Source organism: Aeromonas media (assembly GCF_000819985.1).
In the GTDB taxonomy this organism is placed as follows: Bacteria; Pseudomonadota; Gammaproteobacteria; order Enterobacterales; family Aeromonadaceae; genus Aeromonas; species Aeromonas media.
This window is the reverse complement of sequence record NZ_CDBZ01000068.1, coordinates 1-57,671: the sequence shown is the minus strand read 5'-3', so window position 1 is coordinate 57,671 and position 57,671 is coordinate 1. Positions and strand designations below refer to the sequence as shown.

The 57,671-nt window shown below is 62.1% G+C and carries 48 protein-coding genes and 1 pseudogene (1 of these 49 running past the window's edge); 29 read left to right on the top strand and 20 right to left on the bottom strand.

The window, feature by feature from the left end; genetic code table 11:
* Together BN1127_RS05410 and glyA are read right to left on the bottom strand one after the other, a co-directional pair.
* Positions 1–371 carry the 5' portion of a hypothetical protein gene (locus BN1127_RS05410; protein ID WP_161507820.1) on the bottom strand. The gene continues 64 nt to the left of window position 1, outside the view, so 371 of the gene's 435 nt are visible here — the first part of the coding sequence; the start codon lies at positions 369–371; its stop codon lies beyond the left edge, outside the window.
* 128 nt (positions 372–499) lie between these two features.
* Positions 500–1,753 (bottom strand): serine hydroxymethyltransferase, encoded by a 1,254-nt coding sequence (gene glyA / locus BN1127_RS05405; protein WP_042648780.1) that lies wholly within the window; start codon positions 1,751–1,753, stop codon positions 500–502.
* Positions 1,754–2,185: 432 nt separating this feature from the next.
* On the opposite strand from glyA, the gene BN1127_RS05400 reads away from it, so the two are divergent.
* Entirely contained in the window at positions 2,186–2,470 is a 285-nt protein-coding gene (locus tag BN1127_RS05400; protein WP_042648779.1) for a hypothetical protein, read from the top strand.
* Between the two features lie 46 nt (positions 2,471–2,516).
* Here BN1127_RS05400 and torS read toward each other — a convergent pair whose 3' ends face one another.
* Entirely contained in the window at positions 2,517–5,336 is a 2,820-nt protein-coding gene (gene torS / locus BN1127_RS05395) for a TMAO reductase system sensor histidine kinase/response regulator TorS (protein ID WP_042648778.1), read from the bottom strand.
* A 70-nt stretch (positions 5,337–5,406) separates the two neighbouring features.
* On the opposite strand from torS, the gene torT reads away from it, so the two are divergent.
* Both torT and BN1127_RS05385 read left to right on the top strand, forming a co-directional pair.
* Positions 5,407–6,465, top strand: coding sequence for a TMAO reductase system periplasmic protein TorT (gene torT / locus BN1127_RS05390; RefSeq protein ID WP_042648777.1), 1,059 nt, complete (start codon positions 5,407–5,409; stop codon positions 6,463–6,465).
* Between the two features lie 53 nt (positions 6,466–6,518).
* Positions 6,519–6,923: a GFA family protein gene (locus tag BN1127_RS05385; protein WP_005338893.1), complete on the top strand. Its 405-nt coding sequence runs from the start codon at positions 6,519–6,521 to the stop codon at positions 6,921–6,923.
* Positions 6,924–6,959: 36 nt separating this feature from the next.
* On the opposite strand, the gene torR is transcribed toward BN1127_RS05385, so the two are convergent.
* Positions 6,960–7,673: a two-component system response regulator TorR gene (torR, locus tag BN1127_RS05380; RefSeq protein ID WP_042648776.1), complete on the bottom strand. Its 714-nt coding sequence runs from the start codon at positions 7,671–7,673 to the stop codon at positions 6,960–6,962.
* A 145-nt stretch (positions 7,674–7,818) separates the two neighbouring features.
* Here torR and torC point away from each other — a divergent pair, with 145 nt between their 5' ends.
* From torC to BN1127_RS05315, 13 genes and pseudogenes are all read left to right on the top strand, one after another.
* The gene (gene torC, locus BN1127_RS05375; RefSeq protein ID WP_082029976.1) at positions 7,819–8,985 is read left to right on the top strand and encodes a pentaheme c-type cytochrome TorC; all 1,167 of its coding nucleotides are present in this window, start codon (positions 7,819–7,821) and stop codon (positions 8,983–8,985) included.
* Between the two features lie 40 nt (positions 8,986–9,025).
* Positions 9,026–11,518, top strand: a complete 2,493-nt coding sequence (gene torA, locus BN1127_RS05370; RefSeq protein WP_042648774.1) for a trimethylamine-N-oxide reductase TorA — start codon at positions 9,026–9,028, stop codon at positions 11,516–11,518.
* Positions 11,519–11,617: 99 nt separating this feature from the next.
* The gene (torD, locus tag BN1127_RS05365; RefSeq protein ID WP_042648773.1) at positions 11,618–12,286 is read left to right on the top strand and encodes a molecular chaperone TorD; all 669 of its coding nucleotides are present in this window, start codon (positions 11,618–11,620) and stop codon (positions 12,284–12,286) included.
* Between the two features lie 7 nt (positions 12,287–12,293).
* Positions 12,294–12,662, top strand: coding sequence for a hypothetical protein (locus BN1127_RS05360; RefSeq protein ID WP_042648772.1), 369 nt, complete (start codon positions 12,294–12,296; stop codon positions 12,660–12,662).
* 73 nt (positions 12,663–12,735) lie between these two features.
* Positions 12,736–13,143 carry a PAS domain-containing protein gene (locus tag BN1127_RS21160; protein ID WP_082029975.1) on the top strand — a complete coding sequence of 136 codons (408 nt, stop codon included), beginning with the start codon at positions 12,736–12,738 and terminating at the stop codon, positions 13,141–13,143.
* Positions 13,077–13,412: pseudogene (locus BN1127_RS05350) on the top strand (EAL domain-containing protein); the annotation flags it as partial. The gene BN1127_RS21160 and the pseudogene BN1127_RS05350, both read left to right, overlap by 67 nt.
* Positions 13,413–13,608: 196 nt before the next feature.
* Positions 13,609–15,555: an acetate--CoA ligase gene (gene acs, locus BN1127_RS05345; RefSeq protein ID WP_042648769.1), complete on the top strand. Its 1,947-nt coding sequence runs from the start codon at positions 13,609–13,611 to the stop codon at positions 15,553–15,555.
* A 283-nt stretch (positions 15,556–15,838) separates the two neighbouring features.
* A complete protein-coding gene (gene aroQ, locus BN1127_RS05340) occupies positions 15,839–16,288 on the top strand; it encodes a type II 3-dehydroquinate dehydratase (RefSeq protein WP_005326561.1) in 450 nt (149 codons plus the stop codon).
* A gap of 36 nt (positions 16,289–16,324) precedes the next feature.
* Positions 16,325–16,786, top strand: coding sequence for an acetyl-CoA carboxylase biotin carboxyl carrier protein (gene accB, locus BN1127_RS05335; RefSeq protein ID WP_005326559.1), 462 nt, complete (start codon positions 16,325–16,327; stop codon positions 16,784–16,786).
* 15 nt (positions 16,787–16,801) lie between these two features.
* Positions 16,802–18,142 (top strand): acetyl-CoA carboxylase biotin carboxylase subunit, encoded by a 1,341-nt coding sequence (gene accC / locus BN1127_RS05330; RefSeq protein ID WP_005326556.1) that lies wholly within the window; start codon positions 16,802–16,804, stop codon positions 18,140–18,142.
* Positions 18,143–18,256: 114 nt separating this feature from the next.
* Entirely contained in the window at positions 18,257–18,505 is a 249-nt protein-coding gene (locus BN1127_RS05325; protein ID WP_005326553.1) for a YhdT family protein, read from the top strand.
* Positions 18,506–18,573: 68 nt separating this feature from the next.
* A complete protein-coding gene (gene panF, locus BN1127_RS05320; RefSeq protein ID WP_042648768.1) occupies positions 18,574–20,031 on the top strand; it encodes a sodium/pantothenate symporter in 1,458 nt (485 codons plus the stop codon).
* A gap of 88 nt (positions 20,032–20,119) precedes the next feature.
* Positions 20,120–21,544 carry a PTS transporter subunit EIIC gene (locus tag BN1127_RS05315; RefSeq protein ID WP_042648767.1) on the top strand — a complete coding sequence of 475 codons (1,425 nt, stop codon included), beginning with the start codon at positions 20,120–20,122 and terminating at the stop codon, positions 21,542–21,544.
* Here BN1127_RS05315 and BN1127_RS05310 read toward each other — a convergent pair whose 3' ends face one another.
* Complete coding sequence (locus BN1127_RS05310; RefSeq protein WP_042648766.1) at positions 21,545–22,417, bottom strand: LysR family transcriptional regulator; 873 nt, start codon at positions 22,415–22,417, stop codon at positions 21,545–21,547.
* A 100-nt stretch (positions 22,418–22,517) separates the two neighbouring features.
* Here BN1127_RS05310 and BN1127_RS05305 point away from each other — a divergent pair, with 100 nt between their 5' ends.
* The 3 genes from BN1127_RS05305 to BN1127_RS05295 all read left to right on the top strand — a co-directional run bounded on the left by BN1127_RS05305 (position 22,518) and on the right by BN1127_RS05295 (position 25,747).
* On the top strand, positions 22,518–23,534 hold the full coding sequence (locus tag BN1127_RS05305) for a zinc-binding alcohol dehydrogenase family protein (RefSeq protein WP_042648765.1): 1,017 nt from the start codon (positions 22,518–22,520) through the stop codon (positions 23,532–23,534).
* Positions 23,535–24,066: 532 nt separating this feature from the next.
* Positions 24,067–24,945, top strand: a complete 879-nt coding sequence (gene prmA, locus BN1127_RS05300; protein ID WP_005326544.1) for a 50S ribosomal protein L11 methyltransferase — start codon at positions 24,067–24,069, stop codon at positions 24,943–24,945.
* A gap of 253 nt (positions 24,946–25,198) precedes the next feature.
* Entirely contained in the window at positions 25,199–25,747 is a 549-nt protein-coding gene (locus BN1127_RS05295; protein ID WP_042648764.1) for a sugar O-acetyltransferase, read from the top strand.
* A gap of 330 nt (positions 25,748–26,077) precedes the next feature.
* On the opposite strand, the gene BN1127_RS05290 is transcribed toward BN1127_RS05295, so the two are convergent.
* From BN1127_RS05290 to BN1127_RS05280, 3 genes are all read right to left on the bottom strand, one after another.
* Positions 26,078–27,280, bottom strand: coding sequence for an ISL3-like element ISAeme19 family transposase (locus BN1127_RS05290; RefSeq protein ID WP_082029974.1), 1,203 nt, complete (start codon positions 27,278–27,280; stop codon positions 26,078–26,080).
* 144 nt (positions 27,281–27,424) lie between these two features.
* Positions 27,425–27,973 carry an NAD(P)H nitroreductase gene (locus BN1127_RS05285; protein WP_042648763.1) on the bottom strand — a complete coding sequence of 183 codons (549 nt, stop codon included), beginning with the start codon at positions 27,971–27,973 and terminating at the stop codon, positions 27,425–27,427.
* A gap of 143 nt (positions 27,974–28,116) precedes the next feature.
* Positions 28,117–30,144: an NADPH-dependent 2,4-dienoyl-CoA reductase gene (locus BN1127_RS05280; RefSeq protein ID WP_042648762.1), complete on the bottom strand. Its 2,028-nt coding sequence runs from the start codon at positions 30,142–30,144 to the stop codon at positions 28,117–28,119.
* Positions 30,145–30,450: 306 nt separating this feature from the next.
* Here BN1127_RS05280 and sppA point away from each other — a divergent pair, with 306 nt between their 5' ends.
* Positions 30,451–32,295: a signal peptide peptidase SppA gene (sppA, locus tag BN1127_RS05275; RefSeq protein ID WP_042648761.1), complete on the top strand. Its 1,845-nt coding sequence runs from the start codon at positions 30,451–30,453 to the stop codon at positions 32,293–32,295.
* Between the two features lie 64 nt (positions 32,296–32,359).
* Here the strand turns inward: sppA and BN1127_RS05270 are convergent, their stop codons facing one another.
* Both BN1127_RS05270 and BN1127_RS05265 read right to left on the bottom strand, forming a co-directional pair.
* Positions 32,360–32,917, bottom strand: a complete 558-nt coding sequence (locus BN1127_RS05270; protein WP_042648760.1) for an NUDIX domain-containing protein — start codon at positions 32,915–32,917, stop codon at positions 32,360–32,362.
* Complete coding sequence (locus BN1127_RS05265) at positions 32,914–33,717, bottom strand: DUF2989 domain-containing protein (RefSeq protein ID WP_042648759.1); 804 nt, start codon at positions 33,715–33,717, stop codon at positions 32,914–32,916. The genes BN1127_RS05270 and BN1127_RS05265 overlap by 4 nt, the downstream gene beginning before the upstream one ends.
* 210 nt (positions 33,718–33,927) lie before the next feature.
* Here BN1127_RS05265 and BN1127_RS05260 point away from each other — a divergent pair, with 210 nt between their 5' ends.
* Together BN1127_RS05260 and BN1127_RS05255 are read left to right on the top strand one after the other, a co-directional pair.
* Positions 33,928–35,361, top strand: a complete 1,434-nt coding sequence (locus tag BN1127_RS05260; RefSeq protein ID WP_042648758.1) for a glyceraldehyde-3-phosphate dehydrogenase — start codon at positions 33,928–33,930, stop codon at positions 35,359–35,361.
* Positions 35,362–35,395: 34 nt separating this feature from the next.
* Positions 35,396–35,674, top strand: coding sequence for a YeaC family protein (locus BN1127_RS05255; protein WP_042648757.1), 279 nt, complete (start codon positions 35,396–35,398; stop codon positions 35,672–35,674).
* A 223-nt stretch (positions 35,675–35,897) separates the two neighbouring features.
* On the opposite strand, the gene ansA is transcribed toward BN1127_RS05255, so the two are convergent.
* Complete coding sequence (gene ansA, locus BN1127_RS05250) at positions 35,898–36,905, bottom strand: asparaginase (protein WP_042648756.1); 1,008 nt, start codon at positions 36,903–36,905, stop codon at positions 35,898–35,900.
* A 432-nt stretch (positions 36,906–37,337) separates the two neighbouring features.
* Here ansA and gltS point away from each other — a divergent pair, with 432 nt between their 5' ends.
* Together gltS and BN1127_RS05240 are read left to right on the top strand one after the other, a co-directional pair.
* On the top strand, positions 37,338–38,537 hold the full coding sequence (gene gltS / locus BN1127_RS05245; RefSeq protein WP_005326527.1) for a sodium/glutamate symporter: 1,200 nt from the start codon (positions 37,338–37,340) through the stop codon (positions 38,535–38,537).
* A 176-nt stretch (positions 38,538–38,713) separates the two neighbouring features.
* Positions 38,714–41,047 carry a bifunctional diguanylate cyclase/phosphodiesterase gene (locus BN1127_RS05240; protein ID WP_171268608.1) on the top strand — a complete coding sequence of 778 codons (2,334 nt, stop codon included), beginning with the start codon at positions 38,714–38,716 and terminating at the stop codon, positions 41,045–41,047.
* 160 nt (positions 41,048–41,207) lie between these two features.
* Here the strand turns inward: BN1127_RS05240 and BN1127_RS05235 are convergent, their stop codons facing one another.
* Positions 41,208–43,079 carry a methyl-accepting chemotaxis protein gene (locus BN1127_RS05235; protein WP_042648803.1) on the bottom strand — a complete coding sequence of 624 codons (1,872 nt, stop codon included), beginning with the start codon at positions 43,077–43,079 and terminating at the stop codon, positions 41,208–41,210.
* A gap of 255 nt (positions 43,080–43,334) precedes the next feature.
* Between BN1127_RS05235 and prfB the strand changes: the two genes are divergently transcribed.
* Positions 43,335–44,433 (top strand): peptide chain release factor 2 gene (gene prfB, locus BN1127_RS05230; protein WP_152565378.1). Its coding sequence is split into 2 segments (ribosomal slippage): positions 43,335–43,409 and positions 43,411–44,433, totalling 1,098 coding nucleotides; the frame shifts between segments, so codons are not numbered across the junction.
* Positions 44,434–44,453: 20 nt separating this feature from the next.
* Positions 44,454–45,992, top strand: coding sequence for a lysine--tRNA ligase (lysS, locus tag BN1127_RS05225; RefSeq protein ID WP_005326517.1), 1,539 nt, complete (start codon positions 44,454–44,456; stop codon positions 45,990–45,992).
* Positions 45,993–46,085: 93 nt separating this feature from the next.
* Here lysS and BN1127_RS05220 read toward each other — a convergent pair whose 3' ends face one another.
* Positions 46,086–46,886, bottom strand: a complete 801-nt coding sequence (locus tag BN1127_RS05220; RefSeq protein WP_005326514.1) for a PhzF family phenazine biosynthesis protein — start codon at positions 46,884–46,886, stop codon at positions 46,086–46,088.
* A gap of 185 nt (positions 46,887–47,071) precedes the next feature.
* Here BN1127_RS05220 and BN1127_RS05215 point away from each other — a divergent pair, with 185 nt between their 5' ends.
* The 3 genes from BN1127_RS05215 to BN1127_RS05205 are packed head-to-tail and all read left to right on the top strand — an operon-like array spanning position 47,072 to position 51,382.
* Positions 47,072–48,862 carry an assimilatory sulfite reductase (NADPH) flavoprotein subunit gene (locus BN1127_RS05215; RefSeq protein WP_042648754.1) on the top strand — a complete coding sequence of 597 codons (1,791 nt, stop codon included), beginning with the start codon at positions 47,072–47,074 and terminating at the stop codon, positions 48,860–48,862.
* Positions 48,862–50,586, top strand: a complete 1,725-nt coding sequence (gene cysI, locus BN1127_RS05210; RefSeq protein WP_042648753.1) for an assimilatory sulfite reductase (NADPH) hemoprotein subunit — start codon at positions 48,862–48,864, stop codon at positions 50,584–50,586. Before BN1127_RS05215 ends, cysI begins: the two co-directional genes overlap by 1 nt.
* Positions 50,576–51,382: a phosphoadenylyl-sulfate reductase gene (locus BN1127_RS05205; protein WP_042648752.1), complete on the top strand. Its 807-nt coding sequence runs from the start codon at positions 50,576–50,578 to the stop codon at positions 51,380–51,382. The genes cysI and BN1127_RS05205 overlap by 11 nt, the downstream gene beginning before the upstream one ends.
* A gap of 90 nt (positions 51,383–51,472) precedes the next feature.
* Here BN1127_RS05205 and proX read toward each other — a convergent pair whose 3' ends face one another.
* From proX to BN1127_RS05170, 7 genes are all read right to left on the bottom strand, one after another.
* On the bottom strand, positions 51,473–52,492 hold the full coding sequence (gene proX / locus BN1127_RS05200; RefSeq protein WP_042648751.1) for a glycine betaine/L-proline ABC transporter substrate-binding protein ProX: 1,020 nt from the start codon (positions 52,490–52,492) through the stop codon (positions 51,473–51,475).
* The gene (gene proW, locus BN1127_RS05195; RefSeq protein WP_042648750.1) at positions 52,489–53,640 is read right to left on the bottom strand and encodes a glycine betaine/L-proline ABC transporter permease ProW; all 1,152 of its coding nucleotides are present in this window, start codon (positions 53,638–53,640) and stop codon (positions 52,489–52,491) included. The genes proX and proW overlap by 4 nt, the downstream gene beginning before the upstream one ends.
* Positions 53,637–54,833, bottom strand: coding sequence for a glycine betaine/L-proline ABC transporter ATP-binding protein ProV (gene proV / locus BN1127_RS05190; RefSeq protein ID WP_042648749.1), 1,197 nt, complete (start codon positions 54,831–54,833; stop codon positions 53,637–53,639). The genes proW and proV overlap by 4 nt, the downstream gene beginning before the upstream one ends.
* A 467-nt stretch (positions 54,834–55,300) precedes the next feature.
* Positions 55,301–55,795: a type 3 dihydrofolate reductase gene (gene folA / locus BN1127_RS05185; RefSeq protein WP_042648748.1), complete on the bottom strand. Its 495-nt coding sequence runs from the start codon at positions 55,793–55,795 to the stop codon at positions 55,301–55,303.
* A 24-nt stretch (positions 55,796–55,819) separates the two neighbouring features.
* Positions 55,820–56,287: a threonine/serine exporter family protein gene (locus tag BN1127_RS05180; RefSeq protein ID WP_041205157.1), complete on the bottom strand. Its 468-nt coding sequence runs from the start codon at positions 56,285–56,287 to the stop codon at positions 55,820–55,822.
* Positions 56,284–57,081 (bottom strand): threonine/serine exporter family protein, encoded by a 798-nt coding sequence (locus BN1127_RS05175; protein WP_042648747.1) that lies wholly within the window; start codon positions 57,079–57,081, stop codon positions 56,284–56,286. The genes BN1127_RS05180 and BN1127_RS05175 overlap by 4 nt, the downstream gene beginning before the upstream one ends.
* A gap of 222 nt (positions 57,082–57,303) precedes the next feature.
* The gene (locus tag BN1127_RS05170) at positions 57,304–57,642 is read right to left on the bottom strand and encodes a DUF3135 domain-containing protein (protein WP_042648746.1); all 339 of its coding nucleotides are present in this window, start codon (positions 57,640–57,642) and stop codon (positions 57,304–57,306) included.
* Between the last annotated feature and the right edge of the window lie 29 nt (positions 57,643–57,671).

Here is a 57,671-nt window from a genome sequence, read left to right as displayed (position 1 = left end):
AAGCGGCGCGCCTCGATATGGCTGTGGCCCAGCATCAATGCCTTGCCCACCCGATGCATGCCATCCATGACCCGGCCGGCGCTGTCCAGCAGGATGGGATAGGCGAGATCGGCCGCCATCATCAACTGGCAGTGCTCCACCACGCTGCGTACCGTGGGGCTGGCGGCACCATGGCCGTACCAGTGCACCTGGTCGAGCTCGGCAATCTCGCCAAGCGCCACCGCCTGCACCGGCAGCGCTCGGCTCAACCGCACCAGTCGGCGCACGTCCCATGCCAGCAGCCCCTGTTCGCTGGGGCGAAAGTGATACTGGGCGCGGATCGCCTGCCTGAGCGCCGCCTCCAGCGCCTTGTCTTGCTGTTCACTGGCCATGGCTACTTTGCCTTGCCAGCTATTCTCTTCGCAGTTCAGAGTCATCAGGCCCTCTCGTGTTGCCGAACGCCGCAAAAAACAATGCCACCCGAAGGTGGCATTGATCTCAAACCAGACTGTCCGGCCGATCAGGCATAGACAGGGAAACGGCGGCAGATGTCCAGCACCTTCTCGCGAACGGTGGCCAGCACGGCGTCGTTGTCGTGGTTGTCCAGCACGTCGCAGATCCAGTTGGTCAGCGCGATGGACTCGGCTTCCTTGAAACCACGGCGAGTGATGGCCGGGGTACCGATCCGCACACCCGAGGTGACGAAGGGGGAGCGCGGGTCGTTCGGCACCGAGTTCTTGTTGACGGTGATGTTGGCCTTGCCCAGCGCCGCATCGGCCTCTTTACCGGTCAGCTCGCGACCGATCAGGTCAACCAGCATGAGGTGGTTGTCGGTACCGCCGGAGACGATCTTGTAACCGCGCTCCATGAAGGTAGCGGCCATGGCCTTGGCGTTCTTGACGACCTGGGCCTGATAGGTCTTGAACCCGGGCTCCAGTGCTTCCTTGAAGGCTACGGCCTTGCCGGCGATGACGTGCATCAACGGACCACCCTGACCACCCGGGAAGACGGCGGAGTTCAGCTTCTTGTACAGATCTTCGTCGTCGGCGGCGGAGAGGATCAGACCACCACGGGGACCGGCCAGGGTCTTGTGGGTGGTAGAGGTGACCACGTGGGCGTAGGGCACCGGGTTCGGGTAGACGCCCGCGGCAATCAGACCGGCCACGTGGGCCATGTCAACGAACAGCCAGGCACCGATCTTGTCGGCGATTTCGCGCATGCGGGCCCAGTCAACGATACCGGAGTAGGCGGAGAAGCCACCGATCATCATCTTCGGCTTGTGCTCGACGGCCAGGCGCTCCATCTCGTCGTAGTCGATCTTGCCGGACTCATCGATGCCGTAGGGGATGATGTTGTACAGCTTGCCGGAGAAGTTCACCGGGGAGCCGTGAGTCAGGTGGCCACCGTGGGCCAGGTTCATGCCCAGCACGGTGTCACCCGGCTGCAGCAGGGCCATGTAGACGGCGCTGTTGGCCTGGGAGCCGGAGTGCGGCTGCACGTTGGCGTAGGTGGCACCAAACAGTTCCTTGGCGCGCTCGATGGCCAGGGTTTCGACCACGTCGACGTACTCGCAACCACCGTAGTAACGCTTGGCCGGGTAGCCTTCAGCGTACTTGTTGGTCAACTGGGAGCCCTGGGCTTCCATGACACGGGGGCTGGTGTAGTTCTCAGACGCGATCAGCTCGATATGTTCTTCCTGACGACGGGTTTCGTCTGTGATGGCCTGCCACAGCTCTGGATCATAGCCGGCGATGGTCATGTCACGTTTCAACATCCGTTTATCTCCTGAAAATCGTTTGCGCGATAGGTGAAGTGGGCCCGCGCATTGTAACGTGAGCTGGATCAAAGAGACAGTCCAACCACCCAAAAACTTGTTTATAAAATGTAAAATACGTCGCAATTTTCGAAGCCGGACACCCCTCTTTCCCCTTGCCTTCCGCGGGGCCTGCGTCCCTTCCGTCGGCTCGGCCCCTCCTGGGGCGCCCGGCGAATCTGTCTGACCCGCCCTCCGAGTCCTCCCCATTGAAGGGCAAAACCAGAGCCAGATCATGGATATAGCATTTACTAACAGATAACATCTTTAGACGGCACCGCGGTTGCGAAGCCTGGCGAGCGGCCATGAGCTGACAACGGCAGGGTCCTTTGGCGCACAGGGTTACATCACAGCCCTGCGTGTGCCTCTCTCACCACAAGGGGGAACTCCACGATGGATCACCTGATGCTGTTTGTGATTGTCTCGGTCTTTGCCATCTTCTATTGGGTCTACTACACCGGCAGTCGCAAGGGCACCTGCACCACCCGCTGGGAGACGCTGCCCACCCGGGAGCAATACCTGGCGGCCCACCCCGAGGCCATCGATGGTGACCTCATCTTCTGCATCCATTGCGGCCACCATCAGCAGCTCGAAGTGGGCGTGGTGCACCAGGCTGACTACCGGCGCCAGCACATCTGCCCCCGCTGCAAGCAGGCACTCTATCGGGACGAAATGTAAAGAGAGTACGGGCGGATCAGCCGTCGGCAACAGACTAGGTTGAGGCTCATGTCGGGGCCGACAGCTGCTTCTCCTGCCACGCCTTCAGCATCGCCACCGCCGCATCAAACTCCCCGGCCAGCCCCGCCGGATCAGCGTCCCCCGCCTCCAGGGCGGCGCACTGCGCGGCAAAGTCATCCAGCCCGAGCGCCAGGGCACTGCCCTTGAGCTTGTGGGCCATTCCCTTGCGCTCTTCCCCCTCGCACCGCACCAGTGCGGCCACCAGGGCCGCCCCCTGGGATTCAAACAATCCGATGAGCTGACGGATGCGCTGGCTGCCGAGCAAGGCCAGATCGGCGTCCAGCACGGGGTTGGCGGCCTGGGGGGCGGGCGGACTGACGGTGCCCACCCTCGCGTCCGGCAGGGCCTGCACTGTCTCTATCTGGAACTGACGGTCGATGGCGCTGGCCAGCGCCGCCAGGCGCACCGGCTTGCCGACAAAGTCCGCAAAACCCGCCTCCAGACAGAGGCGGATATCCTCGGGGTACATCTGGGCCGAGATGGCGATGGCGGGCAGCGGCCGCTCGTGCACCTCCTCGCTGATGGCGGCCAGATCTTCGCGCAGCGTCATCCCGTCCATGTCGGGCAGGTTGATGTCGAGCAGCGCCAGCTCGAAGGGAAGCTCGGTCACCCGCGCCAGTGCGCTGCGACCATCTTCCGCCAGGGTGACGCGATGACCCAGGCGAGTCAGCATGCCCTGCGCCACCAGCCGGTTGATCTCGTTGTCTTCCACCAGCAGGATCTCGCGAGGCTGGCCGAGGTGCAGCGGCTGGGCCGCGGCCGGCAGCTGGGCGGCCGAGCGTTGCAGGGGCAGACTGAAGCTGAAGCGGCAACCCTCTCTGGGCCGGCTGGCGAGACGCAGATCTCCCCCCATGGCGGCCACCAGCTTGCGGCTGATGGCAAGCCCGAGTCCGGTGCCCCCCTGGTGCCCCATGTCCCGCTTGCGCTGGCGGAACGCCTCGAACACCGCCTCCTGCTCATGCTCAGGAATGCCGGGGCCGGTATCGCTCACCACAAACAGGATGCAGGGCTCGGCGCAGGGGCCGCCGCATGGGAGGGGGCTCACCTCGAGGCAGATCCGCCCCCTGGCGGTGAACTTGACCGCGTTGCCCAAGAGGTTCGCGAGCACCTGGCGCAGCTTGCCCAGATCCCCTTCCACCACGGGAGGCAGGGCGGGGGCGTATTCCAGCACCAGGGCCACTCCTCTGGCCTCTGCCTTGGGTCTGAACAAGGCACTCAGCTCATCGACCAGTTGATGCAGCGGGAAGGGTTCCCGGCGCGCCTCCACGTGGCCCGCCTCGATCTTGGAGTAATCGAGGATGTCGTTGAGGATCTCCAACAGGGATTCACCGCTGTGCTCGATGGCGGCGAGATAGCGCCGCTGGGTCTCGCTCAGGTGGGTATCCTCCAGCAGGGTCAGCCCCCCCAGAATGCCGTTCATGGGAGTGCGAATTTCGTGGCTCATGGTGGCGAGAAAGACCGACTTGGCCCGGTTGGCCTGCTCCGCCTCGGCACGTGCCTGCCGCTGCTTATCCACCTCTTCGTTGAGGCGCAGGTTGGCATGGCTGAGCTGACCGGTGCGCTCCTCGACCCGCGTCTCCAGCTCGCGCTGATGGCGGCCCAGTTCGACCGCATTGTCACGAAACACCTGCAGGGCCCGGCCCAGCTCCGCCAGCTCATCGCGGCCCGCTCCGGCGATCGGCTCAAGAGGGGCCAGATCCCCTCGCGCCAACCGGCTCATGCCCTTCACCGCGTGTTGCAGCGGCCAGACGATGCGGCCGTAGACCATGCGCCACATCAACAGCATCAGCAGCACCAGGGTGAGCAGACCTATCCCCATCAGGGCCTGCTCCAACAGCCTGAGGCGCTGGCTCAGGGCCTGCTGACTCTCTCCCAGGGAGTCGCGGGCGCGGTTGACCAAGTCACCCACCTGCTGGTTGAGACTGCTCATCAAGGCCTCATTGGCGCTGGCCAGCACCCGCAGCGCCTCCCCCTTACCGAGCCAGTCGCTGCGCAGCTGCACCAGCTTGTCGCTCTGCGCCAGCACGGTCAGCGCCTGCTCCACCGCCTGACGGCGCGCCGGATCGGTCACCGCCCCGGCCCGCAGTTGCAAGATGGCCAGCTCCCGCTGCCCATCGTGCAGCAGTGTTTGCAGTTGCTCCTGCCGTTCGCTGCGCCACATCTCCTCAATGCGTTGCTGCTGCATCAAAGTGCGATGACGGAGCTCGGTCATCTGCTCCAGCCAGTCGAGATCCTGCTCCAGCAGGCGATCCAGTGTCTGAGTCGCCAGCCCCCCTTGCTGTTGATAGAGGGAGTCCAGCCCCGCCACCATCACGGTTTCGGCGTTCTCCATCTGGCTGCGCGCCAGCTCGGCGATCTGCCCGGCCGCCGCCACCAGACGGGCCCGCTGCGCCTCGCCCTGCGCCATCAGGGTCAGTCGCTCTCCCACCAGCCAGCCCTGCTGACCCAGATTGCCGATGATGCTCTGGCTGAGCTGATCGAGGGTGATGGCACCCTGCCCACGGCCAAGTTGTGCCAGCACCTGCTGCAGCTGTTGCCCCTGCAGGGTGAGCAAGCGTCCCTGATGCTCCCGCTCCTGCTCGCTGGTCGCGGTGGCCAGCAGCCGTGACGCGCTCTGGATCTCGCCACTGAGGCGAGAGAGCGTGCGTGCCAGCTCCTGATCGGCCAGAGTCTGCTGAACCCCTTGCTCCAGCTGGCGCAGATGGCTAAGCCCCACCCAGCCCAGCAGGGAGGCACTCAGGGTCAGCAACGCCATCAGGGAGAAGGCCAGTAGCAACTTGCCACCCAGGCCGGAAAAGATTCTCACGCTCAGCACCTTGGTTGTGGTCGGCTTTGACCGGATAATATGGCCCAACACTTTAACAAAACCCCTGGCCATGCGAAGCGTCTATCTCTCCCCGTTGTTGCTGATCTGGTTGCTTATGTGGTTGCTCACGCTGCCTCGCACCGCCCTCGCATTTGCGGTCGATCTCTGGCCCGGCGGCGAATTCAGCGGCCAGCCGGTGCGCCAGCAGTGGCCGGAGCCCGCTGCCACAACCAAACCGCTGACCCTCTGTGCCCTCTACCCCCATCTGCGCGACGCCTATTGGCTGTCGGTCAATCAGGGCATGGTGGACGAGGCGAAGCGGCTGGGAGTCAAGTTGCAGATCCACGAAGCGGGGGGCTATGGCGCCCTCGCCGAGCAGCGCCAGCAGTTGCAGCGCTGCGTGCAGGAAGGGAGCGACGCCATCTTGCTCGGCGCGGTGAGCTATCAGGGCTTGCGCGAGGCCATCAAGGCCACGCCGCTGCCGCTCTTTGGTCTGGTCAACGATCTGCCCAGCGGTCTGGTGCAGGCCAAGGTGGGGGTCTCCTGGTACCAGATGGGCTGGCAGATTGGCCACTGGCTGGCGCAGCGCCACCCCGCCGGCAGCAAGCCGGTCTCGGTTGCCCTCTTCCCCGGCCCGCAGGCGAGCGGCGGCAACAACTTCGTGGAGCCGGGCTTTGCCGATGCCATCAAGGGGAGCGCCATCAAGCTGGTCACCACCGAGCGCGGCGACAACAGCCGGGAAATCCAGCGTACGCTGGTGCAGCACACCCTGACCCGCTATCCGGATCTCGACTATCTGGTAGGGGGCGCCATCGCCGCCGAAGTGGCGGTCAACGAACTGTCACAGCGCCATCTCGACAGGCCCCTGGTGCTGAGCACCTACTTCAGCCACGGGGTACAGCGGGGCTTGCGCCGGGGCAAGATCCTGGCCGCCAACAGCGATCAGATGCGGCTGCAGGGGCGCCTTGCGGTCGCGCAGGCGGTCTGTCTGCTGCAACACCCTGATGCCAGTGCCGAGCAGTGCCCGCGGGTGATGGGACCACCCATTCTGACGCTGTCTGCGCCACTGGCCGACCCCGCCGATTCCCTCTCGGATGGCGCTTTTCGTCCCGTCTATCGGGTCGAATAGCGGGCGAGTCGAATCACCGTCCCAAATCCGATTAGCACACTCAAGGAGAAGAGATGAAAGAGTTACATGCCAGCTGCCTGTGCGGCGCCGTTGCCCTGACCCTGCCGGATCAGTTCGACTATATGGGTAACTGCCACTGCAGCGAATGCCGCAAGTTTTCAGGGGGAGATTACGCCTCGGTCGGCGGACTGGATGGCAACAAGGTCACCATCGTAAAGGGAGAAGAGGCCATCGGCCGCTACCGGAAATCGGCAGAGACCACCCTGGCTTTCTGTCGTCACTGCGGCTCCAGCCTGTTCAGCCAGAAGAGCAGCAGCGGCAAGATCAACCTGCGCCTCGGGGTGCTGGACGATGTGCCAAGCCAGCGGCCCGCGTTTCACATCTTTGTCGGCTCCAAGGCACCTTGGCACCAGATTGGCGACGACTGCCCGCAATTTGATACCCGCCCGCCGGTCTGATACCCGGTCAAACAGGTCAAGGCCACCGCAACGGAGTCAGGAGGCTATCTCGCCAGCAAACAGATAGCCTTCACCATGAACGGTGACAAACAGGTGGGGATCCCGCGGATCCGGCTCCATCTTGCCGCGCAGCCGCCGGATCAACACATCTATGGTGCGATCGCTCGGGCCATCGCCGCGATGGCTGATAAGGGTCAGGATCCGCTCCCGACTGAGCACCCGCCCGGCATGGGCGACAAAGGCCACCAGCACTTCATATTCCGCCTTGGTCAGGCGCACCGGCACTCCGTCCTTGCTGAGCTGGCGGCGAGGAATGTCAAAACGCCAGGGGCCAAAGCGCACCGCATCGTCAACGACCGCAGGCTCGCTCGGCGCGGCGGTCGCCAGCGAGATCCGCCACAGCAGATTCTTGACCCGCACCAGCAACTCCCGCAGCTCGAACGGCTTGGTGACATAGTCGTCGGCCCCCATCTCGAGGCCGACAATCCTGTCCACCGCATCACTGCGGCCGGTGACCAGAATGATCCCCACCGTGCTGCGAGCCCGCAGTTCACGGGTCAATAGCAGACCATCTTCCCCCGGCAGGTTGATATCCAGCATCACCAGATCGACCGTCTGTTCCGCCAGCACGGCGCGCATCTCCTGACCGTTTTCGACCGCCGTCACCCGATAGCCCTCCCGCTCGAAATAGCCGGTCAGCTTCTCGCGGGTCACCGCATCATCTTCAACAACCAGAATGTGGTAGCGCATGGGCAGGGTTCACGATGGTCGACAAGGGAGGATTATTCTATTCACATTTTGTCATAAATACCCCTATTTCATTAATTTGTGGCGGCAGCCCTGTTCACAACGCCTCCCTATCATGGCTCCCATCAAAAAAGTGATGTGAGAGAGCATGATGAAAAAACTGTGGCACTTCCTGCGCACCCCCAGCCGCCGCTGGTCGGTACTGGCGCTGCTTCTGGTCGGCGTCGGCGTCACCCTCGCGGGCACCGTCGGCCTGCACTATGGCTTTGAGAAAACCAGCAGCCTCGAATTCTGCATCTCCTGCCACTCCATGAAAGACACCGTCTATCCGGAGTACAAGGAGTCCATCCACTTCAAGAATGCCTCCGGGGTACAGGCGGTCTGCACCGACTGTCACCAGCCGAAGGATTTTGTCGGCAAGGTGGCCCGCAAGATGGAGGCGGCCAACGACCTCTATCAGGAGTACATAGGCCACAGCATCGACACCCAGGAGACGTTCGAGGACAGGCGCCTGCATCTGGCCGAGAAGGTGTGGGCGCGGATGAGCAGCCAGAACTCCAAGACCTGCAAGTCCTGCCACAGCTACGACAACATGGATCACGCCAAGCAGTCCCCGGCGGCAGCGCTGGCGATGAAAGATGCGGCGGCGAAGAACATGAACTGCATCGAGTGCCACAAGGGCATCGCCCACGAGCTGCCCAACATGGCGGGGGGCTTCCGGGCCACTTACGCCACCCTGGTCAACGACGCGCAAGAGGCTCCAGCCGCCGAGACCCTCTACAACCTGGGTGAAAAAGATCTCTATGCCAGCGAACAGAGCACCGACCCGGTCGGCAAGCTGCTGCCCGCCTCCCGCATCGAAGTAGTGGCCCGCAGCGGCGATCGCCTCAAGGTGACCATCGAAGGGTGGCGCGAGAGCGACGGCAAGGGCCGGGTACTGAGCGAATACATGGGCAAGCGGGTCTTTGTCGCCACCGTCCGTGACGAGCTGAAAGCGAGCGAGACAGTGCTCAAGCAGGAGACCGACAGCGCCACCCATATCAAGTGGGAACAGGTTCAGGTACAGGCCTGGGTCGATGGCAAGGGCTTTGAATCCTCGCTCAAGCCGATCTGGGATTACGCCGGCGAGATGTACAAATCCACCTGCAACTCCTGCCACGGCGCACCAGATCCCGCTCACTTCACCGCCAATGGCTGGATCTCCGGGCTCAAGGCAATGTCTGCCTACTACCGCCTGAGCAAGGAAGAGGAGCGTACCCTGCTCAAATACCTGCAAAACCATGCCGCCGATACCGGTGGTCAGGGCAGCCACTAATTCCGGATTCGAGTTCCGGATCCGAGAGAGGAATAACAAGATGATCAACATTTCCCGTCGTGGTTTTCTGGGTGGCTTGCTGGCCAGCGGTGCCTCTGCCCTGATCGGCCCCTCCCTGCTCGGTCGCGCCGTGATGGCCGCCGAGTCCGGCGACAAGCTGGTGCAGTCCGGTTCCCACTGGGGAGCCTTCCGTGCCCGGGTGGTCGATGGTCGCTGGGTCGAGACCCTGCCGTTCGAGCACGACAAACACCCCACCGAGATGCTCAAGGCCTTGAGTGAGGTGGTCTACAACCCCTCCCGCATCCGCTACCCCATGGTGCGACTGGACTGGCTGCGCAAGGGCCACCAGTCCGACACCAGCGAGCGTGGCCAGAACCGCTTCGTGCGGGTGACCTGGTCCCAGGCGCTGGACTTCTTCTATCACGAGCTGGAACGGGTGCAGAAAACCTATGGCCCGAGCGCCCTCTATGCCGGTCACTCCGGCTGGCAGTCGGTGGGCAAGCTGCACTCAGCTGGCGCCATGCTTGGCCGCGCCATGAACCTGCACGGCACCTATCTGGCCAAGGCCGGTGACTACTCCACCGGCGCCGCCCAGGTGATCCTGCCCCATGTAGCGGGGGCTATGGAGGTGTACGAGCAGCAGACCTCCTGGCCGCTGGTGCTGGAGCACAGCAAGACCATCGTCATCTGGGGCTCCGATCCCATCAAGAACCTGCAGGTGGGCTGGCTGGTGCCGGATCACAGCGTCTACGACTACTGGGCGCAGCTGAAAGAGAAGGTGGCCAAGGGCGAGATCCGGGTCATCAGCGTCGATCCGGTCAAATCCAAGACCCAGAAATACCTCAACTGCGATCAGGTGACCCTGAATCCGCAGACCGACGTGCCGCTGATGCTGGGCATCGCCCACACCCTCTACAGCGAGAAGCGCCACGATGAGGCGTTCCTGAAGAACTACACCACCGGCTTTGACAAGTTCCTGCCCTACCTGCTGGGCACCAGCGATGGTCAGGTGAAGGATGCGGAGTGGGCCGCCGCCATCTGTGGCGTACCAGCCGAGACCATCCGCGAGCTGGCCCGCGCCATGAGCAGCGGCCGCACCCAGCTTATCGGCGGCTGGAGCGTGCAGCGTATGCACCACGGCGAACAGTACGCCTGGATGCTGGTGGTACTGGCCTCGATGATTGGCCAGATCGGCCTGCCGGGGGGCGGTTACGGCTTTGGCTGGCACTACAACGGCGCGGGTACCATCACCTCCAGCGGCCCCATCATGTCCGGTTTCAGCTCGGTCATTCCCGGGGTCAAGCCGCTTCATGACGGCGACTGGAAGGGCTACTCCAAATACATTCCTGTGGCCCGCTTCGTCGACTGCATCCTCAATCCGGGCAAGCAGATCGCCTTCAACGGCCAGACAATCACCTACCCCCACATGAAGATGGCGGTGTTCTGCGGCAACAACCCGTTCCACCACCAGCAGGATCGCAACAAGATGGTCTCGGCCTGGCGCAAGCTGGAAACCGTGGTCAGCATCGATCACCAGTGGACCGCCAGCTGCCGTTTCGCCGATATCGTGCTGCCCGCCACCACCACCTATGAACGGGACGACATAGAGCAGTGGGGCTCCCACTCCAACGCGGGCATTCTGGCCATGTACAAGGTGGTGGAGCCGCTGTTCGAGGCGCGCGATGACTACGACATCTTCGCCGATCTCTGCCGTCGCTTCGGTCGCGAGGCCGAGTTCACCGGTGGCAAGAGCAAGCTGGAGTGGATCCAGAGCATCTATGACGACGCCCGCCTGCAGGGCCGCGGCATCGGCATTCGTCTGCCCCGTTTCAGCCAGTTCTGGCACGGCGAAGGCTTCGTCACCTTCCCGGCGGGCCAACCCTGGGTGCGCCACGAGTCGTTCCGTCAGGAGCCGGATCTGGAACCACTGGGTACCCCGTCCGGCCTCATCGAGATCTACTCCAAGACCATCGCCGACTACGGCTATGGGGACTGCCCGGGCCACCCGGTCTGGATCGAGCCCTACGAGCGCTCGCACGGCGGGCCGGGCAGCAAGCAGTACCCACTGCACCTGCAATCCTGCCACCCGGACAAGCGGCTGCACAGCCAGCTCTGCTCCTCCGACAACTACCGCGCCACTTACACGGTGCAGGGTCGCGAGCCTGTCTATATGAATCCGCAGGATGCCAACTCCCGTGGCCTCAAGGACGGCGATCTGGTGCGGGTGTTCAACAGCCGCGGTCAGGTGCTGGCCGGGCTGGTGGTGAGCGATGACTACGCCCGCGGCGTGGTGCGCATTCAGGAAGGGGCCTGGTATGGCCCGCAGGAGGGCGGCAAGGTCGGTACCCTTTGTACCTACGGAGACCCCAACGTACTGACCGCCGATATCGGCTCCTCCAGCCTGGCGCAGGCCACCACGGCCCATACCGCGCTGGTGGAGATCGAGAAGTTCCGCGGGCAGGCACCGGCTGTCACTGCCTTCGGCGCGCCGGAATCGGTCAAGGGCATCGACCCCATGTTCCCGGCGCTCTGACCCCGGGAGGACGAAAGCGCCCCCTTGAGTTTCCTTTATTTTTAAAGTCGTTAGAATCGGGAGCCATCAAGGCTCCCGATTGTCATCCACGGAGGATAAATGCAGGAATTTATGGCTACCAGCGAACGCCGGGCCGAGCTTTACTGGTGGTTCGCCACCCTGTTCGCCGCCGAACTCAGTGATGAGCAGATCGCCGAATATGACACCTATGATGTGCGAAGCTTCCTGAAGAGCCTCTCCACCCTGGACCCCATGCGCGAGGCCGTGGCCGAGCTCAATGACGCCATCGCCCGCCTGCTGGTTCGCACCGATCGCCAGCTGGAGCTCGCCGCCGACTTCGCCGGCCTCTTCCTGGTGGATCCCAAGCAGGGCGCCCTGCCCTACGAGTCCCTCTACCGTGGCGAGGCCAAGCTGCTGATGCAGGCCCCCATGGCCGAGATGCAGGCCCGCCTCGATCGCCTCGGCATCAATGTCAGCGATAAATACAAAGAGCCTGCCGATCACCTGGCCATCGAGCTGGATCTGATGGGCAACCTCATCATTCGCGCCGCAGAAGCAAAGAGCGCGGCCGAGCGGGAAAGCTGGCTCGACGAGCAGGAAGCGCTGCTGCACGGCCACCTGCTGGGCTGGTTCGACAAGTTCGAAAGCGCCTGTCGCGCCGCCGACCGGTTTGGCTTCTACTGCGCCAGCGCCCGCCTGCTCGGGGTATTCCTCAAGATGGACGCCAACTACCTCTCTCTGGTCAAACCGGCGCAGTCCGCCGACTAAGCCTCGCATGAAGACAGCCCTGCTTCTTATTGCATGCTGGCTGCTGGCCCTGATCCCGCTGGATCAGGGCATTACTCCCCTGATCGCGCTGCTGTTCAACCCGGACAGGGAGCTGTACGGCAGCGCCCAGCTCACCGGCTTTGGCGGCATCCTGCTCACCCTCTACCTTGCCAACCTCGGGGTCGAGGTGGTGCTGCGCCGCCGCTTCCAGATAGCGGGCATGCTGACCCTGCTGGTAGCCTGGATAGGCTTCATCAACAGCAGTGGCAGCGAGTCGCACTTCCTGGTTCTATACCTGCTCGCGCTGCCATTCCACCTGCTCGGCTGGCTGGTATTTGTGCGCGGCATTCAGGCATTTGGTCGCCAGAAAGGCTGACATCCCCTTGATTTAACATCATTCCCTGACATTCTCTCCCTCTTGAAACTTCCTGCCATACTGACACAGCCGTATGAGTGACAAAGAAATCAATTCAGGAGCCTCCATGGAAAAAGTGCTACCCGAATCGGTTCAGACACAGCATTTGTCAGGCCCGTTATCCCTTCATGAATGGCAACAACTGTTCGAACTGGCGCCCTTTGGGATTGGGGTCTTCGATCGTGACTTCAGATGCCGTGGCGTCAACGGTATCTTCACCGAGCTGAGCGGTCTGGCGCAGGGGGATCACCTCGGCAAGACGCTGTTTGACATCACCCCGACCCAGGCCCCCATGCTGCTCCCCAAGCTCAAGCAGTTGCTCAATGGCGCCCCCCGGGCCGAGCTGGATCTCGGCTGTATCCATGTCTCCCGCCCCGGCGGGCCGAGGCGCTGGGAGTGCAAATCGCCATCGACGACTTCGGCACCGGCTTCTCTTCCTTGAGCCTGCTCAAAAGCCTGCCCATCGATCGCATCAAGATAGACAGAACCTTCGTGCAGGCTCTGCCCGACGACAAACACAGCCGGGAGCTGTGCCGCACCATCGTCAGCCTGGCCGACAGCCTCGGCATGGCGGTCACGGCGGAAGGTATAGAGACCCAGCCCCAGCGCCAGTTCTTGCAGTCTCTGCGCTGCGAGGAGGGCCAGGGCTACCTGTTCAGCCACCCCCTGTCCGAACCCCGCATGACCTCCATGCTCACCCCCCAGCGCTGACGGTGGCCGACAGGGATCCAATGAAGAAGGGAGCACCAGGCTCCCTTTCGTTTACTCCCTTCATCTTGCTCCCGTCAGGGGCGCTCAGTGGCGCCCCTCCTTCGCTCGTCGCTATCCAAAAGTCTAATTGCCCTCCCGTGCCAAAGGTATAAGTTGTTACTCAATCATTACAAAAATGTATTCACAGGAGTGAGAGATGAGCGAGAGCAAGGTCTATCCGGTCAAGGCCCACATAGGTAGCGACGCCCTGCTGGACAAGGAAGGTTATGAAGCCATGTACCTGGCGTCGGTACAGAACCCGAACGCCTTCTGGGGTGAGCAGGGTAAGATCCTCGACTGGATGACCCCCTACACCCGCGTCAAGAACACCTCCTACGATCCGGGCCACGTCTCCATCAAATGGTATGAGGATGGCCTGCTCAACGTGTCGGCCAACTGCCTGGATCGCCACCTGGCGACACGCGGCGACAAGGTCGCCATCATCTGGGAAGGGGACAACCCGGCCGAGGATCGCAAGCTGACCTATCGCGAGCTGCACGGCGAGGTGTGCAAGTTTGCCAACGTGCTCAAAGCCCAGGGGGTCAAGCGCGGTGACATGGTCTGTCTCTACATGCCCATGGTGCCGGAAGCGGCCATCGCCATGCTGGCCTGTACCCGCATCGGCGCCGTGCACAGCATCGTCTTCGGCGGCTTCTCGCCGGAGGCCCTCTCGGGTCGTATCATCGACTCGGGCTCATCCATCGTCATCACCGCCGATGAAGGCCTGCGCGGCGGCCGCCCCATTCCCCTCAAGAAGAACGTGGACGAGGCGCTCACCCACCCGGATACCAAGGTCAACAAGGTCATCGTGCTCAAGCGCACCGGCGGCAAGGTCGCCTGGCATGACCACAGGGACATCTGGTGGCACGATGCCGTCGCCGCCGCCAGCCCTGATTGCCCGCCCGAGGCCATGAGCGCCGAGGATCCCCTGTTCGTGCTCTACACCTCGGGCTCCACCGGCAAGCCCAAGGGGGTGCTGCACACCACGGGCGGCTATCTGGTCTATGCCGCCCTCACCTTCAAGTACGTGTTCGACTATCACGAGGAGGACATCTACTGGTGTACCGCCGATGTGGGCTGGGTCACCGGTCACTCCTATCTGGTCTACGGGCCGCTCGCCAACGGCGCCACCACCCTGATGTTCGAAGGGGTGCCAAACTACCCGGCCACCAACCGCATGAGCCAGGTGGTGGACAAGCACCAGGTCAGCATCCTCTATACCGCACCCACCGCCATCCGCGCCCTGATGGCCAAGGGCAAGGAGGCCGTCGAAGGCACCTCCCGCACCAGCCTGCGCATCATGGGATCCGTAGGTGAACCCATCAACCCGGAAGCCTGGGAGTGGTACTACCGCACCATAGGGGACGAGCGCTGCCCCATCGTCGACACCTGGTGGCAGACCGAGACCGGCGGCATCCTGATAAGCCCGCTGCCCGGCGTCACCGCGCTCAAGCCCGGCTCCGCCACCCGTCCCTTCTTCGGGGTGCAGCCTGCTCTGGTAGACAACCTGGGTGAGCCACTGGAGGGCGCCACCGAGGGCAACCTGGTGATCACCGACTCCTGGCCTGGCCAGATGCGCACCGTATTCGGCGATCACGAGCGCTTCGAGCAGACCTACTTCTCCACCTTCCCGGGCCGCTACTTCACCGGCGACGGCGCCCGTCGCGACGAAGATGGTTACTACTGGATCACCGGTCGGGTGGATGATGTACTGAACGTCTCCGGCCACCGCATGGGCACCGCCGAGATCGAGTCGGCCCTGGTTTCCCATCCCAAGATCGCCGAGGCGGCGGTGGTGGGGGTGCCCCACGAGATCAAGGGTCAGGGCATCTACGCCTATGTCACCCTGATCGCCGGGGAGGAGCCGAGCCGCGAGCTGCACAAAGAGGTGAAGGAGTGGGTGCGCAAGGAGATCGGCGCCATCGCCACCCCGGACGTGATCCACTGGGCCGAGGGGCTGCCCAAGACCCGTTCCGGCAAGATCATGCGCCGTATCCTGCGCAAGATCGCCACCGGCGAGACCGACAGCCTGGGGGATATCTCCACCCTGGCGGATCCGGGCGTCGTGGACAAACTTATCCGCGAGAAGTCTGAAGCGGCCTGAGTGCTTCCCCTCTCACAACAAAGCCGGCCTTGTGCCGGCTTTGTTGTGTCTGGAAAGCCCAAAGAGGCGGACACTGCGACAGAGCGGCGCTGCGCGCCAACATGCTCAATAAATGGCCAGATGTAGAGATTAGACCAGTAAAATGCTGCTAATTTTCACGAAATCAATATAATTGCGAAATCTGTGTGCCAGGGCACACCGAATTGTGCAGAAAGTGGCTAGATTTTTGGTGGTCCACAGATAGCTGATAGATAGCAGCATAATCATCGAGGATGTACTCAATATGTCGCAACATCACCGAATCCTCCTGCTCAACGGTCCTAACCTGAATCTGCTGGGCAAGCGGGAGCCGGGCATCTACGGCAGCAAGACGCTCGATGAGATCGTCGCCGATCTGAGCCAGTACGCCAACGAACTCGGTGTCACCCTGGAACACCTGCAATCCAATGCCGAACATGAGTTGGTCGGCCGCATCCATCAGGCCATGGGCCAGGTGGATTTTATCATCATCAACCCGGCCGCCTTCACCCACACCAGCGTCGCCCTGCGCGATGCCCTGCTGGGCGTGGCCATCCCCTTTATCGAGGTTCACCTGTCAAACGTTCATGCCAGGGAACCCTTCCGCCATCACTCCTATCTGTCTGATGTCGCCAAAGGGGTCATTTGTGGGCTGGGTGCCGATGGCTACCAATTCGCTTTAACCGCGGCCGTGCATCAGTTGCGCGCGGCTTGATAATCACTGATCAGATAAAGAAGAAAGAGAATGCTAATGGATATCCGCAAAATCAAGAAGCTGATTGAACTGGTTGAAGAGTCCGGCATCGCCGAGCTGGAAATCTCCGAAGGGGAAGAGTCCGTTCGCATCAGCCGCAATTTCTCCGGCCAGGTTAGCGTTGCCCCGCAGATGATGATGCAGCCGGCGCAGGTTCAACATGCCGCCGCGCCGGTCGCCGCTGCCGCCCAGGCCGCCGCCCCTGCTGCCGATGCCGCCCCGAGTGGCCATCTGATGCGCTCCCCCATGGTCGGCTCCTTCTACCGCTCCTCCAGCCCGGAAGCCAAGCCGTTCGTGGAAGTCGGTCAGCACGTCAATGTCGGCGATACCCTGTGCATCGTCGAAGCCATGAAAATGATGAACCAAATCGAGTCTGACAAGGCCGGTGTGATCAAAGCGATCCTGGTTGAAAATGGTCAGGCCGTCGAATTTGACGAGCCGCTGTTCATCATCGAATAAGGGAAGACGCCACCCATGTTGGACAAAGTAGTCATCGCCAACCGCGGTGAAATTGCCCTGCGGATCCTGCGCGCCTGCAAAGAGCTCGGGATCAAGACAGTGGCCGTTCACTCCACTGCCGATCGGGAGCTCAAACATGTGCTCCTGGCCGACGAAACCATCTGTATCGGCAAACCCGCCAGCGGTGAGTCCTACCTCAACGTGCCGGCCATCATCGCCGCCGCCGAGGTGACCGGTGCCGTCGCCATCCACCCGGGCTACGGCTTCCTCTCCGAGAACGCCGACTTCGCCGAAGTGGTCGAGAAATCCGGCTTCATCTTCATCGGCCCGCGCGCCGAGACCATTCGCCTCATGGGTGACAAGGTCTCCGCCATCGAAGCGATGAAGAAGGCGGGCGTCCCCTGCGTACCCGGCTCCGACGGCCCGGTGGACAACGATGCCAAGCGCAACGCCACCATTGCCAAGCGGATCGGCTACCCCGTGATCATCAAGGCCGCCGGTGGCGGTGGTGGTCGTGGCATGCGCGTGGTGCGCAATGAATCAGAGCTGGCCGCCGCCATCGCCCTGACCAAATCCGAAGCAGGCCAGTTCTTCAAGAACGACATGGTCTACATGGAGAAATACCTGGAGAACCCGCGCCACATCGAGATCCAGGTGCTGGCTGACGGTCAGGGTACCGCCCTCTACCTGGGTGAGCGCGACTGCTCCATGCAGCGCCGTCACCAGAAGGTGGTGGAAGAGGCGCCGGCCCCCGGCATCACCGAAGAGATGCGCAAGTTCATCGGTGAGCGCTGCGTGCGCGCCTGTCTCGAAATCGGCTACCGCGGTGCGGGCACCTTCGAGTTCCTGTACGAGAACGGCGAGTTCTACTTCATCGAGATGAACACCCGGATCCAGGTCGAGCACCCGGTCACCGAGATGGTCACCGGTGTGGATCTCATCAAGGAGCAGCTGCGCATCGCCGCCGGTCAGCCCCTGTCGATCACCCAACAGGACATCCGCATCCGTGGCCATGCCATCGAGTGCCGGATCAACGCCGAAGACCCTGCCACCTTCATGCCGTCTCCTGGCCTCATCCAGCGCTTCCATGCGCCGGGCGGTCTGGGCGTGCGCTGGGAATCCCACATCTATGCGGGTTACAAGGTGCCGCCCTACTACGACTCCATGATCGGCAAGCTGATCTGTTACGGCGAGAACCGTGACATCGCCATCGCCCGCATGCGTCACTCTCTCGACGAGCTGGTGGTGGAAGGGATCAAGACCAACATCGCCCTGCAAAAAGAGATCATGAAGGACGAGAACTTCCAGCACGGTGGCACCAACATCCACTACCTGCACAAGAAGTTGGGTCTGTAAAAGACGCTTTAGCAGAGCGCGTTCGGTCCCTCGGGATCGACAGCGAAAAAAGGGCCATGGCGACATGGCCCTTTTTTGTTATCCTTGCGCCCCTCAAAATTGTCGGAGGCCAAGGTGAATCGTTTCGCGCTCGCCCGTCGGGAAGCAGCCCTCTGCCTGCTGCTGACCCTGCTTTACTTCGTTGCCTGGTATGGCTCGGCGTACTTCGTTCCCGAGACGCTCGAGCTCTGGAATATGCCGCTCTGGTTTCTGCTCAGCTGCATCCTGATGCCACTGCTGTTTATCGGCCTCTGCGCGCTCATGGTGGATCGCCTGTTCGTCGACATTCCTCTCGACCCCGAGGAACCTCCTCATGACTCCTGAGCCGCGTACTGAACCCATGACGGATCCCCGGTTTGCCGACGCCCCGCTGGACACCCAGGAGTCCCCCCATGAATCTTGAGTTGATGCTGCCGCTCTTCGTCTATCTGGTGCTGGTGCTCGGGGTCGGCTTCTGGGCCGGTCGCCACCGTGCCGGGGGTGACTTCGTGCAGGAGTACTTCATCGGCAACCGCAGCATGGGCGGTCTGGTGCTGGCCATGACGCTGGTAGCCACTTACACCTCGGCGTCTTCCTTCATCGGCGGGCCCGGTGCCGCCTACAAGATAGGCCTGGGCTGGGTGCTGCTGGCGATGATCCAGCTACCCACCGTCTGGCTCACCCTGGGGGTGCTTGGCAAGAAGTTCGCCATCATCGCCCGCCGGGTCAATGCGGTGACCATCAACGACATGCTGTGGGCCCGCTACCGCAGCAAGTGGGTGGTGGTGCTGGGCTCGGTGACCATCATCCTCGCCTTCATCGCCACCATGGTGGTGCAGTTCATCGGCGGCGCCCGCCTGCTGGAGACGGCAACCGGCCTCAGCTACCAGCAGGGGCTCTTCCTGTTTGCCAGCTGCGTGCTGCTCTACACGGTGATCGGCGGCTTTCGCGCCGTGGTGATGACCGATGCCCTGCAGGGCATCATCATGCTGATCGGCACAGGGGCCCTGCTGGCAGGGATACTGATTGCCGGTGACGGCCTGCCGAACCTCATCCACCAGCTCAAGGTGATAGATCCCAAGCTGGTGAGCCCGACCGGCGCCGGTGACATGCTGACCCAGCCCTTCATACTGAGCTTCTGGATCCTGGTCTGCGTCGGTGTGGTGGGGCTGCCCCACTCGGCCCTGCGCTGCTTCGGCTACCGGGACAGCAAGGCGCTGCACAGAGGCATCCTCATCGGCACCGTGGTCAGCGCCCTGCTGATGCTGGGCATGCACCTCGCTGGCGCCCTGGGTCGCGCTATCCTGCCCGGCATGGACAGCCCGGACAAGATCATGCCCTCCCTGATGATGGAGGTGCTGCCCCCCTGGCTGGCCGGGGTCTTCCTGGCGGCCCCCATGGCGGCCATCATGTCCACCATCGACTCCCAGCTGATCCAGGCCTCGGCGACCCTGGTCAAGGATCTCTACCTCAACTACCTCAATCCGAAGCAGGAAAAGCTGGAGGTGCGCATTCCCAGGCTCTCCCTGCTCTGCACCCTGATCCTCGGCACCCTGGTGCTGCTGGCGGCGCTGCAGCCCCCCGAGATGATCATCTGGCTCAACCTGCTCGCCTTCGGCGGCCTGCAGGCGGTCTTCCTCTGGCCCCTGGTGCTCGGCCTCTACTGGTCCCGGGCCAACGGCCCGGGGGCGCTGGCCAGCATGGTGTCAGGCATTGTCTGCTACGGGGTCTTGAGTCAGTGGGGGATCAAGCTGGCCGGCCTGCACGCCATAGTACCGAGCCTGGCGCTTGGCCTCGCGGCCTTCATCCTGGTCAGCCTGCTGACCCCGGCCCCGGATCAGTCGGTTCGCCGATTGTTTGATCAGAAATAAGAAAGGGGCCAATAAAGGGACTCGCACCTATTCCCAAATGGGTGCGAGTGAGTAAAATGTGCGCCACGTCACAAAATACCGCGCCCTTATGCCAGTTCAGAACGCCAGAAAGATCCTGACCCAGTCCCTGCAACGGCTCGGTTATGCCCTGTTGCTGCCCGTCTCCATCCTGCCGCTAGCGGCCCTGCTCTATCGGCTCGGCCAGCCGGACGTACTGGATCTGGCGGTGCTCTCCCTGGCCGGACGCGCCCTCTTCAGCCAGATGCCGCTCATCTATGCGGTGGCCATCGCCTTCGGGCTGAGCCGACAGGGGCAAGGGGCGCAGGCCCTGGCCGGCGCGGTCAACTTCCTGCTGCTGAGCTCGGCGCTCGCCACCCTGCAGCCCGGCCTGCATGCGGACATGATCTGCGGCCTGCTGGCGGGCCTGACCACCGCCATGGTCTGCTCCTGGACCCGCAGCCTCTCCCTCCCCGGCTGGCTGCGACCGCTGCAAGAAGAGCTGCCCGGCCTGCTGCTCTCGGCCCTGGCCAGCCTGCTGCTGGTCGTGCCCCTGGCCCTGCTCTGGCCGCTGCTGGAGCAAGGCATCACACTGCTCGCCTCCGACCTGCTCACCACGCCGTTTGGCGCCTTCTGCTACGGCGTGCTGAACCGGCTGCTGATCCCCCTCGGCCTTCACCAGGTGCTGGGCAGCCTCATGGGTCTGGGGGAGAGCAACCTGCAGGCGCTCTCCGCCGCCCAGCCGCTGCACGAGGGCTATGTGGCGGGTCTCTATCCGGTCATAATGTTCGGCCTGCCCGGCGCCTGTTTTGCCATCTGGCTCCATCGCCAGCGGATGCGGCGCCTGCCGCAGGGGGGCTTGCTGCTCACCCTGGCGCTCACCTCGGCCCTGGTGGGGATCACCGAACCCATCGAATTCCTGTTCGCCTTCACCGCCCCCTGGCTGTTCCTGGCCCATGCCCTGCTGACCGGGTTGTCGCTCGCCATCTGCAGCGGGCTCGGCATCCAGGTGGGCAGTTACTTCTCCGCCGGGCTGCTGGATCTGGTGCTCAGCTACGGCTCAGGTGAACACAGTTTCTGGCTCATTCCCCTCGGCATCCTGTTCTTCGTCATCTATGCCCTGGTCTTCTCCCGGCTGCTTGAGTACGCCCCCCTCAGCCTGCCGAGCAAGCCCATCGCCGAGGAGCTGCCCCAGCTCGCGACCGTGGCCCCCACGGATCCCCAGATGCTGGCCATCCAGTACCTCAAGATGCTGGGAGGCATGGACAACCTGCAGGCCATGAGCGTCTGCCTGACGCGCCTCAGCCTGCGGGTGCGGGAGATGGCGCTGGTGGATCAGTCCCGTCTGGCCAGGCTCGGCTGCCTCTCCTGGATCCAGCTCAACGAGCATCAGCTGGTGTTGGTGCTGGGCCCCAACGCCGGTCTCATCGAGGGGCAGATCCGCATGCTGGCAGAGCGACAGTCGGTGCCGCTCGGTCTCGAACCCGGTCAGGCCCCCCTCAGCCAGCACCGCTGATCAGGCGAATGGCAAGCGCTCGGCGACGAAGTCCATCAGGCTGCGCAGGGCGGGTGCCAGATGCTCGCGGCTCGGGTAGATGAGATAGAAGGGATTGGGGGGTATGGGGTGATCCGGCAGCACCTTCAGCAGGCGCCCCGCCGCCAGATCGTCTCGGCAGACATGATCCGGCAACAGGGCTATCCCCCCTTCGTGCAGTGCCAGCTCCCTCAGCGCCAGCAGGCTGTTGCTGATGCAGGCTCCTTGCGGCCGCCAGCCCCCCTCCAGCAACGGCCACACCGGCAGCGACGTGTGCACCAGGCAGGCATGCCCCCCCAGCTCAGTCAGTTGCTGCGGCGTGCCCTGGCTCGCCAGATAACCCGGGGCCGCCACCAGATGGCGCGCCACCTGGCCGATGCGCCGGCAGATGAGGCTCGAATCTTTGAGCGGCGCCGCCCGCAGCGCCAGATCGTAGCCCTCCCCCACCAGATCCAGCTGCTCGTCGCTCAAGGTCAGCTCCAGCACCACCTCGGGATAGAGGGCACGAAACTCGGCCATAATCCGGCCAAGCAGCAGGGTGCCGGTCGCCTCGGGCGCGGTGATCCGCACCCGACCCGCAGGGGCCGAGCGCAGCCTGGCCATGGCCAGATTGGCGCTTCTCGCCAGGGCCAGCAGGGCCTGGCAATGCTCCACATAGACCTCCCCCTGGGGGGTCAGGCTGAGCCTGCGGGTGGTGCGCTGCAATAGTCGCACCCCGAGCCGTGACTCGAGGCGTGAGATCTTCTGGCTCACCGAGGACTTGGGCATGCCAAGCACCTCGGCCGCCCCGGTAAAACTGCCCTGCTCCACCACGGTGGCGAACAGCCCCATCAACTCCAGTTCGACATTGTTCATATATACAAACAGTCTGTCCCGATTACCCATCTTAATCGAAATAATCAACCAGACTAGACTCGCTGGCAATCCCACTCATACCGATTTGAAAGGAACTGCCATGAAAGCCATTGCCCTCACCCATTATCTGCCAAGCGATCACCCCCACTGCTTCATCGAGACCGAACTGCCGGATCCCACCCCGGGCCCACGGGATCTGCTGGTGAAAGTAACGGCAACCTCGGTCAACCCGGTGGACACCAAGGTGCGCGCCCCCAAGGCCAAGGTGGAGGCGACGCCCCGCGTGCTGGGCTGGGATGCGGTCGGAGAGGTTGTGGCGGTCGGCCACGAGGTAACCCTGTTCAAGGCGGGCGACCGCGTCTGGTATGCCGGCGACATCAGCCGCCCCGGCAGCAACAGCGCCCTACAACGGGTGGATGAGCGCATCGCCGCCCTCGCCCCCAAGACCCTGAGCGACCTGGAAGCCGCCGCCCTGCCCCTGACCGCCATCACCGCCTGGGAAACCCTGTTCGAGCGCATCGGCCTCAACCGCGAAAGTACCGGGCGACTGCTTGTCATAGGTGGCGCCGGCGGCGTCGGCTCCATCGCCATCCAGCTGGCCCGTCAGCTCACCGGGATGGAGGTGATCGCCACCGCCTCCCGACCTGAAACCCGTGACTGGTGCCTGGCCATGGGCGCCCACCAGGTAGTGAGTCATCACAACCTGCAGGAAGAGCTGGCCGGCCTTGGCATCAGCCAGCTCGATGCCATCTTCTGCACCAATGCCACCGAGCAGCACTGGGCCGCCATGGCGAGCCTCATTCGCCCCTTCGGTCACATCTGCACCATTGCCGAATCCAGCGAGCCCTGGGATCTGAGCCTGCTCAAGGCCAAGAGCGTCACCTTCAGCCAGGAGTTCATGTTTACCCGCTCCCTGTTCCAGACCCCGGACATGATCGAGCAGCACAAGCTGCTCGGCCGGGTCGCCGCCCTGCTGGACCAAGGGGTGCTCAAGAGCACGCTCACTCGCACCCTGCCCGAACTGACTCCGACCAGCCTGGCACAGGCCCATAGCGAGCTGGAGGCGGGCCGTATGGTGGGCAAGCTGGTGATCGACATGAGCAGCTTTGCCAGCTGAGGTCCTTGCAGCCAGGGATCCCCACAGCCATGCGACCTATTCCCTTATAGGTAAAAAATGCACCATCATGGGGTGAAATCACCAGTGACAAGCCCCAAGAGTGCACAGCCCCACGGCCGATCTGTGCCCCTGACGGGCCCTTCCCCCGAAAAAACCATAAAAAGAGGCCATCCCGCCGGGATGGCCCTTAAAACCTGAACGTTGGGGTAACAATCACACACATATCCTTATGCAGGACATGTGGAACTTTGCAGATTGCGTGCCAATGTCTGCTTTTATCCGCAAAATGACCGTTTTTCAGCGCACCGGCATAAAAAAAGCCACCCGAAGGTGGCTGAAAAAGATGACGGAACTTCATAGAGCAAAGCATTCAGCGGGAACAAGTTGCTTCCCGTCACCCAGTAAGGAATACATTAACCGTGCCAACTTGGCAGAGTTGCCTTCCTTCCCCATCCCATCATGGGCAAACCACGACAGCACAGGCCCATGATGATAGAATCCCGCGGTTTCACATTTATGAAGAGTCGACCCCATGCCCTGGATACAAATTCGAATCAACGCCACCGCCAAGACTGCGGACAAGGTGAGCAACATGCTGCTGGGGCGTGGAGCCCAGGCGGTGACCTTTATGGATGCCCAGGATGTGCCCGTCTACGAGCCACTGCCTGGTGAAACGCCGCTCTGGGGTGAGACCGAGGTGATGGGGCTGTTCGATGCCGAAACCGACCCGGCTCCCACCATCGCCTTCTTCCAGCAGATCTTCGGGGAAGACGTCGGCTACAAGGTCGAGCAGCTGGAGGACAAGGACTGGGTGCGGGAATGGATGGATCACTTCCACCCGATGCAGTTCGGCGAGCGGCTCTGGATCTGCCCGAGCTGGCGCGACGTGCCGAATCCCGATGCGGTCAACGTCATGCTGGATCCGGGCCTGGCCTTCGGTACCGGCACCCACCCCACCACAGCGCTCTGCCTGCAGTGGCTGGATGGGCTGGATCTGGCCGGCAAGACGGTGGTCGACTTCGGTTGTGGCTCCGGCATCCTCGGCATCGCCGCCCTGAAACTCGGCGCCGCCCGGGTCATCGGCATCGACATAGACCCGCAGGCCATCCAGGCCAGCCATGACAACGCCGAACGTAACGGCGTCGCCGGCCAGATCGAACTCTACCTGCCTGCCGACCAACCGCAAGACGTCGAAGCTGACGTGGTGGTGGCCAACATACTGGCCGGCCCGCTGCGCGAGCTGGCGCCGCTCATCGCCGGCCACGGCAAGCCCGGCAGCCTGATGGCGCTCTCCGGCGTGCTGGAGAGCCAGGCCCCGGAGCTGGAGACCATCTACAGCCAGTGGTTCGACATGGACCCGACCGCGGTGAAGGAAGAGTGGTGTCGCCTCTCAGGCCGCAAGCACGGCTGATAGAGACCGTCATCTTGATGCCTGCGGTCACAAAGACGGCTGATAGAAAGCAGCTATTGCGGCGGCAACACTGCGGTCGCAAGCACGGCTGATAGCAACAGGTATCCTCTATACCCAACAAGGGCACCCCAGGGTGCCCTTGTCGTTTCCCGGCGCCAGCTGCGCGCCCTTCTGCCCACTCTGGGGAGAGCTTCACGATTCTCTGCGCCTCGATGACTTATCCTCTCCTCCTTCACCCCATTGAGGCCTAGCCATGACCGAATACGAAAAGATGATCGCCAGCCAGCCTTACAACTGCATGGCCCAGGAGCTGGATGCGATACGCCGGGAGACGGCGTGCCGCTATCACCGCTTCAATCGCGCGGAAGAGGAGCAGCAGCAGTTGGCGCTGCTCAAAGAGATCGTCGGCGGGCTGGCGGAGGGCGCCTTTATCTGCCCGCCCCTTTACTGCACCTATGGCCGCCACATCCACCTTGGCGAGCGCAGCTACATCAATATGGGGGCCACCCTGCTGGACAACGCGCCTATCCGCATCGGCGCCGATGTCATGATAGGGCCGAACGTACAGATCTATACCGCCGCCCACGCGCTGGACGCCGATGAGCGCATCCAGGGGGTAGAAACAGCGCTGCCGGTGACCATAGAAGACAGGGTCTGGATCGGTGGTGGCGCCATCCTGCTGCCGGGGGTCACCATAGGACGGGAGGCCATCGTCGGTGCGGGCGCCGTGGTGACCAGAGACGTCCCGGCCGGAGCCCGGGTGGTGGGCAATCCGGCCCGCATCCTGCCCGCCAGGGCCTAGATGCCAGTGACCGGCAGCTAGGGGCCCACAGATGCCGTGGTGCTGATGCAGAAAACCGCCCATAAAAATAAAGCCCAATGTCATAACGACGCTGGGCTGTAAAAAGGTGCTACGGAATTGCGACTCTCATCGCAGAAAATTAGAAGGGGTCACCTTCTAAACTGGCAGTGGGATAATAACGGGGCGCAAACGTTTTACATAGGGTAATCAACCAGGATTGAGAACAGCCTCTCACTATTCAAAAAATGTCCGGCCAACCCCCTACCCCCTCTTGGCAAGCCTCCAATTTTGAGTACAGCCCGATGTCGTTCCGGGGGGAATAAAAAAGGTTCATCGCGGCTTTCCGGGGAAGGCCGCCTTGATTTTCAGAAAAAAGTATTCTGAGTCCCTAAATCCATATGCCATACGCTTTATCACTTTGATCTTGTTGTTCACCCCTTCCAACACACTCGTGTGCATCGGGTAGTTCGCACTCGCCAGGATCCCCCGCATATATTTCGATAAATTTCGACCAAATCGTTGCAGCGGTGTTAGCCCGCTTTCCTTCACCTGCCGCATCCAGCTCCGCCATCGTCGCCATCCCTCCCACACGCTCGGCGCATACCAGATGCCCTTCAACGCCTCTTTCAGCACGTATACCATCGCCAGCGGTTGATTCGCCGCCAACAGCTCCTGCAGCTTCACATCCTGCTTTTCACTCAGCTTTGCCCGATTACGTAGCAGCAACCAACGCGCACTTTTGACCACTTTTCGCGCCGGTTTATCGCTTTTCAGTGCATTCGCCTGCTCCACTCGCACCCGGTCCACCACCTCGCGGCCATAGCGAGCCACCACATGAAACAGGTCATAGACCACTTCCGCCTGCGGGCAGTGTTGCTTCACCTCCAGGTCGAACGCCGTGTTCATGTCCATCGCCACCGCTTCAATCTGCTGGCATCGCTCGCCGAGCTGCTCGAAGAAGGGACGGATAGCGGCCCGGCTGTTGCCGTGCCCCACCCACAGGACGCGGGTTCGCTCGGCATCCATGATCACGGTGGCATAGCGGTGTCCCTTGTGCAGGGCAAACTCATCCATCACCAGCCGCCGCACCTCCCCAAGTTCGATGGTGCCCACACTGGTCTGCAAACGGCGCTTGTCGATCTCCTTGATGGTGTGCCAACCGATCCCGGTGAGCTGGCTGACATGGCGGATGGGAAGGTACTGAACGAGCGCTTCAATCCAGCACTGCATGCGCCGGGTGAGGCGGGAGCCAGAGGGGAGCCAGTCGATATGTTCACTGACGCGACCACAGCGCAGACAGTCGACGCGGCGAACAGGCAGTTGTAACCAGACTTGTCGGTCAAATAGGTCTCGCTCACGCACCCGGCGGATACGTTGGTCGTGGATCAATGGCGTGGGTTGCAGGCATCGGCGACAACGGGGCAAGAAGTCGGCGCGAGGCTCAAGGGTAAACAGGGTGTGATGGTTGGCAGAAAGCGCTTGGGCGATGACGGTATAACCTGGCCAGAAGGAGGCAATATCAATATGATGCACGGCGACAGCAGAGTGATGGTGGTGGTGTGTTTGGCGACAGCCAGTTTACCAGCACCCTGTCTGTCAACTTCCACTTCCCCAAGATCCCGCGAAGAACCATAAAAAAGCCCTGAATAATCAGGGCTCTTGTGCATTATCTGTGACTCAGAAGCGACGTACGAAGTCGGCGATCGGCAACTCCCGCAACTTGCGCGCCTCCAGCATGGGGGTGCCCAGGTAGAGGAAGCCCACCAGTTGATCGTCCGGTGCCAACCCCAGCCCCCGATTGATCCCCTCGTCGAAGATGAACCAGCCGGAGCGCCAGATGCCGTTGAACCCCTGTGCCTGGGCCGCCATCTGCATCGCCATCAGGGCGCAGCCAGCGGAGAGCTCTTGCTCCAGTTTAGGTACCTTGGGGTGTGCCTGATAGCGGGTCGCGACGGCAACCACCAGGGGCGCTCGCAGGGGCGCCTCACTGCATTTCTTGATGCTATCTTCATCCTCGCCGCGGGTGCGAGCGGCGTCCGCCAGCAGGGTCCCCAGACGCTCACGCCCCTCCCCTTCAAACAGGATGAACTGCCAGGGAGTCAGGGTGCCGTGATCCGGCGCTCGCAGGCCGGCCTTCAGAATATTGTCGAGCACCTCGCCACTCGGGGCCGGGGTGGTCAGACGGCCACAGGAGTGGCGGTTGAGTAACAGGGAGAGGGCATCCATGGTCAGTTCCTTATCAGGAGGCAATGATGGCGCTACCTTAGCACAGCCCGAAGGGGAGCACAGCCAGGGCCGGTCGGCGCCACCAATGGAAACCCCCTGATAGTCAGGGGGTTATCATCATGCTGTCGGCTCAGGCCAAGGCGCTAGATGACGGACGCCAGCTCGGCGCCCTGGCGGATGGCGCGCTTGGCGTCCAGCTCCGCCGCCACGTCGGCACCACCTATGATGTGCACCGGCTTGCCCGCCGCCTGCAGACCGGCCTGCAGCTCCCGCAGGGGCTCCTGTCCGGCGCAGATGATCACCTGATCCACCGGCAGACACTGTCTGGCTTCCCCCACCTGGATGTGCAGCCCCTCGTCGTCGATGCGCAGGTACTGCACGCCGGAGAGCATCTGCACCTTGCGGTTCTTCAATACGGTGCGGTGGATCCAGCCTGTGGTCTTGCCGAGGCCATCCCCCACCTTGCTCTCCTTGCGCTGGAGCAGCCAGATCTGGCGCTCGGGAGCGTCGATCACCGGCATCATCAGACCACCGCGCTCGCCGAGGCTCTTGTCGATGCCCCACTCCCTGAGCCAGTGATCGCGATGATGATCCGCGCTCCCCTCCCCCTTCTTCTCCACCAGGAACTCGGCCACGTCGAAGCCGATGCCGCCGGCCCCGATCACCGCCACCTTGCCGCCCACCGGCTTGCCATCGCGCAGCACGTCGAGGTAACTCAGCACCTTGGGATGATCGATGCCGGGAATGTTGGGGGTGCGCGGTCGTATGCCGGTGGCGAGGATCACCTCGTCAAAACCGCCGCCAAGCAGGCTCTCGGCGCTCTGGCGCTGGCCCAGATAGAGTTCGACGCCGCACTTCTCCAGCCGCCTGGCGAAATAGCGCAGGGTCTCGTGAAACTCCTCCTTGCCCGGGATCTGCTTGGCGAAGTTGAACTGGCCGCCTATGGTCGGCGCCTGATCAAACAGGCTCACCTGATGGCCGCGCTCGGCGGCGTAGCAGGCGAACGCCAGCCCGGCCGGCCCGGCCCCCACCACCGCCAGCTTCTTGGGCTGGGGCACCCGGCCGAAATTGAGCTCGGTCTCGAAGCAGGCGCGGGGATTGACCAGGCAGGAGGCACGTTTTTGCTTGAATACGTGATCCAGGCAGGCCTGGTTGCAGGCGATGCAGGTGTTGATCTCGTCCGCCCGGTTCTCGGCGGCCTTGATGACGAACTCAGGATCCGCCAGGAAGGGGCGCGCCATGGAGACCATGTCCGCCTCCCCCTGCGCCAGGATGCGCTCGGCCACCTCGGGGGTATTGATGCGGTTGGTGGTGATAAGCGGCACTGTGAGGTGCTTTTTCAGCTCGGCGGTCACCCAGCTGAAGGCGCCGCGCGGCACGCTGGTGGCGATGGTGGGGATGCGCGCCTCGTGCCAACCGATGCCGGTGTTGATGAGGCTCACCCCGGCCTGCTCCAGCGCCTTCCCGAGCGCTATGACCTCCTCGAGGGAGGAGCCCTTCTCCACCAGATCCAGCATGGAGAGGCGGAAGATGATGATGAAGTCGGTGCCGACCCGCTCGCGAATGGCCCGCACGATTTCCAGCGGAAAACGCATGCGGTTTTCGCTGCTGCCACCCCAGCCGTCGCTGCGCTGGTTGGTGCGCTCGCAGATGAACTGGTTGATGAGATAACCTTCCGACCCCATCACTTCCACACCGTCATAGCCCGCCGCCTTGGCCAGTGCCGCGGTCGAGGCGAAGTCCCGTATGGTGCCACGGATCTGCCGCTCGCTCATGGCCCGCGGCTTGAATGGAGAGATGGGAGCCCGGATGGCGCTCGGCGCCAGGCTGAACGGATGATAGGCATAGCGACCGGCATGGAGGATCTGCAGGGCTATCTTGCCCCCCTCCTGATGCACGGCGCCGGTCACCTTCTTGTGCTTGGCGACCTGCCAGGGGAAGCTGAGCTGCGAGCCATGGGGCACCAGGCGCCCCCGCAGGTTGGGGGCGATGCCACCGGTGACGATGAGGGCGACACCGCCGCGGGCGCGCTCGGCATAGAAGGCGGCCAGCTTCTCAAAGCCCCCCTTCTCCTCCTCGAGGCCGGTGTGCATGGAACCCATCAGTACCCGGTTCTTGAGCTGGGTAAAGCCGAGATCCAGGGGTGTCAGCAGCGTTGGATACAGGCTCATGACGCACTCCTTTTAGAGGCAGACGCACAAGATGCCGCCAGCACATGGTGACGAAGAAGGGGACTGCGGGGGGTCAGCAACGTCGGGTAGCGGCTCACAGGGCCTCCAGTTAATTTTTTGTTATCAAATTGAGGCTAGAGTAAAGAATCGAAAATCCTTTTTCAAACAAATGTTTGGACATTTTTTCAGCGAACAGCCGTGTCCTGAAGCCAGGGAGAGCGATCCCAGCCAAGCGAAAATGGCAATTGGCGGGTCAACTGGTTAATAATGCCCTTCTCTACCCATTAACAGGGCGTTAGCACGGCTATGTCTATTTTCAAAGGTCTGGGGTGGCTGTTTCGCAGCCTCTGGCGTCTGCTCAACTTTACCCGCTTGATGCTGGTCAATCTGCTGTTTCTCATCGTCGTGCTGGTCATCGCCTTCAGCCTCAACCAGAGCGAGACACCCAGCACCCCCATCGAGGGCGCCCTCACCCTCAATCTCGCCGGCGTACTGGTCGAACAACGCACTCAAACCGATCCGACCGTGCAACTGCTGAGGCAGGTGGAGAAAAGCGACGATCAGCCGAGCGAAATCGTGCTCTCCGACCTGTTGTGGGCCATCAAGAGCGCCGGGGATGACGATCGCATCAAGGCACTGGTGCTCAAGCCCCAGGGGCTGCAGGGGGCCAGCCTCTCCAAGCTGCAGGAAGTGGCAAGCGCCATCGACGCATTCAAGGAGAGCGGCAAACCGGTCATCGCCATGGCCGACTACTACAGCCAGGGCGCCTACCTGCTCGCCGCCCACGCAGACCACGTGCTGCTCAACCAGAGCGGCGCCGTGCTGATCGAAGGCTTTGGCGTCTACCAGACCTACTTCAAGTCGGCGCTGGAAAAGCTCAACGTCACCCCCCATGTGTTCAAGGTCGGCACCTACAAATCCTTCGTCGAGCCCTATACCCGGGATGAGATGTCCCCCGAGAGCAAGGAGGCGAACCAGCGCTGGCTGGATCAGCTGTGGCAATCCTATGTGGCCGACGTGGCCGAGCAGCGGGAGATAGAGCCAGATGCCGTCGCACCAGACAAGGATCACTTCCTCGACCTGCTGCGCAAGGCCGGTGGCAATGCCGCCAGCTACGCCCTCGACAACGGCCTGGTGGATCAGCTCGCCACCCGTGACGAGATGACCCAGGCGGTTATCAAGGAGGTGGGCGAGAGCGAGGATCACGGCTGGAAAGGGGTCGGCCTGAAAGAGTATCTGGCCGCCATCCCCGAGCAATATCCCCAGAGCGGCAAGGATGAGGTGGGTCTCATCACCGCCAGCGGCGCCATCATGGACGGGGTGCAACCCGCCGGTACCATAGGTGGCGACAGCCTGGCCGATCTGCTGGCCGAAGCCCGCCGCGATGACCAGGTGAAGGCCGTTGTGCTGCGGGTCGACAGTCCGGGTGGCAGCGCCTTCGCCGCCGAGCAGATCCGCGCCGAGCTGCTGGCCCTGAAGCAGGCTGGCAAGCCGGTGGTCATCTCCATGGGCAGCTACGCCGCCTCCGGTGGCTACTGGATCTCCGCCGATGCGGACAAGATCTTCGCCTCCCCCACCACCCTCACCGGCTCCATCGGGGTGTTCGGCATGTTCGCCACCATCGACAAGGCGCTCTCCCAGTACGGGGTGCACACCGACGGCATCGGCACCACGGACTTCGTGGGGATCGGGCTGACCCGGGCCCTGCCGGAGCACGTCGGTCAGGCCATCCAGCTGAGCGTGGAAGACACCTATCAGCGCTTCGTCGGCCTGGTCGGCAAGGGCCGGGGCCTGAGCCCGGAAGAGGCGGAGAAAGCCGCCGAAGGCCGGGTCTGGACCGGCCTGGATGCCAAGGCACTGGGGCTGGTGGACGAGTTCGGCAACCTGGACGACGCCCTCAAGGCCGCCGCCGAGCTCGCCAACCTCAAGAGCTGGCAGGTCACCCCCATAGCGCCGGAAGAGTCGGCAAGGGACAAGTTCCTGCGCGAGCTGTTCGACAGCAGCGCCCAGGCGCTGGCCCCGCACCTGCAAAGCTGGCTGCCCGCCGGGTTGGGCAAGGCGCTGGTGGAGATGAACCGCAGCCTGGACCCGCTGACCCGCTTCAATGACCCGCAAGGCACCTACGCCTTCTGCCCGGTCTGCGTGCCCTGATCCGGCAGCGACAATAAAAAAACCGCCGAATGGCGGTTTTTTTATCCTCATAACCCCATGGCGGTCAGCTCAGCAGACCCGCATCCACCCAGTGCTGCAACTCGGCCAACACCCTCGTCTCGCGCACCATCCACTGGGGGCAGGGGCCAGCCAGCTGGGTCTTGTTGGTCTGCAGGGCCTCTTCCAGTGCGAACCAACCCGGGGTGAAACCAAGGCGTATCTCGTAGGGTTGGGGGCGCGGCTCGCTCCACGCCTCCCCCACCTGGCAGAGGTAATAGAAGGAGCGGATGCAGTAGGCGTCGTAGTCGGCCTCGCGGGCGGCGCGAAACTCCCGGGTCTGCCCGAGCAGCAGACCCACGGCCACCAGCTCGGCGCCGCACTCTTCCCGCAGCTCCCGGGCCAGGGCGGTACTGTGGCACTCCCCCGCCTCTATGCCGCCCCCGGGAAACATCAGATCCCCGTTGACGCGAGAGTGCACCAGCAGCAGTTCATCCCCGCGCATCACCACGGCCCTGACCGTGGTCCGCTCGAGCACCCGCCCCTCGCAGGGAACCTGACCATGGACGAGGCGGATGTCGAACGCATGGGCCCATTCACGGGCACTGGGTGGTAGCGGGATCATGGGGCCTGGTAGCTCCCTTCCCTGAGGGCGTCGACTATGGTGGCGGCCGCCTGATCCAGCCTCTCCTGCTGCTCCTTGCCGATAGCGTGGTAGATCCCGAGGCTGGTGGATGACACCTCGGGGGTCTCCTGAAACGACTCGCTCACCTTGCCCCACTGATAGGCCAGATCAAATGCTTTCTGCCCCATGTAGAGGGTGCTGAGGGCGGTGAGGATCCGGCTGTTGACCTTGTCCCCTTCCCCGTAGAGGGAGAGTGCATGGTGCATCAAGGCAATGGCCTTCTGGGGCTCGCTCTTGGCATAGATACCCCCCAGGGCCAGTTGCAGCTCCGGCTCCTCGAGGGCGGGGGTGCCTTCCAGCGCAAGGAAGCTGGCACGGGCCGCTGGATTGGTGTTGTTGGTCCAGTGCCAGAGCAGCAGATAGGGATCCCGGGAACCACGGGTCTGCGCATCCAGCTGCGCCAGCTGAGCGCCGGCGGCCAGCATGCCCTCCACCCTGGGGCTCTTCTGCTCGCGGGCCCGCTTGTATTCGATGTTGGTGGAGTGCTCGGCACACTGCAGATAACGCTCCAGGCCACGCATCAACTCGTACTGGCGTCTGTCCGTGCCCTCCTCCTGGAGGTAGTAACGGGCACGGATGACATCGCTGCGCTCATGGCGACACCAGCCGTCGTCCACCAGATCCTCACACAGAGTCGGGGATTGGGAGCAGATGTTGTGGATCCTGTCGTCGTCACAGGCCATCAGCGTCAGACAACAGGCGAGGGGGAGCAGTAACGGACGCTGTGAGAATAGGGTCATGGTTCACATCTGGTTGGTAACAATCGCAACCCGCACTGGCCACCGCCAACTAGCAAACAGGCTACATATCCATTACAATGCGCGCGCCGTATAAGGCCGCGACTGCAGAATAATATAACGAAACCGTCAGCCCTACACTGATCTGCATTCGACGAATGTCAATTTGCCCAGGCAACTTGCTTCAACAACGTGAAATAAAGGATCTGGTTAATGACCCACGAGCACTACTTGCAGGCGTGGCAGGAGAGCCAGGAGCTCGCCGAAGCCATGCAGCCCTTGATTGGTCGCCTCTACCGCCAGCAAGGGATAGAGATCACCCTCTACGGGCGCCCGCTGCAGAACGCCTCCACCATCGACATCCTCAAGGCCCACCGGGTCGTTCGCCGCCACCAGGGCGCCCCCCTCCCCATCCAGCAAAGCTTCCCCCTGCTCCAGGCCATGGTCGCCCTGAACCCGACCGCCGCCGAAGTGGACCTCGGCAAGCTGGCGGTGGGTTACTGGCAGGATCATCAGGATGAAGCCGGCATCGACGACTACCTGCGCGCCAAGCTGGCCCCGGCCCTGAACCGGGCCAGCGTGCCGGCACCGACCGACGTGGTGCTCTACGGCTTTGGCCGCATCGGCCGCCTGCTGGCCCGGCTGCTGATCGAGCGCACCGGCGCCGCCAACTCCCTGCGCCTGCGCGCCATCGTCGTGCGTGGCGGCCGCGAGGGGGATCTCGAGAAGCGGGCCAGCCTGCTGCGCCGCGACTCGGTGCACGGCCCCTTCAACGGCTCCATCGAGGTGGATAGTGATCGCAGCGCCATCATCGCCAACGGCACCTTCATCCAGGTGATCTACGCCAACAGCCCGGCCGACATCGACTACACCGCCTATGGCATCGACAATGCGCTGATCGTCGACAACACCGGGGTCTGGCGCGACGAGGCAGGCCTGTCCGAGCACCTCAAGGCGCGCGGTGCCGCCCGGGTGCTGCTGACCGCTCCCGGCAAGGGGGAGATGAAGAACGTGGTGTTCGGGGTCAACCACGAGGTGATAGGCCCGGATGACAAGATAGTCTCCGCCGCCTCCTGCACCACCAACGCCATCACCCCTGTGCTCAAGGTGATGCAGGACAAGTTCGGCATCCGCCACGGCCACGTGGAGACGGTGCACTCCTACACCAACGACCAGAACCTCATCGACAACTATCACAAGGGCGAGCGACGCGGTCGCAGCGCGGCCCTCAACATGGTGATGACCAGCACCGGCGCCGCCAAGGCGGTGGCCAAGGCGCTGCCGGAGCTCAAAGGCAAGCTGACCGGCAACGCAATCCGGGTGCCGACCCCCAACGTGTCCCTGGCCATCATCAACCTGAGCCTGGAACAAGCCACCGACAGAGAGAGCCTCAACGCCTATCTGCAGCAGATGGCCCTGAGCTCGGCCCTGCATCGCCAGATCGATTTCAGTGCCAGCACCGAGCTGGTCTCCTCCGACATGGTGGGTTCCCGCTTCGCGGGCATAGTGGACTCCCAGGCCACCATCGCCGAGGGGGATCACTGCGTGCTGTACGTGTGGTATGACAACGAGTTCGGGTACAGTTGTCAGGTAGTACGGGTAATGGAGCAGATGGCCGGCGTAGTCCGTCAGGATCTGCCCGCCTGATCCCTTCATGGCTCAATTTTCAAGGAGAGGCCGAATGTCGTTTCAACAGGTGATAGGGCAGATGCCCAAGGAAGTGTACGAGCGGCTCAAGACCGCGGTCGAGCTCGGCAAATGGCCGGATGGCCAGCCCCTCACCGACGAGCAGAAGGCCACCTCGCTGCAGGCCGTGATGACCTGGCAGGCGATGCACCTCGAGAATCCCGAGCATATGAACATAGGCAGTGACGGCGAGATCGTGATGAAGAGCAAGAGCGAGCTCAAACGCCAGTATCGCGATGAGGAAGAGATAGTCCGCATCGATCTCAGCCACTGAGCCTGACCCGCCCGCCACAACTAAAGAGGGGAGCCATTATGGCTCCCCTCTTTTTCCACTCTCCCCCATGGTGGGGAGGTCAGAAGCTGTTCACGACATGTAGCGAGAAGGCGTCAGCAAGGTGAAGAGCAGCGCAGGAACCGGAGCGTATAGATATACGTGAGGATTCCGAGCAGCACATGAGCCTTGATCACGGCTTCGCAGTAAGATCATGGGCAGTTTCTCAGGGCGTCAGCTCGCCGCGCAGGGACTGCTGCATCAGCTCACGGATACGCGGCGCCGGCAGATCCTGGCTCAACAGGAAGTGCAGCTTGGTGAGCGCCGCCTCCGCGGTCATGTCGAAGCCCGAGATGACCCCGGCCCGGGACAGCGCGTTGCCGGTGGCATAGCCTCCCATGTTGACCTTGCCGTGCAGGCACTGGCTCAGGTTGACGATGATGACGCCCCGAGCCGACGCCTCGGAGAGCAGCGCCAGCATAGCCGGGTTCTGCGGCGCGTTGCCCACCCCGAAGGAGAGCAGGATCAACGCCCGCACCGGTTGCTGCAGGATGTTGGCGATCACCTCCGCCGAGATGCCGGGATAGAGGGTCACCACGCCGATGGGCTGGGGGGTGATGTCGTGCAGCACCAGCGGTCGCTCGGACGGCACGCCCAGTTCCCCCGCTTCCAGGGAGATGGCGATACCGGCGTTGAGCAGCGGCGGGTAGTTCGGTGAATCGAAGGCGTGGAAGCCGTCTGCGTGCACCTTCTTGCTGCGGTTGCCGCGATAGAGCTGATTGTTGAAAAACAGCGTGACCTCGTGGATCGGGTAGTTAGCCGCGATATAGAGGGCATTGAGCAGGTTCTGCTGGCCGTCGGAGCGCAGCTCGGCGAGCGGGATCTGGGAGCCGGTGATGATGACCGGCTTGTGCAGATCCTCGAGCATGAAGGAGAGCGCAGACGCGGTGAACGACATGGTGTCGGTGCCGTGCAGGATCACGAAGCCGTCGTACTGCTCGTAGTTGTCACGAATGTCCTCGGCGATGCGCTGCCAGTCCGCCGGGGTCATGTCGGAGGAGTCGATGAGGGGGGCATATTCGTGAATATGATAATCCGGCATCTCGGGCCGGTGGAACTCGGGCATCCGCGCCAGACAATCTTCCATGAAACCCGCCATCGGCACATAACCGTGGTCAGAACGCTGCATCCCTATGGTGCCGCCCGTGTAGGCGATATAGATAGACTTCTTCACACCCTCTCCTCTCTCTGGACTGACAACCGGCAGACATTTAAAGGCTTAGCCGGTTCCTTCACTTCCTATTCCGGTGCCGCTCATGGGCGGGAAACTGGCGAATTATAGAGACTGCCGCTGCAAATGACAGCAGTCATTGTTGCGGGCCGGAGCACGCCCAGCGCGCAGTTTTAAATGCTAGGTTAATGCACTGTTTTGAGCATTAATATGATGAACATGGATATAAACGGTGATTTTTGCTACTATCCGGCGAATTTTTCATAAATGTCATCTGGATGCCTGATGAAATCGGGCTCGCATCGATCCCATTTTTACCTGGGACTGGGCCCGTGGCCCCCTCTTGAACTGGCGCCTGCGCCACACTGTTTCATCCCGGCTGAATCTGTGCGTCTTTCTCGCCAAAGACACAGCCGATCAACATGGGAGTACCGCATGATACAACTTGATTCCTACGCCACCCTGGTCGCCGCCACCCTGGTGCTGCTGCTCGGCCGTCTGCTGGTCAACCGGATTGGCCCCCTGCGCACCTTCAACATCCCCAAACCGGTGGCAGGCGGCCTGGTGGTCGCTCTGGTGCTGCTGCTGCTGCGCTCCACCATGCAGCTTGAACTGCAATTTGACACCACACTGCAAACCCCGCTGATGCTGGCCTTCTTCGCCTCCATCGGCCTCTCCGCCGATCTGGGCAGCCTCAAGCGCGGCGGCAAGGCGGTGATCACCTTCCTGCTGGTGGTCACCGGCCTGCTGCTGGTGCAAAACAGCCTGGGGGTCGGTCTGGCCACCCTGCTGGGTCTGGACCCCCACATGGGGCTGCTGGCCGGCTCCATCACCCTCTCCGGCGGCCACGGCACCGGCGCGGCCTGGGGCTCCATCTTCACCGAAAAGTACGGTGTGCAATCCGCCGCCGAGCTCGCCATCGCCTGCGCCACCTTCGGTCTGGTGCTGGGGGGACTGATCGGCGGTCCTGTCGCCCGCTACCTGGTGAAGAAGGTGCAGGTGCCCGGCGAGGAGCACAACCGGGACGGCGCCCCCCAAGGCTTCGAGATGCCGGACATGGAGCGACCGCTGACCACCTTCAGCGTGATCGAGACCCTGGCCCTCATTGCCATCAGCCTGAAGGGAGGCGAGATGCTCTCTCTCTACCTCAAGGGCAGCGCCCTGGAGCTCCCGGTCTTCGTCTGCGTGCTGTTCGTCGGCGTGCTGCTGCGCAACCTGCTGACCCTGCTGAACTGGCACGAGGTGAGTGATCGGGAAGTCTCCCTGCTCGGCAACGTCAGCCTGTCGCTCTTCCTCGCCATGGCGCTGATGAGCCTGAAGCTGTGGGATCTCGCCAGCCTGGCTCTGCCCATCTTCATCCTGCTGGCCGCCCAGACGGTGGCGATGGCGCTCTACGCCATCTTCGTCACCTTCAGGGTCATGGGCCGCAACTATGACGCGGCCGTGCTGGCGGCGGGCCACTGTGGCTTCGGTCTGGGGGCCACCCCCACCGCCATCGCCAACATGCAGGCCATCACCCAGCGCTTCGGCCCCTCCCACCTGGCGTTTCTGGTGGTGCCCATGGTGGGTGCCTTCTTCATCGACATCATCAATGCCGTGGTGATCAAGCTGTTCCTGGCTCTGCCCTTCCTGTAATTCCCGTCCTCTCAGACGCAATATGCGCAAGAACCCTCAGTCCGGAGGATTCTGGTGACCAAAGCCCCCTCTTTTTGCAAAGAGGGGGCTTTTTGCTCAATAGGAGTCAGACAGCGACCGCATTGATCACCTTCCACTACTATTGGCATACGACGTAGTCAATGCGAGGTGGTGCGGTGAGACTCAATAGTCTGCGCAATAAAGTGTCTCTCTATCTTCTGCTGCTGATCTCATGCGCAGCAGCCATCAGTTATGGCGTCAGCACGGCTGTACTCTCTGCCAATACCCGGATTTTAAACGAGCATAATCAGCAAGCAGCCCTGGATCGTGCACAGCAGTACATTCAATCCATGCAGAAAAGCCTCATGGTCAGCACACGGGACTATGCCGAATGGCGAGACTCCATTCGCTTCATCAATGGCAGCTTGCCCACTTATCTCGACGAGAACTTCAACGCGGGAACACTGGATAACCTCAATGCCCACTTTGTACTGTTCATCAGACCGGATCACTCGCTCTATCGTGTCATCGGTAGAGGGGGGGCAACCTACGTAACCTTGGGCGACTCCCACCCCATCTGGTCCAAAGCGCAAGACTATCTCTCTCACTACTGGTCATCACAACACACGCGGGGATACACACTGAACGGCTGGTATCAAGAGCACCCCATCCTGCTAGCGGTTCATCCTGTTCAAGACCCTGATGCCACCAACCCGCACGTGGAGGGCTGGATAGCCATGATCCGCCAACTTGATGGGACAGACGTGCAACAGATCCGGGACATGACCAAGCTGGACATCGAGTTTCTCCGAGATACAGGGGAGGCCCCTCTTGCCGAGCAGCGCGCTCTGCCAGACAGTGAAAATGCCCATCGCCTCATACTGCACGTCCCCCCGGATCACCAATTGCTGACACAACAGCGGCTCAGCAATCGCATGCTACTCATCAACTCAACACTGCTCCTGATCGCCGCCGGCCTGGGCACTATTACCATTTATGAACGCATGGTGATGCGTCGGCTCACCACTTTTACCCGCCTGGCCGAGCAATACAGCAGCTTGCAGCCCACAAGCAAACATTGGCCTTTATCGGGTAGTCCCGAGTTCGATACCCTGGCCAGGGCGCTCAATAGCATGGTGGAACAGCTCCGACTCTCGGAGCAGGCCCTCTACAACGAGGCCAGACGCGATGGACTGACCCAATTGGGCAACCGGAAATTGTTGAGCGAGCAGCTCAATCAGCATCCCTGCCTGCGCGCCAAACATGACCGTGGCCGCATTGCCTTGCTGATGATCGATCTGGACGATTTCAAGACCCTCAATGACAGTCTGGGGCACGAGACAGGGGATCAGGTCTTGCTAACCATCGCAGGGCGTCTCAAGCAGGCTATTCGTGGTGAAGACATGCTGTTTCGCATAGGTGGTGACGAATTTGCCATCATCACCAAGATGGTCAGAGAGGAAGAGGGGGCCATTTCGCTCGCCGAACGGCTGATGCTGACTATATCCGGCCAGCAAATCGAGCAGGGGGGACGAAAAATCCAGGTCGGTGCCTCTATCGGAATTGCCTACGATGATGGCGCCATGGGCGCAGATGAGCTCATCCGAAACGCCGACTTGGCCATGTATGATGCCAAGCAGGCGGGCAAACATTGCTACCGTTGTTATCGAGAGATCTTGCATCATCAGCTTTCACAGCGCATGCAGCTGGAACAAGCGCTGCGGGAAGGGTTGCAACTGCGACAATTTGAGGTCTGGTATCAACCCATCATGGATGTGGAAAGTGACCGCGTCGCCATGGTGGAAACCCTGTGCCGCTGGCCCACCCCAACGGGGTTCTGCCCCCCCAGTGTATTTATCCCTCTGGCAGAACAGGCCGAGCTGATTATCCCACTGGGCAAGTGGATTGCCGACCAGGCGATGGGAACGCTGCATGAACTGAGATACGCCTACCCCGACCTGAACATCAATATCAATCTGTCGGTACTGCAATTGATGGAGCCAGATCTGGTGACACAACTCACCGAGCTGGCCGATCGTCATCAGTTGCCAAGAAGCGCGATCCATTTTGAACTAACGGAGAGTCTGTTTGCCGAAAATCACGGTCGCTTGGAAGATCAACTGCTGGCACTGACTCAAGCAGGATTCAAAATCCATCTTGATGACTTTGGCACCGGTTACTCCTCCCTGGAACGATTGCTATCTCTGCCTATCGATGCGATCAAACTGGACTACAGCTTCACCCAGACGCTGCTGAAGGGGGATGAAAGACTCGTCAAAGCGGTGCTTTTACTGGGACGTGAACTTGACATGCCAGTCATTGCAGAAGGCGTCGAGACCGAGGAGATGCGTATACAACTCTACCAATTGGGGTGCCATTTGATGCAAGGCTACCTGTTTGCGCATCCCATGAACAAAACCGATCTGACTCAATGGCTTGAACTCAAAGCTGGCACAGCGCCCACCGGATTGGCAGAGACCTGTAGCCAAGTGAATTCATTCACTCGCTGACGTTCCCAGGCGAACATGCCAGAGGGAGATCGCCTGGCGCAATTGACGTTTCGGCGCAAGCAGCGTTGACGACATACCAACAGCCCCTGACGAACAAGCCCCGCGCTCTCTCGAGTGCGGGGCTTGTTTATGTCAGCTCGAACAGGCTGCGACTGGCGTCTTACAGGATAAAGGTCGACACCTGCTGGTTCAGATTGGTGGCGCGCCCCTTGAGGTTGTGCGCCTGATCGAGGTCGCGCATGGCGGAGGCGGTGATCTCGTCGCTCACATCCTTGATGGCGGTGGTGTTCTGGGTGATCTCACCGGTCACCTGGGTCTGCTCCTCGGCGGCAGTGGCGATCTGACCCGCCATGTCGGAGATAAGCGAGACCGCCTGGGTGATCTCTTCGAGTGCGGCGGCGGCGGCATCGGCGTCCTTCACGCTGTTGTCGGCCAAGCCCTGGCTGGTCTGCATCAGGCTGACCGCACGGGCCGTGGTCTGCTGCAGGGTCTCTATGGTGGACTGGATCTCCTGGGTGGAGTCCTGGGTACGGCGCGACAGCACCCTCACCTCGTCCGCCACCACGGCGAAACCGCGACCCTGTTCACCGGCACGGGCCGCTTCGATGGCCGCGTTCAGCGCCAGCAGGTTGGTCTGCTCGGCGATGCCCTGGATGGTGGAGAGAATGCCGGAGATGGCCTGGGCGTGACGGCTCAACTCGCCGATAACGCCGGTGGCCTGACCCACCTCCTCGGCCAGGTTGTTGATGGACTGGCGGGTCTGGTTCACCAGCATCTTGCCCTGCTCGCTGCTCTGGGCGGATTGCTGGGCGGCGGCGGCGGTGTTCTCGGCGTTGCCGGCGATCTCCATGGTGGCGCTCGCCATCTCGGTGACCGCAGTGGCAACCATGGTCACCTCCTGCTGCTGGCGCTGCAGCTCTTCCACCGCGGCCTGGTTGGTTACCAGACTGCGCTCCGCATCGGCGTTCAGCTCGTTGGCAAGCTGGCGGATGTTGCCGATCAGCTGGTGCTGGCTGCCGACGAAACGGTTGAAGCTGTTGGCCAGCTGGCCCACCTCGTCATTGGCGTCGATCTTGATGCGCTGGGTCAGATCGCCGTTACCGTCGGCGATGCGGGCCAGAGCCTGGGAAACCTTGCCGAGCGGGCCCAGCAGCAGGCTGACCAGCCAGGAGATGGCGATGATGCTGCCCACCAGTACCAGCAGGGCCAGGCCGAGCTGGGTCATCAGCAGGGAGGAGAGCGGCGCCTCCAGGGTGGCCTTGTCCAGCACCAGCACCAGCTCCCAGTCGGTGTTCGGGATGTCCGTCGCCCACAGCAGCTTGTCGCGGCCTTCGTTGTCAAAATAGACGGGGAGCAGGCTGTTGCTGCTCTTACTCTGCTCGATCAGGGCATTGGAGATATCATTGTCGATCTCGCTGGCAGGCTTCATCGCCTTGGCCGCATCTTTGTAGGCGATGACGGTGCCATCCTTGTGCATCAGGATGGCGAAGCCGTCCGCCGGCAGGGCCATCTTGGTGACATCCTCCACCAGGGAGGCGATGGAGAGGTCGCCGCCGACCACGCCGCCCTGGGCCGGTTGAGCCAGGGTCACAACCATGACGTTGTAGGCCACGTCCAGATAGGGTTTGGTGACGATCATGCCGCCCTTGGCCATGGCTTCCTGATACCAGCCACGAGAGCGGGGATCGTAACCGTCACGATTGATGGAGGGATCCGAGTCATTCATCTTGCCGCCGCCCTCACCGAAGTAGGTGAGCTGGAAGCGGCCGGACACCTGGGCCTGTTGCAGGGCGTTGAGGGGCTCGGGGCCGGCCTTGTTGCCAAGGGCCTGGATCACGTCGCGACGGGCGGCGAGCCAGTCACTGACACTGGCGGCCTGCTGGCTGCCGAGGCGCTGCACCTGTTCCTGACTGCCTTGCAGCAACAGGGACTTCTGGCTGCTGTAGCTCTGCCAGGAGAGCAGCAGGATCACCAGGGAGAGGGCGATCACCACAGACAACAGTATCTTCTGCTTGAGTGATAGGTTTTTCATCATGCTTTCTTCTTGTGGGGTCAGGAACAGGATTACTCGAAAAGTGCGCGGCACTCCATGTTGTTGTTAGCGGCCAAGGCGCACGAAACTGAAGCCGAAAATGGGGTGACTGACGATATTTTCCGCAAGAATGCACAAAACGACATCCGAAATCGGTGACAGAAGGCGGCCAGGGCCAGCCAACCCTGTTTATTCCTTCCGCAATTGGCTAGAATATCCCGTTTTTAAATCACATCGACCCCGAGAGTTTTCACGATGTTTGAAGTCAATCCTGTATTAAACAAGCTTAAGGAGCTGTCTGAGAGGACCGAGCTGCTTAGGGGGTACCTTTGACTATGACGCCAAGAAAGAGCGTCTAGAAGAGGTCAATGCCGAGCTGGAACAGCCGGATGTCTGGAATGAGCCGGAACGCGCACAGGCGCTGGGCAAGGAACGCGTGTCGCTGGACAATGTGGTCAGCACCATAGACGTCTTGACACAAGGTGCTGAGGACGTCGAGATGCTGGTCAGCCTGGCGGTCGAGGGCGAAGACGAGGAGACCTTCAACGAGGCCGTCGCCGAAGCCGATCAGCTGGAAGCCAAGCTGGTGGATCTCGAGTTCCGTCGCATGTTCTCCGGCCAGCACGACGGCTCCGACTGCTACATCGATATCCAGTCCGGCTCCGGCGGCACCGAGGCCCAGGACTGGGCCAACATGGTGCTGCGCATGTACCTGCGCTGGGGTGATGCCCACGGCTACAAGCCCGAGCTCATCGAATGCTCCGAGGGTGACGTGGCCGGCATCAAGTCCGCCACCGTCAAGTTCACCGGCGAGTATGCCTTCGGCTGGCTGCGCACCGAAACCGGCGTGCATCGTCTGGTTCGCAAGTCGCCGTTCGACTCCGGCGGCCGTCGCCACACCTCGTTCTGCTCCGTCTTCGTCTATCCCGAGATCGATGATGACATCGAGATCGAGATCAACCCGGCGGATCTGCGCATCGACGTCTACCGCGCCTCCGGTGCCGGTGGTCAGCACGTCAACCGGACCGAGTCCGCGGTGCGTATCACCCACGTCCCGACCGGGGTCGTGGTGCAGTGCCAGAACGACCGTTCCCAGCACAAGAACAAAGATCAGTGTATGAAGCAGCTGAAGGCCAAGCTCTACGAGCTGGAAATTCAGAAGCAGAACGCCGAGAAGCAAGCCCTCGAAGAGACCAAGTCCGACATCGGCTGGGGCAGCCAGATCCGCTCCTACGTACTGGATGACTCCCGTATCAAGGATCTGCGTACCGGCGTCGAGACCCGCAATACCCAATCGGTACTCGACGGCGACTTGGACAAGTTTATCGAAGCCAGCCTGAAATCAGGCCTGTAAACAGAGCAGCAGGAATCACCATGTCTGAACAAACCACTACTCCGGAAGTCGACCAGACTCTCGAACTGAACAACGAGATGACTGAGCGTCGCTCCAAGCTGGCCGCCTTGCGCGCCCAGGGCAACCCTTTCCCCAACGACTTCCGTCGTGACAGCCTGTCCGGCGATCTGCACGCCGAGTTTGGCGACAAGAGCGCCGACGAGCTGGTGGCCTTGAATAAACGGGTGAAGATTGCCGGTCGTATCATGACCCGCCGGATCATGGGCAAGGCTTCCTTCGCGACCCTGCAGGACATGGCTGGCAAGATCCAGATCTACGTGACCCGTGACGACCTGCCGGAAGGCTTCTACAACGAGCAGTTCAAGAAGTGGGATCTGGGGGACATCGTCGGTGTCGAAGGGACGCTGTTCCGCACCAACACCGGCGAGCTCTCCGTCCATGTGGGCGAAATCCGCCTGCTGACCAAGGCACTGCGTCCGCTGCCCGAGAAGCACAAGGGCCTGACCGATCAGGAAGCCCGCTGCCGCCAGCGCTACCTGGATCTGATCGCCAACGAAGAGTCCCGCAAGACCTTCATGATCCGCACCCAGGTGGTGGCCGGCATCCGCAAGTTCTTCAACGAGAAGCGCTTCATGGAAGTGGAAACCCCCATGATGCAGGTCATCCCGGGTGGTGCCTCCGCGCGTCCGTTCGTTACCCACCACAATGCGCTGGACATCGACATGTACCTGCGTATCGCCCCCGAGCTCTATCTGAAGCGTCTGGTGGTGGGTGGTTTCGAGCGTGTCTACGAGATCAACCGTAACTTCCGTAACGAAGGGATCTCGGTGCGTCACAACCCCGAGTTCACCATGATCGAGTTCTACATGGCCTATGCCGATTACATCGATCTGATGGATCTCACCGAGGAGCTGCTGCGCACCCTGGCCCAGGACATCCTGGGTGACACCAAGATCCGTTACGCCAAAGAGGGCGAAGAGGGTCTGACCATCGACTTCGGTCAGCCGTTCCAGCGCCTCACCATGGTCGAGTCCATCCTGAAGTTCAACCCGGATGTGACCAAGGACGATCTGGCCACCCTGGAGAGCGCCACCGCCGTCGCCAAGCGTCTGCACATCGAGCTGATGAAGGGCTGGGAGCTGGGCCACGTGATCACCGCCATCTTCGAAGAGACCGTTGAGCACATGCTGCTGCAACCGACCTTCATCACCGAGTACCCGGCTGCCGTCTCTCCGCTGGCCCGCCGCAACGACGTGAACCCGGACGTGACCGATCGCTTCGAATTCTTCATCGGTGGCCGCGAGCTGGCCAACGGCTTCTCCGAGCTGAACGATGCAGAAGATCAGGCCAAGCGCTTCCAGGATCAGGTGAACCAGAAAGAAGCGGGCGACGACGAAGCCATGTTCTACGACGCCGACTTCGTCACCGCGCTGGAACACGGCCTGCCGCCGACTGCCGGTCAGGGTATTGGTATCGACCGTCTGGTGATGCTGTTCACCAACAGCCACACCATCCGCGACGTCATCCTGTTCCCGGCCCTGCGTCCGCAACAGAAATAAGCCTGCCGCTCGGCCAGCCCGAGCGCGCCAGCAATAAAACGCCCCGCAACTGCGGGGCGTTTTTTATGGCGAAGACAACAACCGGCTTGCGGCTTATGGGCAGGGCGGCAGCAGCCACTCCCCCTGCCACAGGGTCAGCGCCTGACCCGACATCCACACCCTGTCTCCCTGCAACTCGAGCACAAGCTCCCCGCCCCGCGCGGAGATCTGGCGCGCCCTCAGTTGCGTCCTGCCGAGGCGCTCGGCCCAGAAGGGCACCAAGGCGCAGTGGTTGGAGCCGGTCACCGGATCCTCCTCCACCCCGACCCAGGGGGCGAAATAGCGAGAAACAAAGTCATGGTCCGGATCCCTCGACGGCGCCGTCACCATCAGGCCACGACCGGGCAAGGCCCGCAGGGCGTGGAAGTCCGGCTTGAGGGCCTGCACCTCCTGCTCGCTGCCGAGCACCAGCAGGAACTTGGCGCCAGCGGCCAGGGTCTGCAGCGGTGTGCAGCCGAGGGCCTCGGCATAAGCGGGATCCAGTGTCAGTGGAGCAAGGGGGGTACGCGGAAAGTCGAGCCGGATCCACTCCCCCTCGGCGCGGGCCTCCAGCAGGCCACTGCGGGTCTCGAAGCGCAGCGTCTGGGAGCGGGCCACCTCCCCGGTTTGCCACAGCACATGGGCCGCCGCCAGGGTACCGTGACCGCAGAGATCCACCTCGACCGTCGGGGTAAACCAGCGCAGCCGATAGTGCGCCTCCCCCAGGGGGCTGAGGAAGGCGGTCTCCGACAGGTTGAACTCCGCCGCCATGGCCTGCAGCTCGGCATCGCTGCGCTCGGGCCCCAATACGACGATGGCGGGGTTGCCCCCGAAGGGGTGCTGGCTGAAGGCATTGACATGAAACAGTCTGGACATCGGCAGATCCTGAGAGGCAGAAAGGGACTCAATATTGCGATTTTTATACCACAGCCGGGGAGTCGCTGAGGCGGATTTCGGCTTTATAAATTCATAAATCGCATAAAGAAGATATTTTTATTCTTTGTTGTTATTCATTGCACCCCTTAACCTGACCAAAAATCAGACCATGGAAGACGTGTGTGATGCAATTGACAGCCCCAATACCCAACATAAGCCCGCTCTCTGACGAACAGCAGCGCCAACTGAATCAGGTCTTGTCGACCCTCAACACCCAGCAACTCGCCTGGGTGAGCGGTTATCTCTACGGCCTCTCCCAGTCAGGCATCCAGAGCGTCGCCACCAGCGCCGCCGTGGCCGCCCCCAGTGGCAGCCTGACCATTCTCTACGGCTCCCAGACCGGCAACGCCAAGGGTGTCGCCAGCGCCATCCAGGCGCAGGCGAAGGCCCACGGCCTGCCGGTGACACTGATCTCGATGGCGGACTACAAACCCAAGCAGCTCAAGAAAGAGAGCCATCTGCTGGTGGTAGTGAGCACTTACGGGGAGGGTGAACCGCCGGAGAGCGCGGTCGATCTGTTCGAGCAGCTCAAGAAGGGCAAGATTGGCAAACTCGAGGGCCTCAAGTTCGCTGTGCTGGGGCTGGGTGACAGCTCCTATGAATTCTTCTGCCAGACCGGCAAGGACTTCGACGACTTCCTGTCAAAAGCCGGGGCCGAGCGCATTCATGAACTCGCGAGCCTGGACGTGGACTACCAGGAAGCGGCCAGTGCCTGGGGCGAACAGGCAGTCAATGCCGTCGCCGCCACCCTCTCTGCCGGGGCCGCGACAGCCAGCGTAGCGGGCTCGGTGCAGCAAGCCGTCGGCCATAGCCAGTATCACAAGGAGAACCCCTTCCCGGCACGGCTCTCGGTCAATCAGAAGATCACCGGCCGTGACTCCACCAAGGATATCCGCCATATCGAGATCAACCTGGAAGAGTCCGGCATCACTTATCAGCCGGGGGATGCGCTGGGCATCTGGTTCGACAACGACGCCGATCTCGTGGGGGAAGTGCTGGCCCTGACCGGCCTCTCCGGCGATGAAGCCACCGCCCAGGGCCCGCTGCGCGCGGCCCTGACCCACCACTTCGAGCTGACCCGCTTGCACGGCGGTTTCATCACAGGACTCGCTGACATATCGGGCAACGCGGCACTGAAAGACCTGGCCGGCGACAAGGCTCAGGTCAACGCCCTGGTGGCCAGCGCCCAGGTGGTGGATGTGCTGAAACGCTTCCCCGCCACACTCACTGCAGAGCAGCTTGTCAAACTGCTGCGCCCGCTGACCCCTCGCCTCTACTCCATTGCCTCAGCCCAAAGCGAGGTAGAGGAAGAGGTGCACCTGACCGTGGGCGTGGTGCGCTACCCGCAGGAAGATGGCACAGTGCGCAGTGGCGGCGCCTCCTCCTATCTGGCGGACCGCCTGGCCGAGGACGCCGAGGTCAGGGTGTTCGTGGAGCACAACGACAACTTCCGCCTGCCCGCCAACCCTGACACCCCCGTCATCATGGTGGGTCCGGGCACCGGCATTGCGCCGTTCCGCGCCTTTATGCAGGAGCGGGAAGCTCAGGGTGCCGAGGGCAAGAACTGGCTCTTCTTCGGCAACCCCCACTTCACCCAGGACTTCCTCTATCAGGTGGAGTGGCAGCGTTATGTGAAATCCGGCCTGCTGTCGAAGATCTCCCTGGCCTTCAGCCGGGATCAGGCCAACAAGATCTATGTGCAGGACCGCCTGCGCGAAGCCGGGCTTGAGCTCTACCAGTGGCTGGAAGCAGGCGCTCACTTCTATGTGTGTGGCGACGCCAACCACATGGCGAAGGATGTGCAGGAAGCCCTGCTGGATGTGATTAGCGATCATGGCCACAAGAGCCGTGAAGAAGCAGAAGAGTATTTGAGCGAATTGCGTCGTGCCAAACGTTATCAAAGGGATGTCTACTGATGAGCAAGCAACCAATCTCGAAGCAAGCAGCAGGACCGGTTGAAGGGCCACTGTCCGACAACGAACGCCTCAAACGCGAAAGCAACTTCCTGCGCGGCACCATAGCCGAGGATCTGCAGGATCCCCTCACCGGTGGCTTCAATGGCGACAACTTCCAGCTGATCCGCTTCCACGGCATGTATCAGCAGGATGACAGAGACATCCGCCCGGAGCGCACCGCCCAGAAGCTGGAGCCGCTGCACAACGTCATGCTGCGTGCCCGTCTGCCGGGCGGCATCATCACCCCGGCCCAGTGGCAGGTGATCGACAAGTTCGCCGAGGATCACAGCCTGTACGGCAGCATCCGCCTGACCACCCGCCAGACCTTCCAGTTCCACGGGGTATTGAAGCGCGACATCAAGCTGATGCACCAGACCCTCAACAGTACCGGCATCGACTCCATAGCCACCGCGGGCGACGTGAACCGCAACGTGCTCTGCACCAGCAACCCGGTGGAATCCGAGCTGCACCAGGAGGCCTACGAGTGGGCCAAGAAGATCTCCGAGCACCTGCTGCCCAAGACCCGCGCCTACGTGGAGATCTGGCTGGACGGCGAGAAGCTGGGGGGTGACGAGGAGCCGATCCTGGGTTCCAACTACCTGCCGCGCAAATTCAAGACGACCGTGGTGATCCCGCCCCACAACGACGTGGATATCCACGCCAACGATCTCAACTTCGTGGCCATCAGTGATCACGGCAAGTTGGTGGGCTTCAACGTGCTGGTGGGCGGGGGTCTGGCCATGACTCACGGCGACACCACCACCTACCCGCGCAAGGCGAGCGATTTCGGCTTCATCCCGCTCTCCCACGTGCTGGAGGTGGCGGCCGCCGTGGTCAGCACCCAGCGCGACTGGGGCAACCGGGTCAACCGCAAGAACGCCAAGACCAAGTACACCCTCGAGCGCGTCGGGGTGGAGGCCTTCAAGGCCGAGGTGGAGAGCCGCGCCGGCATCCAGTTTGGCGAGGTGCGCCCCTATGAGTTCACCAGCCGTGGCGATCGTTTCGGCTGGGTGGAGGGGATAGACGGCAAGCACCACCTGACCCTGTTTATCGAGAACGGCCGCCTGCTGGACTTCCCGGGCAAGCCCCTCAAGACCGGCATGCTGGAAATCGCCAAGATCCACCAGGGGGACTTCCGTCTCACCGCCAACCAGAACCTCATCATCGCGGGCGTCCCCGCCGGTGAAAAGGCCCGCATCGAAGCCCTGGCGCGCCAGTACGGCCTGCTGGACGACGGCGTGAGCGAGCAGCGCAAGCAGTCCATGGCTTGCGTGGCCCTGCCCACCTGCCCGCTGGCGATGGCCGAGGCCGAGCGCATGCTGCCGGCCTTCGTCACCGACATCGAAGCCTTGCTGACAAAACACGGTCTGGCGGATGACGCCATCATCTTCCGGGTCACCGGCTGCCCCAACGGCTGCGGCCGCGCCATGCTGGCGGAAGTGGGTCTGGTGGGCAAGGCGCCGGGCCGCTACAACCTGCACCTGGGGGGCAACCTCGAAGGGACCCGCATCCCTCGCCTGCACCTGGAGAACATCACGGAGCCGCAGATCCTGGCCGAGCTGGATGCCCTGATCGGCCGCTGGGCCAAGGAGCGCGACGGGAACGAGTGCTTCGGCGACTTCGTGATCCGGGTTGGGGTGGTTGCGCCCGTTATCGACTCCGCGAGGGACTTCTATGCAGCCTGAACTGACTGAAAGCGGGCGGTTGACACTGACCGCCGATGGCAGGCTCGACCTCGATGCCCTGCTGGCCCTCGGCCGCGAGGAGCAGACCGAGGCGCTGGCCCCTCTCAACCGGGAGCTGGACGCCATGAGCGCCCCCGAGCGGGTGCGCTGGGCGCTGGCGAACCTGCCGGGGGAACACGTGCTGTCGTCGAGCTTCGGCATCCAGGCGGCGCTGATGCTGCACCTGATGAGCCGCGAGCGGGCCGATGTGCCCGTAGTGCTGACCGATACCGGTTATCTCTTCCCGGAGACCTACCACTTCATCGACGAGTTGACCGAGCGCCTCGCCCTCAACCTCAAGATCTACCGGGCCGAGCTCACGCCGGCCTGGCAGGAGGCCCGCTTCGGCCTCTTGTGGGAGCAGGGAGTGGAGGGGATCACCCGCTACAACCAGCTCAACAAGGTGGAGCCGATGGACAGGGCGCTGCGGGAGCTTGGCGCCCGCACCTGGTTCTCCGGCCTGCGCCGGGAGCAGGCGGGCAGTCGCGGCAAGCTGCCGGTGCTGGCCATACAGCGCGGCCGCTTCAAGTTCTTGCCGGTGATCGACTGGAGCAACAAGGACGTCTTCTACTACTTCAAGGAGCACGACCTGCCCTACCATCCCCTGTGGGAGCAGGGCTACCTCTCGGTGGGCGACGTCCACACCACCACCAAGTGGGAACCGGGCATGAGCGAGGAGCAGACCCGCTTCTTCGGCCTCAAGCGTGAATGCGGCCTGCACGAAGAGAACGGCGAGCACGACGGTTCCGGCATCTGATCCCGGGAGCAAGCGGCTGACCATCAAAAACGCCCGGCAATAGCCGGGCGTTTTGCTTGCTGACATCGGCGGACCCTGCCGAGGCTTGATTTAGCCCGCAGACTGCTCTTTCGCTGCGGCGGCGCGCGCCTGGGTCAGCCAGTCATTGACCAGGGCCTCGTGTCCCTTGAGCCAGGCATCGGCGTGACGCTCCACATCCGCCGGCTTGTTCTGTCCCTTGTTCATCAGGCCGTTCTGGATGTTGATGTCATTGAGGGGCAGCTTGACGATGGAGAAGAGCTTGGCGGCCGCCGGGTTGGCCTCGGCAAACTGCTTGTTGGCGACTATGTGCATGGTGTTCACCGCAAAGCCGTAGTTCTTGCCGTTCGGCAGCCGGGTCTTGTCCCCATCTGGGGCATCGGCGGGCACCTCCAGCCACACCACATCCTTGCCCGGCACCAGCTCGCTGCTGAGCCAGTAGGGCGTCCAGGTGTAGTAGAGCACCGGCTTGCCGGCCTGATAACGGGCCAGGGTATCGGCGATCAGGGCCGCGTAGTTGCCCTGCTTGTGGGTCACCGTGGGGGTCAGGCCGAACTCGTCCAGATGATGGTTGATGGCTCCCTCACAGCCCCAGCCCGGGTTGCAGCCCACCAGATCGGCCTTGCCGTCGCCATCGCCGTCAAACAGCGCCGCCAGCTTGGGGTCCTTGAGCTGGCCCAGGTTGGTGATGCCGTATTGGGCAGCGGTCTTCTTGTCGATGAGGTACCCCTGGGCGGCACCGGCCACATAGGTGCCCTGACGGAAGAACACCTTGTCACCCCCTGCCTGCTCGTACTTGTTGTCCTGCAGCGGTATCCAGTTGAAGGCGAGGAAGGTGCCGTCCCCCTGCGCCACCGAGGCGTAGGCCACGTTGTAGTCCACCTCCTGGGCGGGCTGCACCTCATAACCGAGGCGCCCCATCAGCTTGCTGACCAGCAGGCTCTGGAAGGCCTCCTCCGGCAAGGAGCTCTGCAGGGGCTGCACCTTGACCCCCTCCCCTGGCAACTCGGCGCTGGCCATGGCGAGCGGACTCAGCAGTTGGGTACTCAGCAGCAATGTGCCCAGGGTCAATCCTTTGGTGATCTCTCTCATGCGTTTACTCCTTTGTAATCGATTTTCTTGTCACGACCGGCCAGACGCAGCAGCAGGGCGGCGGGGCCACGTTGATACCAGCGGCCGGTACGGGTGCGATCCGGCTGTCCCATCGCTTGGGTGAGGCGATCCAGTACTATGGCCAGCAGCACTATGCCGAGGCCGCCGATGGAGGCGAGCCCCATATCGAGCCGACCTATACCGCGCAGCACCATCTGGCCAAGGCCCCCGACCGCTATCATGGAGGCGATCACCACCATGGAGAGCGCCAGCATCAGGGTCTGGTTGACCCCGGCCATGATGGTGGGCATGGCGAGCGGCAGTTGAACCTTGAACAGCAACTGGGAGGGGCTGGCACCGAACGAGTGGGCCGCCTCCACCAGATCGGTGGGCACCTGACGAATACCCAGCATGGTGAGCCGGATCATGGGGGGCAGGGCGAAGATGACGGTCACCACCACCCCGGGCACGTTGCCTATGCCAAACAGCATGACGATGGGGATGAGGTAGACAAAGGCCGGGGTGGTCTGCATGGCATCCAGCAGCGGCCTAGTCCAGGTGGAGAGCCGCTCGCTACGGGCCAGCAATATGCCCACCGGCAAGCCTATCAGCACGCAGAAGAACAGCGAGGTCAGTACCAGGGCGAGGGTCACCATGGCATCGGACCAGGCCCCGATAAGGCCGATCCCAACAAGGGAGGCGAGCGTGCCGAGCGCCATGCGGCCGCCCACCAGCTGCCAGGCGATCAGGGTCAGGAACCCCATCATCAGGGTGGAGGGCACTGTCTGCAGCAGCTGGGTCATGGCCCCCAGCGCCAGCTCCACGGGGGCGCGGATCAGCTGGAACACAGGCCGCAGGTTCTCCACCAGCCAGCCGATGCCCCCCTCGACCCAGGTATCCAGCGGCACCATGGCCTGCTGGAAGGGATCCAGCCAGTCGACGGCGGCACTGTCATCGACAGCTGCAATCTGGCTCTGCCAGTCTGCCGCCTCCGTGGCCGTACTGCCCCAGGGATCCTCGGCTGTCGTAGTGGTGGTCGCAGCTCCCCAGGGATCGGCCTGCGCCTCGTCGGCCCAGGTGGGAGTGCTGGTCAATAGCAACAGCGCCAGCAAGCCGGTCAGCAGACGGTTAAAGGGGTTGAGATTCATACCGGTGTACTCCTGTCCAGGGTGTTGAGCAGATTGGCCTTGGAGATGAGTCCCAGATAGGTGCCATCCTCCTCGACCACGGGCACCTGACAGGGTGCGGCGGCCACTTGGCTGATGAGTTCATTGAGGGAGGTGTCCGCCAGAATGGGTTGGATGTCCGCCAGCAGCGCCTGCTCCAGGCTCCCCTTGTCACGGACCGCCCGGCCGAGCGACTCCACCGAGACGACCCCGAGGAAGCGGCGGCTGCGATCCACCACATAGCCGTACTCCCGCTCCAGCTCCTTGAGCTGGCGCAGGGCGTTGCCCGGTCCGTCCGTGGTGTGCTTCTTGATGAGGGGCGTCTGCTTGCGGCTGGCCACATCTCGGGCACTGAAGACGTTGGCGAGATCCACCCCACGAAAGAAGGCGCGCACATAGTCGTTGGCGGGCTGGTTCAGGATCTCGTCCGGGGTGCCCACCTGCACCAGCTGGCCATCCTGCATGATGGCGATGCGATCGCCGATACGCATCGCCTCGTCCAGATCGTGGGAGATGAAGACTATGGTGCGCTGCTGGCTCGCCTGCAGCTTGAGCAGCTCGTCCTGCATCTCGGTGCGGATCAGCGGATCCAGCGCCGAAAAGGCCTCGTCCATCAGCAAGATATCGGGGTCATTGGCGAGCGCCCGGGCCAGACCGACCCGCTGCTTCATGCCGCCGGAGAGGGCATCGGGGAAGGCGTCAATCCACTGACCCAATCCCACCTGATTCAGCGCCTGACGGGCACTCTGCTGGCGCTCCGCCAGCGGCACCCCAGCCAGCTCCAGACCGAAGGCGGTATTCTCCAGCACGCTCAGGTGTGGCATCAGGGCGAAGGACTGGAACACCATGCTGATCTTCTTGCGGCGCACCTGGCGCAGCTCGCGCTCCGAGATGGCGGCTATGTCCTCGCCGTCGATCAGCACCTGGCCACGGGTCGGCTCTATCAGCCGGTTGAATAGGCGCACCAGGGTGGATTTGCCCGAGCCGGAGAGGCCCATCACCACGAAGATCTCCCCTTCGTGGATGACCAGATTGACATCCTGGACCCCCAGGGTCTGCCCGGTCTTTTGCAGGATGCTGGCGCGGTCGTGCCCTTTCGCCAGCAACTTGAACGCTTTTTCCGGCTGATCGCCGAAGATTTTGTAGAGTGATTTAACCTCGAGTTTGACTGTCATATTGTCCTTTTTTCATGGTCGACGACTTGCAAGGCAAACCGTCGAACGCGAGCCAACTACTTTTAACACTAAGTAATTTTGGGGCCTAATAAAAGAACCATAAGAGTCTCAACGAAGTTATATAATCATAACTCATTGATATTAAATGATTATTTTTAACATAAAAAACCATCTAAATGTGACATAACAGCATATGCTCGACAATGAAATGCAAACAAATTCAATTAAAATGCCGAATTCATTGAGAAACAGGCTTGATTCAGGGGCAGGATACGAGGAAATAACTGCACTTATCTTCGAAGGGCTAGTTTGATTAGATAACTAATTATTTTAGGAAGGTGGACAAGAAAAGAGCTGATCAAGCGACGCTGTATAAATACCTCCATTCACCGCGCCAGGAGCAGCCAACAAAAAGGCCCCTTGCGCAGCGCAGGGGGCCTTTCATCTACCACGGCAATACGCTGTCGTCAGCGCCTCTGCCAGGTCTCGAAACAGTAGGGATGAGGGTTTTTCTCATCAGCCTCATGAGGCTCGCGTTCAACGCAATGCCACTCTCCCTCATCGAAGGCGGGGAAGCGGGTATCCCCTGCCACCGCCAGATCGATCCGGGTTAGATAGAGGCTATCGGCCCGGGGCAACAGCTGACCATAGAGATGGCCGCCGCCGATCACCATCAGCTCATCTGGCGCCTCGGCCTCAGATAAGGTGGCCAATACCTCGTCGATGGATGAAAAAACCTCTATGCCTGATGCTTTGAATCCTGGGTTACGGCTAATGATCAGGTTTCGGCGCCCGGGCAAGGGCCGACCGATGGACTCGAAGGTCTTACGCCCCATCAGTACCGGCTTGCCCAGGGTGACCCGCTTGAAGTGGGCCAGATCCGCCGGCAGGTGCCAGGGCATCTGGTTGTCCAGACCGATCACACGATCGTGGGCCATGGCGGCAATCATGGAGATTTTCATGGTGTCAGCCTCTCACACAACCATTCATATTATGGGCCGGTTACGGTACACGACCAGGGAGGGTATCGCCAGCCCGAAGCTCAATGCGCCTACTATAAAGATAGCCTTCAAGCCGTTCTCCACCGCGCTCTGGATAAGCTCCATGGTCACCCCGGAGATGTTGAGCTCCACTATGGCTATCATCGCCTTGAAGGCATAGCTGCCGGGGATCATGGGGATGATGGAGGCGACGCTGAACACCGGACGCGGCGCCAGCAACCGGCGCGACCAGTAGACGCAGACAAAGCCGACCGTGGTCGCCGCCGCCAGGGTGGCCCACTCGATGGGCATGCCGTAATGGATGAGCAGGGTACGCAGACTGTGGGCCAGGGCGCCGCCCATGGCGCAATACTTCAACATCCGTGGCGGCACGTTGAACAGCATGGCAAAGCCCACCGCCGGAATGGCAGACCAGAAGGCATCCTTGGCCAGCAGCCAGATCAAATCCATCATACCTTCCACCCCCAGATGCCGGTCACCGACATGGCGAGAATAATCCCTATCGCCGCGCTGATGGTCAGCAGGGTCGCCGTGCCCCAGCGGGCCAGCCCCATGTTGAAGTAACCTTTCACCATGTCGGAGACCGCGTTGATCAGCGGAAAACCGGGCACCAGCAAGAGTACGCTGGCGGCCATGGCGAGATAAGGCTGCTCGCCCCAGCCAAAGAAGGTGGCGCTGGAGGCGAGCAATGTGGCGATGAAGCCGGTCACGGCGAAATTGATGAGGGGGCTATGGTGGTGGCGAGCCATCAGCTGGCGAACCCGCATGGCGACCGAGGCCGAGAGGCAGGTCACCATGAAAATGGGCCAGTCACCGCCGAACAGCAGGCTGAAGGCGCCGCAGGAGAGCCCCACCATGGGCATCACCAGCCAGGGGTGGTAGTGAAACGGTACTATGCCGTCGAGCCGCTGACGCACCTCGCGCGCGCCGATCAGCGCCTTTTCAGCCATGATGCAGATACGCTGGATCTCGCACACCACCTGCATGTTGATGCCATGCTCGCGCACCCGCCGGGTGGTGGTGACACAACTGCCCTGATAGAGGCTGGTCAGCACGATGGCGCTGGAGGAGATGGCCATCTCGACGCTCTCCAGCCCCAGTGCCAGGCCAAGCCGAACCGTGGTCTGCTCTATGATGCGGCTCTCGGCTCCGAACTGGGCCAGCATCTGACCCGCCTTGACGATGATCCGGGTGATTTCCGTCTGCTGCTCCCGCGACAGCTCCCTTCCTGGTGTGATGCTGCTCATGATCCCTTTGAGTGTTAGCAAGGTGGAATATGCCGTGATATTACCCCAACCCTTATATTCCTTCATCTATATCTGCTGATTTACCTGATCACTATGTTATTCAACTTGTACCACAGGTCCATTTGCAGCAAATAAAAAACAAACCACCCAGCTTATTAACATTGGATGGTTTGAACTGAATGAAATATTGGGAAATAACGAGACTGGATGCCTGCCAACGCATTATTTATCCTTCACACGCTCTACCAGCCAGATCACATTGTTCGGCGGCACAATCTCTTCGCTCTCCTCCTGAGACGCCTCCTGCAGGTGAACGATGTGGCGGCGCATGGCATGAACGGATTCGTGCATCATGTTGGCGATCCGGATGCAGCTGTCCAGATTGTTCCTGGCGAGACGACGCTGACAGTCGATGCGAAACTGCAGGCCTCGCAACCGCCGTTGCTGCTCCGGCCCCACCTGCGCGATCAGTGCCTCTATCTGCTGGTGCAGCAAGGCATCGAGCCGCTCCGGCTCGGCCAGGGCCCAGTGTTTCAGCGTATCAAAATCCGGCATCTCCATATCCCCTCCTCAGGGCGAGATCGTGAACA

Bases quoted from the DNA above. Each gene is read 5' to 3' on its own strand.
- glyA (WP_042648780.1), bottom strand. From the start codon at position 1,753: ATGTTGAAACGTGACATGACCATCGCCGGCTATGATCCAGAGCTGTGG.
- BN1127_RS05400 (WP_042648779.1), top strand. From the start codon at position 2,186: ATGGATCACCTGATGCTGTTTGTGATTGTCTCGGTCTTTGCCATCTTC.
- torT (WP_042648777.1), top strand. From the start codon at position 5,407: ATGCGAAGCGTCTATCTCTCCCCGTTGTTGCTGATCTGGTTGCTTATG.
- BN1127_RS05385 (WP_005338893.1), top strand. From the start codon at position 6,519: ATGAAAGAGTTACATGCCAGCTGCCTGTGCGGCGCCGTTGCCCTGACC.
- torR (WP_042648776.1), bottom strand. From the start codon at position 7,673: ATGCGCTACCACATTCTGGTTGTTGAAGATGATGCGGTGACCCGCGAG.
- torC (WP_082029976.1), top strand. From the start codon at position 7,819: ATGATGAAAAAACTGTGGCACTTCCTGCGCACCCCCAGCCGCCGCTGG.
- torA (WP_042648774.1), top strand. From the start codon at position 9,026: ATGATCAACATTTCCCGTCGTGGTTTTCTGGGTGGCTTGCTGGCCAGC.
- torD (WP_042648773.1), top strand. From the start codon at position 11,618: ATGCAGGAATTTATGGCTACCAGCGAACGCCGGGCCGAGCTTTACTGG.
- BN1127_RS05360 (WP_042648772.1), top strand. From the start codon at position 12,294: ATGAAGACAGCCCTGCTTCTTATTGCATGCTGGCTGCTGGCCCTGATC.
- BN1127_RS21160 (WP_082029975.1), top strand. From the start codon at position 12,736: ATGAGTGACAAAGAAATCAATTCAGGAGCCTCCATGGAAAAAGTGCTA.
- acs (WP_042648769.1), top strand. From the start codon at position 13,609: ATGAGCGAGAGCAAGGTCTATCCGGTCAAGGCCCACATAGGTAGCGAC.
- aroQ (WP_005326561.1), top strand. From the start codon at position 15,839: ATGTCGCAACATCACCGAATCCTCCTGCTCAACGGTCCTAACCTGAAT.
- accB (WP_005326559.1), top strand. From the start codon at position 16,325: ATGGATATCCGCAAAATCAAGAAGCTGATTGAACTGGTTGAAGAGTCC.
- accC (WP_005326556.1), top strand. From the start codon at position 16,802: ATGTTGGACAAAGTAGTCATCGCCAACCGCGGTGAAATTGCCCTGCGG.
- panF (WP_042648768.1), top strand. From the start codon at position 18,574: ATGAATCTTGAGTTGATGCTGCCGCTCTTCGTCTATCTGGTGCTGGTG.
- BN1127_RS05315 (WP_042648767.1), top strand. From the start codon at position 20,120: ATGCCAGTTCAGAACGCCAGAAAGATCCTGACCCAGTCCCTGCAACGG.
- BN1127_RS05310 (WP_042648766.1), bottom strand. From the start codon at position 22,417: ATGAACAATGTCGAACTGGAGTTGATGGGGCTGTTCGCCACCGTGGTG.
- BN1127_RS05305 (WP_042648765.1), top strand. From the start codon at position 22,518: ATGAAAGCCATTGCCCTCACCCATTATCTGCCAAGCGATCACCCCCAC.
- prmA (WP_005326544.1), top strand. From the start codon at position 24,067: ATGCCCTGGATACAAATTCGAATCAACGCCACCGCCAAGACTGCGGAC.
- BN1127_RS05295 (WP_042648764.1), top strand. From the start codon at position 25,199: ATGACCGAATACGAAAAGATGATCGCCAGCCAGCCTTACAACTGCATG.
- BN1127_RS05285 (WP_042648763.1), bottom strand. From the start codon at position 27,973: ATGGATGCCCTCTCCCTGTTACTCAACCGCCACTCCTGTGGCCGTCTG.
- BN1127_RS05280 (WP_042648762.1), bottom strand. From the start codon at position 30,144: ATGAGCCTGTATCCAACGCTGCTGACACCCCTGGATCTCGGCTTTACC.
- sppA (WP_042648761.1), top strand. From the start codon at position 30,451: ATGTCTATTTTCAAAGGTCTGGGGTGGCTGTTTCGCAGCCTCTGGCGT.
- BN1127_RS05270 (WP_042648760.1), bottom strand. From the start codon at position 32,917: ATGATCCCGCTACCACCCAGTGCCCGTGAATGGGCCCATGCGTTCGAC.
- BN1127_RS05265 (WP_042648759.1), bottom strand. From the start codon at position 33,717: ATGACCCTATTCTCACAGCGTCCGTTACTGCTCCCCCTCGCCTGTTGT.
- BN1127_RS05260 (WP_042648758.1), top strand. From the start codon at position 33,928: ATGACCCACGAGCACTACTTGCAGGCGTGGCAGGAGAGCCAGGAGCTC.
- BN1127_RS05255 (WP_042648757.1), top strand. From the start codon at position 35,396: ATGTCGTTTCAACAGGTGATAGGGCAGATGCCCAAGGAAGTGTACGAG.
- gltS (WP_005326527.1), top strand. From the start codon at position 37,338: ATGATACAACTTGATTCCTACGCCACCCTGGTCGCCGCCACCCTGGTG.
- BN1127_RS05235 (WP_042648803.1), bottom strand. From the start codon at position 43,079: ATGAAAAACCTATCACTCAAGCAGAAGATACTGTTGTCTGTGGTGATC.
- lysS (WP_005326517.1), top strand. From the start codon at position 44,454: ATGTCTGAACAAACCACTACTCCGGAAGTCGACCAGACTCTCGAACTG.
- BN1127_RS05220 (WP_005326514.1), bottom strand. From the start codon at position 46,886: ATGTCCAGACTGTTTCATGTCAATGCCTTCAGCCAGCACCCCTTCGGG.
- BN1127_RS05215 (WP_042648754.1), top strand. From the start codon at position 47,072: ATGCAATTGACAGCCCCAATACCCAACATAAGCCCGCTCTCTGACGAA.
- cysI (WP_042648753.1), top strand. From the start codon at position 48,862: ATGAGCAAGCAACCAATCTCGAAGCAAGCAGCAGGACCGGTTGAAGGG.
- BN1127_RS05205 (WP_042648752.1), top strand. From the start codon at position 50,576: ATGCAGCCTGAACTGACTGAAAGCGGGCGGTTGACACTGACCGCCGAT.
- proX (WP_042648751.1), bottom strand. From the start codon at position 52,492: ATGAGAGAGATCACCAAAGGATTGACCCTGGGCACATTGCTGCTGAGT.
- proW (WP_042648750.1), bottom strand. From the start codon at position 53,640: ATGAATCTCAACCCCTTTAACCGTCTGCTGACCGGCTTGCTGGCGCTG.
- proV (WP_042648749.1), bottom strand. From the start codon at position 54,833: ATGACAGTCAAACTCGAGGTTAAATCACTCTACAAAATCTTCGGCGAT.
- folA (WP_042648748.1), bottom strand. From the start codon at position 55,795: ATGAAAATCTCCATGATTGCCGCCATGGCCCACGATCGTGTGATCGGT.
- BN1127_RS05180 (WP_041205157.1), bottom strand. From the start codon at position 56,287: ATGATGGATTTGATCTGGCTGCTGGCCAAGGATGCCTTCTGGTCTGCC.
- BN1127_RS05175 (WP_042648747.1), bottom strand. From the start codon at position 57,081: ATGAGCAGCATCACACCAGGAAGGGAGCTGTCGCGGGAGCAGCAGACG.
- BN1127_RS05170 (WP_042648746.1), bottom strand. From the start codon at position 57,642: ATGGAGATGCCGGATTTTGATACGCTGAAACACTGGGCCCTGGCCGAG.